At 71.8% G+C, this 57,671-nt stretch carries 41 protein-coding genes (1 of these 41 cut by a window edge); 13 read left to right on the plus strand and 28 right to left on the minus strand.

Annotation, left to right across the window (positions count from 1 at the left end):
- Positions 1–203 precede the first annotated feature (203 nt).
- From PV364_RS08005 to PV364_RS08065, 13 genes are all read right to left on the minus strand, one after another.
- Complete coding sequence (locus PV364_RS08005) at positions 204–1,841, minus strand: glycosyltransferase family 39 protein (RefSeq protein WP_319659026.1); 1,638 nt, start codon at positions 1,839–1,841, stop codon at positions 204–206.
- A 42-nt stretch (positions 1,842–1,883) separates the two neighbouring features.
- Positions 1,884–3,431: an amino acid permease gene (locus PV364_RS08010; RefSeq protein WP_401975242.1), complete on the minus strand. Its 1,548-nt coding sequence runs from the start codon at positions 3,429–3,431 to the stop codon at positions 1,884–1,886.
- A gap of 143 nt (positions 3,432–3,574) precedes the next feature.
- The gene (dxs, locus tag PV364_RS08015; RefSeq protein WP_319659027.1) at positions 3,575–5,524 is read right to left on the minus strand and encodes a 1-deoxy-D-xylulose-5-phosphate synthase; all 1,950 of its coding nucleotides are present in this window, start codon (positions 5,522–5,524) and stop codon (positions 3,575–3,577) included.
- A gap of 136 nt (positions 5,525–5,660) precedes the next feature.
- Complete coding sequence (locus PV364_RS08020; protein ID WP_319659028.1) at positions 5,661–6,965, minus strand: ABC transporter permease subunit; 1,305 nt, start codon at positions 6,963–6,965, stop codon at positions 5,661–5,663.
- Entirely contained in the window at positions 6,962–7,750 is a 789-nt protein-coding gene (locus tag PV364_RS08025) for an ATP-binding cassette domain-containing protein (RefSeq protein WP_319659029.1), read from the minus strand. The genes PV364_RS08020 and PV364_RS08025 overlap by 4 nt, the downstream gene beginning before the upstream one ends.
- A 184-nt stretch (positions 7,751–7,934) precedes the next feature.
- On the minus strand, positions 7,935–9,041 hold the full coding sequence (locus PV364_RS08030; RefSeq protein ID WP_319659030.1) for a sugar ABC transporter substrate-binding protein: 1,107 nt from the start codon (positions 9,039–9,041) through the stop codon (positions 7,935–7,937).
- 144 nt (positions 9,042–9,185) lie between these two features.
- A complete protein-coding gene (locus PV364_RS08035) occupies positions 9,186–10,382 on the minus strand; it encodes an ROK family transcriptional regulator (protein WP_319659031.1) in 1,197 nt (398 codons plus the stop codon).
- Between the two features lie 243 nt (positions 10,383–10,625).
- Complete coding sequence (locus PV364_RS08040; RefSeq protein ID WP_319659032.1) at positions 10,626–11,558, minus strand: carbohydrate ABC transporter permease; 933 nt, start codon at positions 11,556–11,558, stop codon at positions 10,626–10,628.
- Between the two features lie 14 nt (positions 11,559–11,572).
- On the minus strand, positions 11,573–12,505 hold the full coding sequence (locus PV364_RS08045; RefSeq protein ID WP_319659033.1) for a sugar ABC transporter permease: 933 nt from the start codon (positions 12,503–12,505) through the stop codon (positions 11,573–11,575).
- A 103-nt stretch (positions 12,506–12,608) separates the two neighbouring features.
- Positions 12,609–13,997 (minus strand): N-acetylglucosamine/diacetylchitobiose ABC transporter substrate-binding protein, encoded by a 1,389-nt coding sequence (gene ngcE / locus PV364_RS08050; protein WP_319659247.1) that lies wholly within the window; start codon positions 13,995–13,997, stop codon positions 12,609–12,611.
- Positions 13,998–14,262: 265 nt separating this feature from the next.
- Positions 14,263–16,977: an aconitate hydratase AcnA gene (gene acnA / locus PV364_RS08055; RefSeq protein ID WP_319659034.1), complete on the minus strand. Its 2,715-nt coding sequence runs from the start codon at positions 16,975–16,977 to the stop codon at positions 14,263–14,265.
- Between the two features lie 461 nt (positions 16,978–17,438).
- Positions 17,439–23,030, minus strand: coding sequence for a GH92 family glycosyl hydrolase (locus PV364_RS08060; RefSeq protein WP_319659035.1), 5,592 nt, complete (start codon positions 23,028–23,030; stop codon positions 17,439–17,441).
- 503 nt (positions 23,031–23,533) lie between these two features.
- Entirely contained in the window at positions 23,534–24,361 is an 828-nt protein-coding gene (locus PV364_RS08065; RefSeq protein WP_319659036.1) for an isocitrate lyase/phosphoenolpyruvate mutase family protein, read from the minus strand.
- Between the two features lie 132 nt (positions 24,362–24,493).
- Between PV364_RS08065 and PV364_RS08070 the strand changes: the two genes are divergently transcribed.
- From PV364_RS08070 to PV364_RS08105, 8 genes are all read left to right on the plus strand, one after another.
- Positions 24,494–25,981 carry a DNA-3-methyladenine glycosylase 2 family protein gene (locus PV364_RS08070; protein WP_319659037.1) on the plus strand — a complete coding sequence of 496 codons (1,488 nt, stop codon included), beginning with the start codon at positions 24,494–24,496 and terminating at the stop codon, positions 25,979–25,981.
- Positions 25,982–25,990: 9 nt separating this feature from the next.
- The gene (locus PV364_RS08075) at positions 25,991–26,491 is read left to right on the plus strand and encodes a methylated-DNA--[protein]-cysteine S-methyltransferase (RefSeq protein ID WP_319659038.1); all 501 of its coding nucleotides are present in this window, start codon (positions 25,991–25,993) and stop codon (positions 26,489–26,491) included.
- Positions 26,492–26,505: 14 nt separating this feature from the next.
- The gene (locus tag PV364_RS08080) at positions 26,506–28,035 is read left to right on the plus strand and encodes a UDP-N-acetylglucosamine 1-carboxyvinyltransferase (RefSeq protein WP_319659039.1); all 1,530 of its coding nucleotides are present in this window, start codon (positions 26,506–26,508) and stop codon (positions 28,033–28,035) included.
- 143 nt (positions 28,036–28,178) lie between these two features.
- A complete protein-coding gene (locus tag PV364_RS08085) occupies positions 28,179–29,219 on the plus strand; it encodes a hypothetical protein (RefSeq protein ID WP_319659040.1) in 1,041 nt (346 codons plus the stop codon).
- A gap of 80 nt (positions 29,220–29,299) precedes the next feature.
- The gene (locus PV364_RS08090) at positions 29,300–31,150 is read left to right on the plus strand and encodes an HSP90 family protein (RefSeq protein WP_319659041.1); all 1,851 of its coding nucleotides are present in this window, start codon (positions 29,300–29,302) and stop codon (positions 31,148–31,150) included.
- Positions 31,150–34,068, plus strand: a complete 2,919-nt coding sequence (locus tag PV364_RS08095) for a hypothetical protein (RefSeq protein WP_319659042.1) — start codon at positions 31,150–31,152, stop codon at positions 34,066–34,068. The genes PV364_RS08090 and PV364_RS08095 overlap by 1 nt, the downstream gene beginning before the upstream one ends.
- Positions 34,069–34,277: 209 nt before the next feature.
- Positions 34,278–34,640, plus strand: a complete 363-nt coding sequence (locus tag PV364_RS08100) for a YciI family protein (RefSeq protein ID WP_319659043.1) — start codon at positions 34,278–34,280, stop codon at positions 34,638–34,640.
- Between the two features lie 65 nt (positions 34,641–34,705).
- Positions 34,706–35,869, plus strand: coding sequence for an RNA polymerase sigma factor (locus tag PV364_RS08105; protein WP_319659044.1), 1,164 nt, complete (start codon positions 34,706–34,708; stop codon positions 35,867–35,869).
- Between the two features lie 173 nt (positions 35,870–36,042).
- On the opposite strand, the gene PV364_RS08110 is transcribed toward PV364_RS08105, so the two are convergent.
- Together PV364_RS08110 and PV364_RS08115 are read right to left on the minus strand one after the other, a co-directional pair.
- A complete protein-coding gene (locus tag PV364_RS08110) occupies positions 36,043–36,441 on the minus strand; it encodes a RidA family protein (protein ID WP_319659045.1) in 399 nt (132 codons plus the stop codon).
- Complete coding sequence (locus PV364_RS08115; RefSeq protein ID WP_319659046.1) at positions 36,438–37,547, minus strand: acyl-CoA dehydrogenase family protein; 1,110 nt, start codon at positions 37,545–37,547, stop codon at positions 36,438–36,440. The genes PV364_RS08110 and PV364_RS08115 overlap by 4 nt, the downstream gene beginning before the upstream one ends.
- A gap of 95 nt (positions 37,548–37,642) precedes the next feature.
- On the opposite strand from PV364_RS08115, the gene PV364_RS08120 reads away from it, so the two are divergent.
- From PV364_RS08120 to PV364_RS08135, 4 genes are all read left to right on the plus strand, one after another.
- Positions 37,643–39,253: an AMP-binding protein gene (locus PV364_RS08120; RefSeq protein ID WP_319659047.1), complete on the plus strand. Its 1,611-nt coding sequence runs from the start codon at positions 37,643–37,645 to the stop codon at positions 39,251–39,253.
- 4 nt (positions 39,254–39,257) lie between these two features.
- Positions 39,258–40,070: a PaaX family transcriptional regulator C-terminal domain-containing protein gene (locus tag PV364_RS08125; RefSeq protein ID WP_319659048.1), complete on the plus strand. Its 813-nt coding sequence runs from the start codon at positions 39,258–39,260 to the stop codon at positions 40,068–40,070.
- A 94-nt stretch (positions 40,071–40,164) separates the two neighbouring features.
- A complete protein-coding gene (locus PV364_RS08130; RefSeq protein WP_319659049.1) occupies positions 40,165–40,413 on the plus strand; it encodes a Uma2 family endonuclease in 249 nt (82 codons plus the stop codon).
- 35 nt (positions 40,414–40,448) lie between these two features.
- The gene (locus PV364_RS08135) at positions 40,449–40,745 is read left to right on the plus strand and encodes a Uma2 family endonuclease (RefSeq protein ID WP_319659248.1); all 297 of its coding nucleotides are present in this window, start codon (positions 40,449–40,451) and stop codon (positions 40,743–40,745) included.
- Positions 40,746–40,751: 6 nt separating this feature from the next.
- Here the strand turns inward: PV364_RS08135 and PV364_RS08140 are convergent, their stop codons facing one another.
- From PV364_RS08140 to PV364_RS08195, 12 genes are all read right to left on the minus strand, one after another.
- Positions 40,752–43,019: a bifunctional salicylyl-CoA 5-hydroxylase/oxidoreductase gene (locus PV364_RS08140; RefSeq protein WP_319659050.1), complete on the minus strand. Its 2,268-nt coding sequence runs from the start codon at positions 43,017–43,019 to the stop codon at positions 40,752–40,754.
- Positions 43,020–43,021: 2 nt separating this feature from the next.
- On the minus strand, positions 43,022–43,849 hold the full coding sequence (locus PV364_RS08145) for an enoyl-CoA hydratase family protein (protein WP_319659051.1): 828 nt from the start codon (positions 43,847–43,849) through the stop codon (positions 43,022–43,024).
- 76 nt (positions 43,850–43,925) lie between these two features.
- The gene (gene argF, locus PV364_RS08150) at positions 43,926–44,951 is read right to left on the minus strand and encodes an ornithine carbamoyltransferase (protein ID WP_319659052.1); all 1,026 of its coding nucleotides are present in this window, start codon (positions 44,949–44,951) and stop codon (positions 43,926–43,928) included.
- Positions 44,952–45,244: 293 nt separating this feature from the next.
- On the minus strand, positions 45,245–46,411 hold the full coding sequence (locus tag PV364_RS08155) for an alanine--tRNA ligase-related protein (protein WP_319659249.1): 1,167 nt from the start codon (positions 46,409–46,411) through the stop codon (positions 45,245–45,247).
- A gap of 356 nt (positions 46,412–46,767) precedes the next feature.
- Positions 46,768–47,991, minus strand: coding sequence for an arginine deiminase (locus PV364_RS08160; protein ID WP_319659053.1), 1,224 nt, complete (start codon positions 47,989–47,991; stop codon positions 46,768–46,770).
- A 75-nt stretch (positions 47,992–48,066) separates the two neighbouring features.
- Positions 48,067–50,613, minus strand: a complete 2,547-nt coding sequence (locus tag PV364_RS08165) for a polynucleotide kinase-phosphatase (RefSeq protein WP_319659054.1) — start codon at positions 50,611–50,613, stop codon at positions 48,067–48,069.
- A complete protein-coding gene (locus PV364_RS08170; protein ID WP_319659055.1) occupies positions 50,610–52,058 on the minus strand; it encodes a 3' terminal RNA ribose 2'-O-methyltransferase Hen1 in 1,449 nt (482 codons plus the stop codon). The genes PV364_RS08165 and PV364_RS08170 overlap by 4 nt, the downstream gene beginning before the upstream one ends.
- A gap of 51 nt (positions 52,059–52,109) precedes the next feature.
- A complete protein-coding gene (mmuM, locus tag PV364_RS08175; RefSeq protein ID WP_319659056.1) occupies positions 52,110–53,012 on the minus strand; it encodes a homocysteine S-methyltransferase in 903 nt (300 codons plus the stop codon).
- A 41-nt stretch (positions 53,013–53,053) separates the two neighbouring features.
- Positions 53,054–53,977, minus strand: a complete 924-nt coding sequence (locus PV364_RS08180) for an LLM class F420-dependent oxidoreductase (RefSeq protein WP_319659057.1) — start codon at positions 53,975–53,977, stop codon at positions 53,054–53,056.
- Between the two features lie 166 nt (positions 53,978–54,143).
- The gene (locus PV364_RS08185) at positions 54,144–54,599 is read right to left on the minus strand and encodes a DUF6099 family protein (protein WP_319659058.1); all 456 of its coding nucleotides are present in this window, start codon (positions 54,597–54,599) and stop codon (positions 54,144–54,146) included.
- A gap of 197 nt (positions 54,600–54,796) precedes the next feature.
- Positions 54,797–55,195, minus strand: coding sequence for a nucleotide pyrophosphohydrolase (locus tag PV364_RS08190; protein WP_319659059.1), 399 nt, complete (start codon positions 55,193–55,195; stop codon positions 54,797–54,799).
- Between the two features lie 10 nt (positions 55,196–55,205).
- Positions 55,206–56,432 (minus strand): AAA family ATPase, encoded by a 1,227-nt coding sequence (locus PV364_RS08195; RefSeq protein ID WP_319659060.1) that lies wholly within the window; start codon positions 56,430–56,432, stop codon positions 55,206–55,208.
- A gap of 102 nt (positions 56,433–56,534) precedes the next feature.
- On the opposite strand from PV364_RS08195, the gene PV364_RS08200 reads away from it, so the two are divergent.
- Positions 56,535–57,074 carry a DUF1697 domain-containing protein gene (locus PV364_RS08200; RefSeq protein ID WP_319659061.1) on the plus strand — a complete coding sequence of 180 codons (540 nt, stop codon included), beginning with the start codon at positions 56,535–56,537 and terminating at the stop codon, positions 57,072–57,074.
- A gap of 15 nt (positions 57,075–57,089) precedes the next feature.
- Here the strand turns inward: PV364_RS08200 and PV364_RS08205 are convergent, their stop codons facing one another.
- Positions 57,090–57,671, minus strand: partial view of a PHB depolymerase family esterase gene (locus tag PV364_RS08205; protein WP_319659062.1) — the 3' portion only. It continues 414 nt past the right edge of the window; only the last 582 of its 996 coding nucleotides appear in the window; its start codon lies beyond the right edge, outside the window; it ends in the stop codon at positions 57,090–57,092.

A 57,671-nucleotide genomic window follows, 5' to 3' on the forward strand; every position in this document is an offset into this window, starting at 1 on the left:
ACTCCGCCGGTAGGGCCGGCGCAGACGCTCCGGGCCGTCCTCCCGGTGGCACACCGGGCAGACGGCACACGTGCCGGGTCACCCGTCCTCGGCGTCGAGGACCGCAGCAGGGGCAGGGAGGACGGCGGGTGTCCACGGGTGCCGGTCCGTACGGTCGCACCGGCGCGATGCCACCGCGTTCCGGCCCGCGGTCCGTGGTGGCTCTAGCCGTGGCCGCCGGGCGCGTACAGCACCGCTCCGTCCACCGTCCCCACCCGGGTGTAGCCGCCCCGCGCGAGGAGGTCGCGGAACTCGGGGACGGCGGCGGCCCCGTACGGGGCGCCGCGTGAGTCGTCCACGACCAAGGCGGGGCGCGCCGAGGCGAACTCCTCGCGCAGGACGTGCCATGCGCCGGGGACGGCGTAGCGGGCGCCGACCCGGGCGCCGCCGCGGCCGCCGCTGAAGTTGGTGAGGAAGCCCGCGGTGAGGTACCGGCCGGCGGGGGCGCGGTCGGCGAGCCAGTACTGCTCGGGGTGCATGCCCCACAGCAGGACGGTGTCCTGCGGGTCGCTGCGGGCACGGACCGCCGCCGCGACCGCCTGGGCGTGGTCCGCTTCGGCGCGGGGCGCGAGAAGTCCCCAGGCGGTGAAGGCGGCCGCCGCCAGCAGCGTCCAGGCCGCGGCGACACGGCGGGCCGGGCCCCCGGAGGGCAGCCGGCGCACCGCGGCGATGCCGATGAGCACCAGCGGGGGCAGCAGTTGCAGGTAGTAGTGGCCGTAGAACTGGAAGCCCGCGACGACCGCGCAGACCGACGCCGCGAGCCACACCCACAGGTCCGCGTCGGCGAAGGGCCGCCGTCGTGCCGCCCACCACAGCGCGGGCACCAGCAGGCCGGCCCCGGCGGCCAGCAGGATCGCGGCGTTGCCGACCCCGCGCCCCGCGCCGAGGAGCCAGGCGCCCTGCGGTGACATGTAGGTGCTGGAGCCGGTGGCCGTCCAGAAGGCGAAGTTCCGCGGGCCGGTCGCCGCCGCGACCACCGCGACGGGCAGCACGCATCCCGCCAGCAGCCGTCCCCAGCCGCCTCCCGCACCGGCGGCGTACGTGCCGGAGGCGCCCCCCACGGCGGCACCGCGGCCCGGGCGCGGCAGGGGGCCGGAGCCGGCCGCCGCCCGCAGCACCGTGCCGTCGCCGCGCCCCGCGGCCCAGGACGGGGTGAGCGCGCGCAGCGTCAGCCCCGTGGAGGACGGCGCCTGCCGCCCGGCCCGCCAGAGCGACCAGGCGACGGGCAGCAGCACCACGGCCCCCGTCTGCTTGGTGAGGGCCGCCCCGGCCACCGCGAGCCCCGCCATGCCCCACCGTCGCCGGTCGGCCAGCAGCACGGCGGCAGCGGTCCACGGCAGCGTGAAGACCTCGAAGCTGGCCGCCTGGGTGTCCTCGGGCGCGAGGCCGACGGACAGCAGCACGGAGGCCGCGCCGGCCGCCGCCGCCCACCGGTCGCCCCAGCGGCGACGGGCGAGGGCGGCCAGCAGCGCTGCCGTGACGACGTGGGCGACGACGGCGGCGCAGCGCAGCGGCAAGAGCGAGTCGTCGCCGAAGAGCGCGAAGGCGCCCTGGTAGAGCCACGGCAGCAGCGGGGGCTTGCGGTCGACGACGGTGTCGTACAGGACCCCGCCGGCGGCCAGCATCCGGGCCTGCGTGGCGAGGAAGCCCTCGTCGGGGTTCCAGACCGGGCGCAGGAAGGACGGCAGGTGCACCAGGGCGGCCAGGACCGTCAGCAGCGGGATCAGCGGCAGCCAGAACCTGTCGCCCGGGAAGGCCCGTGCCCGCGCGGCGGGAGGGGCGTTCTCGGGACGGCTGGGCACGCGCCCCAAGCTACCCCACCTCCGCGGGACCCCTGGTCGCGGTCAGCTCGCCCCGCGGCGGTCCGGCTGCGGCCCGCGCAGCCGGCTGTGCCGGTGTCCGTAGGCGAAGTACACGACGAAGCCCAGCGCCATCCAGATCGCGAACCGGAGCCAGGTCTCGGCGGGCAGGTTGAGCATCAGCCAGAAGGTGGCCAGCACCGACACCAGCGGCACCCACGGCACCCACGGGGTCCGGAAGGACCGCGGCAGGTCGGGGCGGGTGCGGCGGAGCACGACCACGCCGATCGCGACGACGATGAACGCGAAGAGCGTGCCGATGTTCACCAGCTCGGCCAGTTCCGCGATGCTGGTGCACCCCGCGACGACCGCGACGACACTGCCGAGCAGCAGGATCGAGCGGTACGGCGTGCCCGCCTTGGGGTGGACGCGGGAGAAGAAGCGCGGCAGCAGGCCGTCGCGGCTCATCGCGAAGAACACCCGGCTCTGGCCGAGCAGCAGGATCATGCACACGGTCGTCAGGCCGACCGCGGCGCCGAAGCTGATCAGCCCGGCCCAGAAGGGGTGGCCGACCGACTTGAACGCGTCGGCGAGCGGGGCGTCGACGGACAGTTCGGTGTACTTCTGCATGCCGGTGACGACGACGGAGACCGCGACGTACAAGATGGTGCAGATGAGCAGCGACCCGAGGATGCCGCGCGGCACGTCCCGCTGGGGGTTGCGGGTCTCCTCGGCGGCCGTGGCGACGATGTCGAAGCCGATGTAGGCGAAGAAGACCACGGCGGCCGCGGTGAAGATGCCCATGACGCCGAACTGTGCGGGCTGGAAACCGGTCATCAGCTGGATGAGCGGCGCCCCGAGGCCGGCCCCCGTCCCGGTCACCTCCTTGGAGGGCGGGATGAACGGCTTGTAGTTGTCGGCCTTGACGAAGAACGCTCCGGCGACGATGACGACGAGCACCACGGCCACCTTGATGGCCACGATCACGGAGGTCACGCGGGCCGACAGCTTCATGCCGGCCACCAGGATGCCGGTCAGCACGAGGACCAGCAGGAAGGCCAGCAGGTCGAAGTGGAACGTGGTGTCCGTGCTGCCGGACAGGGCGGTCGGCAGCTGCCAGCCCCAGTTGTCCATCAGCGAGCGGATGTAGCCGGACCAGCCGACCGACACCACCGCGCATCCCAGCGCGAGTTCGAGCACGAGGTCCCACCCGATGATCCAGGCGGGCAGTTCGCCGAGAGTGGCGAAGGAGAAGGTGTACGCGGACCCGGCGACCGGCACAGTGGAGGCGAACTCCGCGTAGCACAGGGCCGCGAGGGCGCACACGATGCCGGAGACGACGAAGGCGAAGGCCACCGAGGGGCCCGCGTTGTCCCTGGCCACCTTGCCGGTGAGCACGAAGATGCCGGTGCCGATGACGACGCCGACACCGAAGACCGTGAGGTCGAGGGCGGAGAGCGACTTCTTGAGGGTGTGCTCCGGTTCTTCCGTGTCCCTGAGGGACTGTTCGACGGATTTGGTCCGGAAGATCCCGCTCTGTCGCCTCCCGGCAGGTTTTTCGCCGTGCCCGCCGAAACCGCCGTTATCACCCAGATCCACCGGCGCACCTCCACAGTTGTTCCTGCATCACAACACCTGGGGGTGCTTGTGACCGGAACAGGCGCGCCTACACCTGCGCAGATGGGCCGGGCGATCACCCGTAAGGGTGGCCGCCCGGCCCATCGGCCCGTACTGCGTCAGTCGCCGGCCACCTGCGGGGTGGGCTCGTCGGCGTAACGGCCCTGGAGGCGCGAGACCAGGCCGGTCACCTGGCGGGCGATGTCCGGGGCGGTCAGGCCGATCTCGGCCATGACCTCCTTGCGGCTTGCGTGGTCCAGGAACTGCTGCGGGATGCCGAAGTCCCGCAGCGGGACGTCCACGTTGGCGTCGCGCAGCGCCTGGGAGACCGCGGAGCCGACGCCGCCGGCGCGGCCGTTGTCCTCCACGGTGACGACGACGCGGTGGCGGGCGGCCAGGCCCGGCAGCGCCTCGTCGACCGGCTTGACCCAACGGGGGTCGACGACAGTGGTGGTGATGCCCTGGGCGTCGAGCAGGTCGGCGATCTCCAGGCACATCGGGGCGAGCGCGCCCACCGAGACCAGCAGGACGTCGTGCGCCGGCGCCTCCGCCTCCCCCGCCGCTTCGTCGGTCCTGGGCGTGGCCTCGCGCAGCACGTCCATGCCGCCGACGCGCCCCACGGCCTTGACCGCCGGGCCGACCGCGCCCTTGGAGTAGCGCACCACGGTCGGAGCGTCGTCGATCTCGACGGCCTCGCGCAGCTGGGCGCGGACCTGGTCCGCGTCGCGCGGGGCGGCGATCCGCAGGCCGGGCACGACCTGGAGGATCGACATGTCCCACATGCCGTTGTGCGAGGCGCCGTCGGTGCCGGTGATGCCCGCGCGGTCCAGGACGAAGGTGACCCCGCACTTGTGCAGCGCCACGTCCATCAGCACCTGGTCGAAGGCCCGGTTGAGGAACGTCGCGTAGACCGCGACGACCGGGTGCAGGCCACCGGTGGCCAGACCCGCGGCCGACACCGCGGCGTGCTGCTCGGCGATACCCACGTCGTACACGCGCTCGGGGAAGGCCTTGGCGAACTTGTCCAGGCCCACCGGCTGCAGCATCGCGGCCGTGATGGCGACGATGTCCTTGCGCTCCTTGCCGAGCTTGACCATCTCCTCACCGAACACGGAGGTCCAGTCGGCGCCCGAGGCGGCGATCGGGAGACCGGTGTCGGGGTGGATCTTGCCGACGGCGTGGAAACGGTCGGCCTCGTCCTCCAGCGCCGGAGTGTAACCGCGGCCCTTCTCGGTGAGGCAGTGCACGATGACCGGTCCGCCGAAGCGCTTGGCCCGCTGGAGGGCGGACTCCAGGGCGGCGATGTCGTGGCCGTCGATGGGGCCGACGTACTTCAGGCCCAGGTCCTCGAACATGCCCTGGGGCGCGATGAAGTCCTTGAAGCCCTTCTTGGCGCCGTGCAGCGTCTCGTAGAGGGGCTGGCCGATGACCGGCGTGCGCTCGAGCAGTTCCTTGGTACGGCTCAGGAAGCGCTCGTAGCCGTCGGTGGTGCGCAGCGTGGCCAGGTGGTTGGCCAGGCCGCCGATGGTCGGCGCGTAGGAGCGCTCGTTGTCGTTGACGACGATGACCAGCGGGCGGTCCTTCGCGGCGGCGATGTTGTTCAGCGCCTCCCAGGCCATGCCGCCGGTCAGCGCGCCGTCACCGATCACGGCGACGGTGTGGTCGCGCTTGCCGAGGAGCTCGTTCGCCTTGGCGAGGCCGTCGGCCCAGCCGAGCACCGTGGAGGCGTGGCTGTTCTCGATGACGTCGTGCTCGGACTCGGCGCGCGACGGGTAGCCGGACAGACCGCCCTTGCCCTTGAGCTTCGTGAAGTCCTGACGCCCCGTGAGCAGCTTGTGGACGTAGCTCTGGTGCCCGGTGTCCCACAGCACCTTGTCCTTGGGCGAGTCGAAGACCCGGTGCAGGGCCAGGGTCAGCTCGACCACACCCAGGTTCGGGCCCAGGTGCCCGCCGGTCTTGGAGACCTCGTCGACCAGGAAGGTACGGATCTCGCCGGCCAGCTCCACCAGCTGTTCTGGCGCGAGCCGGTCGAGGTCGCGCGGTCCCTTGATACGAGTCAGCAGCGCCACCCGTGCCTCCTTGCTGTCGCTTGCCGGGTTTCCCGAGTGTATGTGGTCGTGTTCCGGGCCCCGCACACACCTGTGCCCGGCGCTGGGATGATCTTCCCTGCGCCGGGCACGTCACGCCACTGGTGTGCGGTGCGGACTAGCCGCGGCCGGCCGCCTTCTGGCTCCGGCGGGACACCGAGTCGATGACCACGGCCGCGAGCAGAACCGCCGCGGTGATCATGTACTGCAGTGCGGTGTTCATGTTGAGCAGGTCCAGGCCGGTCTGGATGGACTGGATGACCAGCATGCCGAGCAGCGCGGACCACACGTTGCCGCGACCGCCGAAGAGGCTGGTACCGCCGATGACCGCGGCCGCGATGGCCAGCATCAGCACGTTGCCGCCACCGGCGCCCAGCGTCGCGGTGTAGGTCTGGGCGGCGAAGAACATACCGCCGAGCGCCGCGAAACCGCCGGCGATGGCGAACACCGAGATGCGGACCAGGGCGACGTTGATACCCGCACGGCGGGCCGCCTCGATGCCGCCGCCGACCGCGAAGACCTTGCGGCCGTAGGAGGTGCGGCGCAGCACGAAGTCGGTGATGACCAGGGCCGCCAGGAAGACCACCAGGGCGTTGGGCACACCGCTCGCCTGGTTCAGCACGTACGCGGCGACGAAGGCCACCACCGCGAGGGCACCGACGCGCAGCGCGATCTCACTGGTGGGCCGGTACGGGACCTCGGCCGAGCGACGGCGGCGCTGGTCGATCAGCGAACCCGCGAGCATGGCCACGGTGCCGAGGCCGGCCAGCAGGTAGGCACCGGCGACGTCCTGGTCCAGGAAGAAGGAGCGCTGGCCCAGGATGTGCAGCGGGCCGTCGTCCGGGATGGAGAGGCTTCCGCTGTCGCCGAGCAGCTGCAGCATCAGGCCGTTCCAGCCGAGGAAACCGGCGAGGGTGACGACGAAGGCGGGGACGCCGATCTTCGCGAAGAACCAGCCGTGCAGCGAACCGATGAGGACGCCGGTCACGATGGTGAGCAGCAGGGCGAGCCAGGGGTTCATCCCGTGCTTGGTCACGAAGATGGCGAAGAGCGCCGAGGCCAGACCGCTGACCGAGCCCACCGAAAGGTCGATCTCGCCGAGCAGCAGCACGAAGACCAGGCCGATGGCGAGCATGCCCGTGGCGGCCAGGAAGAAGCCGATGTTGGCCAGGTTGCCCGCGGTGAGGAACTGGCTGGACTGGGTCTGGAAGATGGTCCAGATGATGATCAGGCCGATGATGACCGGGAGCGAGCCCAGTTCACCGCCGCGCACCTTGCGCTTGAACTCCGTGAGGTAGCCCTTGAAGCCTTCCTCGCGGACCAGCAGTCGCGGGTCGACGACGGGCACGGCCGCCGAGGACGGGTCCTCGACCGACGCCACCGTCTCGTTCTCCGGCTTGACGGTCTTCGACGTGTCGCTCACTTCGCAACCTCCGTGCGCCGCGCCTGACGGCGGGTCACGGCGTTGTCCGTGGCACCCGTGATGGCGGAGATGATTTCTTCCTGGGACGTGCTCTTGACGTCGAAGACGCCGTTGTTGCGGCCGAGACGCAGCACGGCGACGCGGTCGGCGACAGCCTTGACGTCGACCATGTTGTGGCTGATGAGGATGACGGCGAGGCCGCGCTGGCGCAGCCGCTCGACCAGGTCGAGGACCTGGGCGGTCTGCTCCACACCGAGGGCGGCGGTGGGCTCGTCGAGGATCACCAGCTTGGGGTCACCGATCAGCGCGCGGGCGATGGCGACGACCTGCCGCTGACCACCCGACAGGGCCGCGATCGGGATGCGGACGCTGGGGATGCGGATCGACAGGGTGCTGAGCAGCTCCCGCGAACGCTTCTCCATCGTGACCTCGTCGATCACACCGGCGCGCCGCAGCTCCCGGCCGAGGTACAGGTTGGCGACGACGTCCAGGTTGTCGCAGAGCGCGAGGTCCTGGTAGACCGTCGCGATGCCCAGACCCTGGGCGTCGTGCGGCCGGTTGATGCTGACCGGCTTGCCTTCCCACTCGATGACGCCCTCATCGATGGGGTGCACACCGGCGATCGTCTTCACCAGGGTTGACTTACCTGCGCCGTTGTCGCCGACGAGCGCGACGACCTCTCCGGCGTGAACCTCCAGGTCGACATCGGTGAGTGCCTGGACCGCACCGAATCGCTTGGAGGCTCCGCGCAACGCCAGCACGGGCGTAGCGGACACGTGAACCATCTCCTTCGCCGCCTGACCGGCGGGGATGCCGCGCTTGGACTGGCGCGGAGTTTTGTGCGAGTTGCACTGCCTTACATGATGACAACAGAGTGTCTGTCCGGCGCCCGCCCGTCAGCGGGGTCTGTGGACGGGCGGGCACCGGACAGGTCTGTGCGGCGGCCTCCGGTGGGAGGACCTTGCCGTGTTACTGGATGCCGGCGGCCTTGCAGGCCTTGGCGAACTCGGCGGTGCAGATCTCGGAGGCGCTGTAGAGGCCGTCCTTGATGACCGTGTCCTTCACGTTCGCCTTGGTCACGGAGATCGAAGGCACCAGCTGCGACGGGACCTTGTCGCCGGAGCCGCTGGTCAGCGTGGTCGTGGCGAGCGAGTCGATGGCCTTGCCCTCGAGCAGGTTGACCGCGAGCTGGGCAGCCGCGTCGGCCTCCGGCTTGAACGGCTTGTAGACCGTGCTGGACTGCGTGCCCGCGATGATGCGCTGGATGCCCGCGAGTTCGGCGTCCTGACCGGTCAGCGGGATGCCGCTGATGCCGGCGCCCTTGAGGGCGGTGGCGATACCGCCGGCCATGCCGTCGTTCGCGGCGTAGACGCCGACGATCTTCTTGGCACCGAGCTGCGTGATGGCCGCCGTCATCTTCTGGTTGGCGACGGTGTCCTTCCACAGACCGCTCTGCTCGTAGGCAATCTTGACCTTGCCGTTGAGGATCTTGTGGGCGCCCTGCTTGAACAGCGCGGCGTTCGGGTCGGCGTCGTCACCGTTGATCATGACAACGTTGGCCGACGGCGTGGCCTTGGAGCCCAGCGCGTCGAGCAGCGCCTGGCCCTGCTGCTCGCCGACCTTCTCGTTGTCGAACGAGACGTAGGCGGAGACCGGACCCTGGGCGAGACGGTCGTAGGCCACGACCTTGATGCCCTTGTCCACGGCCGCCTGCACGGAGGACTTGATGGCCGCAGCGTCCTGCGAGCTGATCACGATGACCTTGACGCCCTTGGTGATCATGGTGCTCACCTGCTGCGCCTGCTTGGCAGCGTCGCCCGCGGCGTTGGCGTACTGCACGTCACAGTCCGCGCACAGCTCCTTGACCTTCGCCTCGAAGAGCGGGTGGTCGAACTTGTCGTACCGCGCGGTGACGCTGTCGGGGAGCAGCAGACCAATGGTCTTGGAGCCACCGGAGCTGCTGCTGCCGCTCGCGTCGTCCTTCTTGTCGTCGCCGGCCTTGCCGCAGGCGGCCACGGAAAGGGCCATGGAAACAGCCGCGGTGCCGATCACGACGCGCCGCATCATTGCGTTCATGTGGGGTTGCCTCCCTGACTGGGCCGCAACACTGCGGCCGAGGTGGTCGTGAGTCAACTCGGCAACAGACTTGACGTCAAGAAGTTAATACTTAACGAGATGGCAACGGTGCGTTTCGTTATGTAGATGAACGCAGCGTGATCCCTAGGACACGCCCGCTACGAGGGGTGCAGAAGCATCCAAAAGGGACGAATCTCCGACCTCGCTGAGCGCCAGGGCCAGCGCCCCGAGCACCTCCGCGCGGCCCCCAAGTGCCCCCGAGACGACGGACAGACGGCGGGCGGCACTGGGGATCGCGTACCTGGCCACAGACTCCCTTATGGGCCCCAGGACCAGCTCACCGGCCTCGGCCAGGTCGCCGCCCAACACGACGCGGCTGGGGTTCAGGAGGTTGGCCAGACTGGCCACCCCCATGCCCACGTGCCGGCCCACGTCACCGATGACGCGGCGGCAGCCCGGGTCGCCCTCACGGGCCAGTTGCACCATCCGCGCCAGGGTGAGGTCCGGTCCGTGACTGCCGCGCAGCAGTTCCAGGACGTACCGGGCGGCGGTGAAGGTCTCCAGGCAACCGCGGTTGCCGCAGCGGCAGACCGGGCCCGACTCGTCCAGCGTGATGTGACCTATCTCGCCCGCGGTGCCCCCCGGACCCCGGTAGATCCGGCCGTCCATCACCAGTCCGGCGCCGACACCACTGGCCACCTTGATGTAGGCGAGGTCCTTGACCCCCCGCCCGCTGCCCCAGACCAGTTCGCCCAGCGCGCCGAGGTTGGCGTCGTTGTCCACCTGGACCGGCATGCCCAGCCGCTCGGCGAGCTCCTGGCGGGGGTTGAGACCGCCCCAGCCCGGCAGGATCGCGGTGGAGCCCAGCGTCCCGGTCTCCACGTCGATCGGGCCCGGCACGCCGAGGCCGACCCCGATCACCTTGTCCGTCCCCACGTCGGTCGACTCGATCAGCCGGGTCACCAGCTGTTCCGCCCGGTCGAAACCCTCGGAGGCCGAGGTGTCCACGTCGAACGGCTCGGACTGCTCGGCCAGCACCTGGTGGGCGAGGTTGCCGACGGCCACGCGCAGGTGCGAGTGCCCGAAGTCGACGCCGACGACGATGCCCGCGTCCCCGGACAGGGTGACCGCGCGCGCCCGCCTGCCGCCCGAGGAGGTGGGCGTGACCTGAACCGTCCCGCTGTCCCTCAGTTCACGAACGATGTTGGAGACCGTTGCCGCGGACAGCCCCGTCGACCGGGCGATCTCCGCCTGCGTCAGCGAGCCCGCCAGGCGCACGGCCCGGACCACTCGCTCCAGGTTGGCCCGGTGCAGCGACGACTGCGATCCCGGAGTCTCCACGACCATCCCACTCCCGACGACCGGACGGGACCGCACCGATGAGACCCCGTCGTCTACAACATGTGAACTCTAACTTGAGCCTTTGGGCCTACTTCCCGTCAAGGGGGAGAACAACAGAGCTGCCGGAATGCCCGAAAACTGCGGAAGCGGCCCCGTCATGTGACGAGGCCGCCTCCGTTTCGGGCGGATCGGCTGCGCAGCGCGCCTGCCCGATTACTTCAGGTCACTTCGGTGTGCCCCGGGTCACTTCAGGGTGCCGGCGGTCAGACCGGCCTGGACCTGGCGCTGGAAGCTGAGGTAGACCACCAGCACGGGCAGCATGGCGACCGTCATGCCGGCGAAGAGCGCCGGGTAGTCGCCGGAGTAGCCCTGCTGCTGCGCCAGGTTCACCAGGCCCTGGGCGAGCATCGAGCGGTCCGGGTCGCTGCTGCTCTGCTGCTGCATGAGGGTCATCGGCAGGATGTACTGGTTCCACTGGCCGAGGACGTTGAAGATCCCGACGCTGATCAGGCCCGGCTTGGCCATCGGCAGCATGACCTGGAAGAACGCCCGGGAGTGCGAGCAGCCGTCGATCATCGCCGCCTCGTGCACCGCCGTCGGCAGCGTCCGGAAGAACGAGTGCATGAAGAAGACCGTGAACGGCAGCGAGTACGCGATGTAGACCAGGATCAGGCCCTGGTAGGTGTTGAGCATGCCCAGGTTGCTGACCATGAAGAACAGCGGCACCAGGGCGAGGTACACCGGGAACATCGCGCCCCCGACGAACAGGTAGTAAATGGCCCGGTTGCCCGGGAATTCGTAGCGCGCCAGCACGTACGCCGTCATCGCGCCGAGGAGCATCGTCAGCGGCACGGAGAAGACCAGCACGATCACGGTGTTGACGAAGAACTCGCCGATGCCCTTCTCCCAGGCCCGGGAGAAGGCGTCGAAGGACCAGTGCGAGGGCCAGGACCAGGCGCTCGCACCGATCTCCTTGTTGTTCTTGAACGAACCGAGGACGATCCAGCCCAGCGGCAGCAGGATCATCACGCCCCACAGCACGAGGAAGCCGTGCGAGAAGACGTTGAGCGTCGTACCGCCCTCGGCGGAGTGCGGGCGGTCCGGCTTCCTGCCGTCGATCACCGGCAAAGGGCTGGTGAGGGGGACGGGCGTGGGCTGCTTGATGGGAGTGGCCATGGGATGCCTCCCGCTCAGAATTCGATGCGCTCGCGGCGGGTGGCCCGCAGCGTGATAGCGGAAAGGATCAAGGTGAGGAAGAGGATGACGACGCCCATGGCGCAGGCGTAGCCGCTCTTTCCGAAGGTGAGGAAGTTACGCATCAGATAGGTCGACATGACCTCACCGTGGTAGTCCGGGCCGCCGCCGTAATTCGATCCCGGAGTGAGGTTGGAGGCCAGGGCGAAGAAGTCCATCGCGGCGATCGCGAGATAGACCCACGCGGTCTGCACGCTGTCCCACAGCAGCGGGAGCGTCACCTTGAAGAACGTCTGCACACGGCCCGCGCCGTCCAGCAGGGCCGCCTCGTAGATGTCCTTCGGAATGGACTGCATCGCCGCTGAGAAGAGCACCAGGTAGAAACCCACACCGGCCCAGATCTGGACGCCCAGCAGGCACCACATCACCAGGTTCGGGCTGTTCAGCCACTCGATCGGATTCTGGGCGTCCTCCAGGTGCAGCTTGAGCAGCACGCCGTTGAGCAGGCCCGATCCGTCACTGCGGTAGATCGCCTGGAAGAGCACGACGAGAATGGCGACCGAGAGCACCTGGGGAAAGAAGAACACCACCTTGTAGAAGGCGGAGCCGCGTACTCCCTGGACGCCGGTCGTGCCGCCGCGGCCGCCGACATTGAGCATGAAGGCGAAGAACAGCGCCAGCAGGATCGTGATCACCGGCAGGAACACCAGGAGCAGCACATTGTGCTGCAGTGCCTGCAGGAAGACGTGGTCACTGAAGAGCGTCGTGTAGTTCTTCAGACCGACGAAGTTCATCGTCTGGGACTGACCCGACCAGTCCGTCAGCGAATAGCCGAAGGTCTGCAGGTACGGCCAGATCACGAAGACGATGTACAGGACGAGCGGAAAGAAGAGAAACCCCACGATGAAGGGGTACTTGCGGTATCGCATGGCACTGCTCCTGCCATCGGATAGACCATCGCACCGGGGCCCCGACCGCCCCCTCGTCCATGAGGGGGGATCGGGCCCCCGGTGCGCAAGGGCCGGTGGACGGTTAGCCCTTCTTGGCCTTCTCGGCCGCCGCCTTGACCCGCTTGAGCCAGTCGGCGGGCTTGATGCGCTTGGCCATCAGCTCGGCGCTGGCGTTCTGCACGTCCGTGTCGAAGGCGCTCTGCGTGTTGGGGTAGTTGTAGTTGAAGACGTTGCTGCCGGCCGCGCTGAGCGCCGTCACGGTGGACTTGGTGCCCGGGCGGAGCTCGACGTCGGAGCCGACGCCGTCCTTGAGGACGGTCAGCGAGTTCGCGGTCTGGGCGAACTTGCTGGAGCCCTCCTTGGTGAGCATCAGGCGCAGGAACTCCAGGCCGCCGGCCTGGTTCTTGGCCTTCTTCGGGACGATGAAGGGCTCACCGGCGCCGGCGCGGATCGCCTCGAAGGGCAGCTTGTCGCCGTCGAGCGAGGGGATCGGCATGAAGGTCATCTCGAAGTCCGAGGGGGTGGCCTTCAGCTGCTCGTTCTCCAGCCACGAACCGCAGGGGATGAAGGCGGCCTTGCCCTCGTTCCAGGCGGTCTGCGACTCGATGTGGGTCATGCCGTTGGTGCCCGGCAGCAGGAAGCCCTTGTCCGGGATCTCGTAGACGGCCTCGACGGCCGCCTTCGCGGCCGGCTCGTCCCAGACGGTCGGGTCGAGGCTGTCGATCCGCTTCACCAGGTCGGGACCGCCCTGCTTGGCGATCAGGTCCATGACCACGATGTTGATGTAGTACGGGTACTTGCCCTGGTGGCAGAAGGGGGCGATCCCGGCCTTCTTGATCTCCGCGGACAGCGACATGAAGTCGGCCCAGGTCTTCGGCGCGGTCCAGCCCTTCTCCTTGAAGAGCTTGCCGGAGTACCACAGGCCCCACACCGTGTAGATGTAGGAGAGCTGGTACATCTTGCCGTCGTCAAAGGTGCCGGTCTCGATGGTGCCCGGCTGCAGGACGTCGCGGATCTTCTTGGTCGGGTCGTCGATGTAAGCGGCGTCGAGGAGGGGGGTGAGGTCGGTGAGCTGGCCGCTCTTGTAGAGGACGTCCAGCTTGATCTGCGCGGCGCCGGAGTCGTCCACGACGTCCGGCGGGTTGCCGGCGTTGAAGCGGGGCTGGAGCTTGCCGGTGATCTCCTGGGTGCCCAGGTGGCTGATCTTCGCCCCGGAGAACTTCTTCTGGTAGAGCTTCTCGAACTGCTTGGCGTAGTCGTCGCCGTAGCCGCCCTTGAAGATCACGACATCGAGTGCGGCGTCGTTGGCCACGCCGAACGGATTGTCCTTGGACTTCTCCCCCTTCTCGGGGGCGTTGCTGCCGCCACCGCTGGACGCGCACGCGCTCAGCAGTCCCGCGGACGGGGCGGCCAGCAGGCTCACGGCCGCTGCCCGCTTGATCAGATCGCGCCGGTTGACGTCGGATCCCATGCTCAAGTCCTCACCTTCTCCAGGACCCAGGCAGTGCGGAGTTGTTTCCGTGCACGGGCCACACACCCGCCGTTCCCCCCGCGCGAGCCCGTGTTGGCGGGCCCCCTGGACGCGCACAGGTATAGTCCACTTCCCGCGAAGTGGGCAAGGTCATACGCGCTTTTGGCAGACAGCTTTCCCTAGTTGAGACCTCGCGGTAACGCGAGCGGGCCCGCACCCCCTGCCGGGGTGCGGGCCCGCTGCGGCCTTGCGAGCGCCTTGATCCTTACTTGCGGATGAGCGAACGCAGGACGTACTGCATGATGCCGCCGTTGCGGTAGTAGTCCGCCTCGCCGGGGGTGTCGATCCGGACCACGGCGTCGAACTCGACGCCGGTGTCGGTGCTGACCTTGACAGTGCGCGGCGTGGTGCCCTCGTTGAGCTCGGTGACACCGGTGAAGGAGAAGGTCTCCTCACCGGTCAGGCCCAGCGAGGCCGCCGTGGCGCCCTCGGGGAACTGCAGCGGCAGGACCCCCATGCCGATCAGGTTCGAGCGGTGGATGCGCTCGTAGGACTCGGCGATGACGGCCTTGACGCCGAGCAGCGCGGTGCCCTTGGCGGCCCAGTCGCGGGAGGAGCCGGAGCCGTACTCCTTGCCCGCCAGGACGACCAGCGGGGTGCCGGCCGCCTGGTAGTTCTGCGACGCGTCGTAGATGAAGGCGACCGGGGCGCCCTCCTGCGTGAAGTCGCGGGTGTAGCCGCCCTCGGTGCCCGGCGCGATCTGGTTGCGCAGGCGGATGTTGGCGAAGGTGCCGCGGATCATGACCTCGTGGTTGCCGCGGCGGGAGCCGTAGGAGTTGAAGTCGCGGCGCTCCACACCGTGCTCGGTGAGGTACTTGCCGGCCGGGGTGTCGGCCTTGATCGCGCCGGCCGGGGAGATGTGGTCGGTGGTGACCGAGTCGCCCAGCTTGGCCAGCACACGGGCACCGGTGATGTCGGTGACCGGGTCCGGCTCGTGCTTCATGCCCTCGAAGTACGGGGGCTTGCGGACGTAGGTCGACTGCGGGTCCCACTCGAAGGTGTTGCCGGTCGGGATCGGCAGCGACTGCCACTGGGCGTCGCCGGCGAAGACGTCCTGGTAGGACGTGCTGAACATGTCCTGGCCGATCGCGGAGGCGACGACCTCGTTGACCTCCTGCTCGGACGGCCAGATGTCCTGCAGGTACACCGGCTTGCCCTCGGTGTCCGTGCCGATGGCGTCCTTGGTGATGTCCACCTTCATCGAGCCGGCGATGGCGTACGCGACGACCAGCGGCGGGGACGCCAGGTAGTTCATCTTGACGTCCGGGTTGATCCGGCCCTCGAAGTTGCGGTTGCCGGAGAGCACCGAAGTGACCGCCAGGTCGTGCTCGTTGACGGCCTTGGAGACCTCGTCCGGCAGCGGGCCGGAGTTGCCGATGCAGGTGGTGCAGCCGTACCCGACGAGGTTGAAGCCCATCTTGTCGAGGTACGGGGTGAGGCCGGCACGGTCGTAGTAGTCCATGACGACCTTGGAGCCCGGGGCCAGCGTGGTCTTGACCCACGGCTTGCGGCTGAGGCCCTTCTCGACCGCCTTCTTGGCCACCAGTGCGGCGGCGACCATGACGTACGGGTTCGAGGTGTTGGTGCAGGAGGTGATCGCGGCGACGGTGACGGCGCCGTGGTCGATCTCGTACGTGGACCCGTCGGGCGCCGTGACCAGGGTCGGGCGGGACGGCACGCCGTTGGCGGCGGCCGGGGAGTCGGAGGCCGGGAAGGACTCCTTGCCCGACTCGTCCGCGGTGTCCACGTAGTTGCGGACGTCGCTCTTGAACTGCTCGGCGGCGCTCGCCAGGACGATGCGGTCCTGCGGGCGCTTCGGGCCGGCGATGGAGGGGACGACCGTGGAGAGGTCGAGCTCCAGCTTCTCGGAGAAGTCCGGCTCGGCGGCCGGGTCCAGCCACAGACCCTGCTCCTTGGCGTACGCCTCGACAAGGGCGAGCTGCTGCTCCGAACGGCCCGTCAGCTTCAGGTAGTTAATGGTTTCTGCATCGATCGGGAAGATCGCCGCGGTGGAGCCGAACTCCGGCGACATGTTGCCGATCGTGGCGCGGTTGGCCAGCGAGGTGGCGGAGACGCCCTCGCCGTAGAACTCGACGAACTTGCCGACGACCCCGTGCTTGCGCAGCATCTCGGTGATGGTCAGCACCAGGTCGGTCGCGGTGGTGCCGGTGGGCAGCTCGCCGGTCAGCTTGAAGCCGACGACGCGCGGGATCAGCATGGAGACCGGCTGGCCGAGCATCGCGGCCTCGGCCTCGATGCCGCCGACGCCCCAGCCGAGGACGCCGAGGCCGTTGACCATGGTGGTGTGCGAGTCGGTGCCGACCAGCGTGTCGGGGTAGGCCTGGCCGCCCCGGACCATGATCGTGCGGGCCAGGTGCTCGATGTTGACCTGGTGGACGATGCCGGTGCCCGGCGGGACGACCTTGAACTCGTCGAACGCGGTCTGGCCCCAGCGCAGGAACTGGTAGCGCTCCTTGTTGCGGCCGTACTCCAGCTCCACGTTCTGCGAGAAGGACTCCGGAGTACCGAACTTGTCGGCGATCACGGAGTGGTCGATGACCAGCTCGGCGGGCGCCAGCGGGTTGATGCGGGACGGGTCGCCGCCCAGTTCCTTCACGGCCTCGCGCATGGTGGCGAGGTCGACCACGCACGGCACACCCGTGAAGTCCTGCATGATCACACGGGCCGGCGTGAACTGGATCTCCTGGCTCGGCTGCGCCTGGGAGTCCCAGCCGCCGAGCGCGCGGATGTGGTCGGCCGTGATGTTCGCGCCGTCCTCGGTGCGGAGCAGGTTCTCCAGCAGCACCTTCAGGCTGTAAGGGAGGCGCGCGGAGCCCTCGACCTTGTCCAGCCGGAAGATTTCGTACGACTCGTCGCCCACCTGCAGGGTGCTGCGGGCGTCGAAGCTGTTCGCCGACACGACAGTCTCCTTCGTAACTTTGCGCGTACCACCGCAATGCTGCCGCTACGGCCTCAGGCCGATCCGCTAAGGTAGGACTAAGTAAGGTGAGCCTTACCTGTGGCGGCAGCGGTGCGCCTCGGCAGATATCTCGATGTCGAGATAACTCTAATACATCACCGCTGCCGGGTCATGCGCTGGGCCGCCCGGAGCCGTTCACGGCCGTGGCCGCCCCGCCGGGCGGCCTGCCCTGCGCCGTGCGCGGGACTTGCCCGGACAGGGCCCGGAACGGGGCTCTGGGCCCCTTGCGGCCCCCGGAGGGCGCCCGGGGCCGCCGGCCGTGCCCGCGACGCCCCTGTGCCGCGCACGCGCCCGCGGGGCTGCACGGAAAAGCGCCGGTGGGCGGGGCCGTGATCACGGCCCCGCCCACCGGCGGCTCTGACTGGTTCAGCCCAGTCCGGCTCGGTCCAGCTCGGTTCGGGTCAGTTCTGGTCGGTGACCTCGAAGTGCAGCCGGACATGGGCCGCCGAATCGGCGCCGGCCAGCGTGACACCGGTCGGACCCGGCTTGGCCGTCCCCGGAACGCTGATGGTCGCGCCGTAGATCACACCGTCGGCGTTCGCGTGCACGGTGATGAAGGCGAGACCGTCACCGAAGCCGATCCTCACGGCCTCGTTCGGCGCGAACCCGCTGGCGTTGACGACGATCGCCGTGGCGCGCGGCCCCGACGTCGTCGACAGCAGCACGTCGGGTCGGTACGTCCGCGCCTGCGGTTCATCGGTCACCCGGACGGTGGCCGTCGCCGGGGTCCGCGAGGACGTACCGGCCGCGGTGATGGCGTACCGGCCGGGCTGCGCGTCGTCGGACGCCGCCACGGACGCGTGGACCGCACCCGTCGCGGAGGCCTCGACCGTCACGCTGCGCGCCGGGCTGGTGCCCAGCTTGACGGTCACACGCTCGCCGGCGGCGAACCCGCTGCCGTTGACGGTGATCGCGTCACCGGCCTCGACGGTGGCGGATGCCGAAGCCGAGATCGACGGCTGCAGCGCCGCCTCCCCCACGGTCACGGTGAACGTCTCCGTCCTGCTGGACAGCGTGTCCCACGTGGTGACGTGCACGGTGTACGTGCCCTGCTGCACGTACGTGTGCTCTGCGCTGATCGCACCGGAGGCGTCGACCGCGGCGTCGGACGGAACCGTGCCGTCACCCCACTGGACGCGGGCCTGGTAGCCCGTCGGGCCGGGAACGCCGCCGGTCACCGAACCGAGGTCCGCCGCGAGGGCCTTCCCCGGGGTGGCCGTCCGGTCCTTCGGAGTGGTGGTCACCAGCGCGGGCGCCGGCGTGCCGTCGTGGGCGACGGCGAACACGTGGATCCGGCCGGCCGAACCGGCGTCGCCGGTCTGCTTGGGCAGGGTCACCGACACCAGCGTCTTGCCCGCCGGGATCTGGAACGGCGTGGTGGCGAACAGGAACGGCTGGGCGCCGTCCCGGCTCGTGCCGAGCAGCCGGTAGGCGGACTTGGCGACGACGATGTTGCCGAAGGACGGCGTGCCGTTGGCGTTGCCGCCCAGCGTCCAGTCGCTCATCTGGATCGGGACGGCGGCGGTGCTGCCGTCGCTGAACGTCGCCGTGCCGGTGGTGTTCTGGTTGCCCTGCGTGCCGGCGCCGATGAACGAGATGCTCTTCGCGTCGGACGGCAGGTTGAGCACGAGCGTGCTGCCGTTGCCCGTCGCGTTGTCCGGCTGGCCCGCCGGGGTCTCCGGCAGCGTGAAGTGCAGCGCCGTGCCGGGCACGTCGTGCTGCTGCCCCTGGGTCACGCCGGCCGCCTTGAGAGCGGCACGCGAGTACGCCCAGGACTTGCTGTCGCAGTTCGCGGCGAGCGCGCCCTCGTCCCCGATGCAGACGGTGTCGAAGGCGGCGGTGAGGCTGGAGCTCGGCGCGTACGCCACGTCGGCCCCGACCGTGCCCGAGCCCTGGACGGTGCCGTCGGTCACCGTGACGTTCGCCTGGTAGTAACCGGGCTTGGCGTAGGTGTGCGTACCGCTGACGCTGTACACGCCCCGCGAGCTCAGAGCCGTGGTGCCCGTGGTGACCGGCGAGCCGTCACCCCAGTCGATCGTGGCCTGGTAGCCGCTCGCGGTGCCGCCGGTGACGGTGGCCAGGGGTGCCGAGACCGCGACGCCGGACGTCGCGTGCAGCCCGCTGCTCACGCCGGCGACCGTGAGGTCGCCGCCACCGAGCTGGACGTCGCCGCCCGCGAGCAGTTCGACCTCGGCGAGGCTGGTCTGCGCGGCGCCGGCGGTCTCCTTCACGACCAGGCGGAACCGCGCGAACGCGCCCGGATTGCCGATCTTGAACGGCCGGGTCTGGTTGCGGGACGGGAACACCTCGCGGTGACGCGAGTCGAGCGTGGTCCAGGTGATCCCGTCGTTGGAGGCCAGCAGCTTCCAGTCCGTCGGGTCGCCCGCGCCCGCACCGGAGGTGAGGGTGTAGTAGGACGGCGTCTGCTTGCCGCCGCGGTAGACCCAGTCGATCTGGGGCTCGCCGGTGGCGAAGGTCATCTGCGTGGTCGACGAGTCGTCGAACAGCTTCGACGCGTCCTGCCCGTCGCCGGTGGTCGCGGTGCCGAGGCCCGGACCCGTGGTGTCCTGCAAGGGCTTGGGCACGTCCGTGCCCTCGGTCAGCGACGGCGGCGCGTCGTTCTTCCCGGTACCCCACGACGACGGCTGCGAGCCCATCGCGAAGTCGATCGTGCCGCCGTGGACGAGCTCGGCCGAGTCGACGGACACCGCGCGCTGGGTCTTGCCGTTGACCTTCACACCCTGCACGTAGACGTTCTTGGTGCTGTTGTCCGGCGCGTTGACGACGATGTCGCCGCTCGTGCGGTGGACGGTCATCTTGGTGAACTGCGGCGAGCCGATGGCCCAGTGGGAGGAGCCGGCCTGCAGCGGGTAGATGCCCAGCGAGCTGAGGATGTACCACGACGACATCTCGCCGTTGTCCTCGTCACCCGGGTAGCCCTGGCCGATCTCGTCGCCGACGTAGACGCGCTGCAGGAGCTCCCGCACGATCGCCTGCGTCTTGGACGGCGCACCGGCGTAGTCGTACATGTACGGGATGTGGTGCGACGGCTGGTTGCTCATGCCGAGCTGGCCCATGCGGACCGCCTGCGCCTCGAGCATCTCGTGGATCGTGCCGTTGTACCCACCGGGGTGGTCGGCGTTCTCCGGGGTGGAGAAGAACTGGTCGAGCTTCTGCTCCAGCTGCTTCTGACCGCCGTAGAGGTTGGCCAGGCCCTGGCCGTCCTGCTGCGCGGTGAAGGCGAAGTTCCAGCCGTTCGTCTCGGTATAGGCGCCGCCCCAGTCGAGCGGGTTGCCGGTGAGGAACGTGCCGTTGGCCTGGCGTCCCTCGAAGAACTTGCTGTCCTTGTCGAAGAGGTTGACGTAGTTGCGGGCGCGCTGGAGGAAGTACGCCGACTCCTCCTTGATCCGCTTGCGGTCGTCCTTCGGCACCGACTTGTCGTCGGCCAGGGCCGCGCCCATGTTGCCGATGCCGTAGTCGTTGATGAAGCCTTCCAGCGCCCACGACACGGACTCGCCGGTGGAGGTGGGCGTGTAGCCGAGGAACAGCCCGTTCTCGATGCCCTTGCGGCCGACCTCACTGCGTCCGGACGCGACGGTGGCGTCCTTGACCGCCGCCTCGTACGCGGCGAGCGGGTCGGGCACGTCGACACCGTTGAGGTAGGCCTCGGCCAGTGCCACGTTGGCGCTGGTGCCGGTCATCAGGTCCGCGTAGCCGGGTGAGGACCAGCGGGCTATCCACCCGCCGTCGCGGTACTGCTGGACGAAGCCGTCGGCGATCTTGGCCGCGACGTCCGGGTACAGCAGCGAGTACGCGGGCCACACGGTGCGGTAGGTGTCCCAGAACCCGTTGTTGACGTAGATCTGGCCGTCCACGACCTTGGCGCCGGTCTGCGTGGCGGTCGACGTGCCGGTCGGTGCCGACACCGGGCTCGCGTACTGCCAGCGCGGCGCGGCAGCGGTGCCGGTGTTCTCCGACTGCGAGTTCGGGTACAGGTTCAGCCGGTAGAGGTTCGAGTAGAGCGTGACCTTCTGCGTCTCGTTCGCGCCCTGCACCTCGATCCGGCCGAGCCGGTCGTTCCACGCCGCGGTGGCCGCGTCGTGGATCTGGTCGAAGCTCTGCCCGGTGACCTCCAGGCCGAGGTTCTTGCCCGCCTGGCCGACCGAGATGAACGAGGTCGCGATCCGCAGCGTCACCTGCCGGCTTGCGGAGGTGTCGAAGGTGGCGGAGGTGGCGGAGGTCGCCGTCGGCGCCCGGTCGAAGGTGCCGGACACGAACATCCGGCTGCGACCGGCCGACAGACCGCTTCCGTTGTCCACCCAGCCGGTGAAGGTGCCGTCCGTGCCGATGGTGAACGTGCCGTTGTAGAAGACCAGGCTTCCGGTGGCCTGCCCGGACGGGAAGGTGAACTGCATGATCCCACCGTGGTCGGTGGGCGACATCTGCGCCTTCAGGCCGTTCTGCGTGGTGACCTGGTAGAAGTCCGGCCGCGCGATCTCGTCGTCGTGGCTGAAGGCGAGTGCCCGTCCGCTGGGCGCTCCGGTGAGCGAGCCCCCGGCCGGCACCGGCATGACCGACATCTGGTTGCGGTCACCCATCCACGGGCTGGGCTCGTGCGAGATCGCGAGTCCCTGCAGCGTCGGCAGGTTGGCCGCGTTGTTGCCCGCCTGGTAGTCGTACTCCCAGGAGTTGGACGCGGCGTTGGTGACCGGCGTGAAGAAGTTGAAGCCGTTCGGCACCGCCGAGATCGGCAGGTTGTTGCCGCGCGAGAACCCGCCGGACGCGTTGGTGCCGCGCCGGGTGTCGACGAAGTTGGTCAGGCTGGAGCCGTCCACCGGCGTCGGGGTGCCCGACACGGTGACGGCGTCGAGCCAGCCCTGGAAACGCGTCGAGGCGGTGGCCTTGGGGTCGTCGTAGGAGAGCAGGACACGGTCGATCGTCTTGCCGCCTGCGACCGCCCCGATCTCGGACTGCACCGCGTTCCACTGGTCGGCGTAGAGCACCTTCGACGCACCCTGCCCGGCCGCGGTGAGCGCGTAGCCGTGCTGGTCGACGGGCGAGAGGCCGCTCAGGTAGGTGCCGTCGGTGAAGTGCAGGTCGACGGCCGCGTACGTGGACGGGTACGTGGTGTCCTTGGCGGTGAACTCGGGGAAGATCTTGTACGACAGCCGGGTCTTGGGCCCGACCGGGATGTCGACGTCGAAGAGCTTGTTGGTCGCGTACGAGCGGCCGTCGGCCCGCGCGCCGCCCGAGTACCGCAGCGAGGCCACGCCGGAGAACCCGGCCCCCGACTTCATGTTGTAGCCGCTGACCGGTCCCGCGCCGGCGACACTGACCATCGGGGTGGCCGGCGGCAGGACGTTTGAGCCGTCGCTGATGTTCCAGTCCGCGAGCTGGAGGATCGAGTCACCGGAGTTCGCCGTGACGTTCAGCCGGTAGTAGGCGTAGGCCGTCGTGTTGGTGAAGCTGTAGGTGTTGGTGGCGAACCGCCCGCTGAAGCTCACACCCGTGCGCGTGTCCAGGTCGGTCCACGCGCTGCCGTCGTTCGACCCCTGCACGGTGAAGTCCTTGGGGTCGCGGCCCGCCGCGTCGTTCGCGGAGGTCAGCGAGTACTTCACCACCGCCGCGGGCTTGGCCAGCCGGTACGTCACCCAGCCGGTCTTGGCGAACGCCAGCCACTTGGTTGACGGATTGGCGTCCTTGACGTTGGAGGCGATCTCCCCGGGCGGGTTGTCGGCGCTGGCGGTCACCGCGCCGACCTGGTCGAGCAGGCTGCCGGGCAGTCCCGTGGAGCTCGATCCGCTCAGGTTCTCCTGGACCGGCTTGCCGCTGCCGTCGAGCTCGACGGTGCTCGCCGCGGGCTGCGGGTCGGCCGACTCGAAGGAGGAGCTGAAGTTCCCGGGCGGCGGCGCCGCGGCACCCGCCGAGGGTGCGACGACCAGCAGACCCACGGGCAGCGACAGGGCTATCGCGGCGCCTGCCCATCTTCGCAAGGACAGATGGCGGGCAGAGGGGGAAGGTGACACGGAGGGACCTTTCGTCATTGGAGGTCGGGTGCATCACGTCGGGGCGCGCCGCGGCTCGGTCCTGATCGGCGCCAGGAGGCCGTTCGGCCCGGAGAACAGGTCGGGACAGATCGAGACAGGTCAGTACGAGGAGGTGCCGCGACCGCCGACCCGGAACGGCGACAACCGCCCTGGCCCCGGACACGAGTTGGGGCGAAGGTCCTGGATCATGCGGAAGCTCCGTAAGGGGATGGGGGACTCGTAAAAGGGCACACCTGCCGTAGATCGCGGTTAGCCTGTTCCTTACCAGACAACGTTGTCAAGAGTGGAGCGCGTAACCCCCGTGAAATAGCCCGTTCTCCTTCCCGGTTCGCCCGGCCGGGACCGGGCGGGCGAACCGGGGGCCGCGATCGGCCCGCCCCCAACCGCCGTCTCCGATCAACCGCTTCGCGGGAGGCCGGGCGGTGACGGGCGGAGGAGGACCGGGCGGCTCACGCCTCCGGGCGCATCAGGGCGTTGAGTTCGCCCCAGGGGATGCCGCCCGCCAGCGCGGCGTAGCTTCCGCTTTCCAGCAACTCGCGGGTCGCGCGGTCGACAAGGGCGTAGACCGCCTCGGCGACGGCGCTGCCCAGGCTCACCCGCGCGGCGCCGGCGGCGGCGAGTTCGGCGACGGCGGGTGCCCCGGGACCGGCGAGGACACCGAGGGGGGCGTCGATCCCGTCGGCGAGCTCGGAGACGAGGGCCGGGTCGGTCACGCCGGGGACGAAGATGCCGTCGGCACCGGCGTCCAGGTAGACGGCGGCGCGCGCCAGGGTCTCCTCGATGTCGCCGGGACCGCGCAGGAAGGTGTCGGTACGGGCGTGGACGAAGAGCGGCACCCCGGCCTCGTCGGCGGCCCGGCGCGCGGCGGCGATCCGGGAGGCCTGGTCGGCCGGGGCACGCAGCGGCCGCGGACCGCCGGCGAAGGAGTCCTCGATGTTGACGCCCACGGCGCCCGCCGCCAGGACCGCCCGCACGGTGTCGGCGACGCCCTCGGGGCCGGTCGCGTAACCGCCCTCGATGTCCGCGCTCACGGGGACCGCGACGGCCGCCGCGACCCGGGCGGTGAGCGCCAGCGCGAGGGACGGATCGACGTGGCCGCCGTCCGCGGTGCCGAGGGTCCAGGACACACCTGAGCTGGTGGTGGCGACGGCGGCGGCCCCCGCGCGCTCGGCGACGCGGGCGCTCGCGGCGTCCCACGCGTTGGCCAGCAGCAGGGGGCGGCCAGGGACATGGAGGGAACGGAACAGTTCGGCCTCGGCCTTGAGTTCAGGATTCACACCGGCCAGTCCATCAGCGGGACGCGGTGGCCGTCCGGCGGATTTCCGACACGACCGTCCGCCCGCGTCCGCCTACGTCGATGTCGGATTCTCGCTAGCCTCCGGGGGTCCCGCCCACGGATGCTGGGTGATGTGCACGAGGACTTCGAACGCTGCGTACGCGCCGTACAGGCGAAGGACTCCCGTTTCGACGGGTGGTTCTTCACCGCGGTGCTGACCACCGGCATCTACTGCCGGCCCGGCTGCCCCGTGCACCCGCCGAAGCCGCAGAACATGACGTTCTACCCGAGCGCGGCCGCGGCCCAGCAGGCCGGTTTCCGTGCCTGCAAGCGGTGCCGCCCGGACGCCAGCCCCGGCTCGCCGCAGTGGAACGAGCGGGCCGACCTCGTCGCCCGCGCGATGCGGCTGATCGCCGACGGGGTCGTGGACCGCGACGGCGTCCCGGGCCTGGCGAGGCGGCTCGGTTACAGCACCCGGCAGGTGGAGCGGCAGCTGCTCGCCGAGCTCGGGGCGGGGCCGCTGGCGCTCGCCCGGGCGCAGCGGGCGCAGACCGCCCGGCTGCTGATCGAGACCTCGGCGCTGCCGATGGGCGACGTCGCCTTCGCCGCCGGCTTCTCCAGCATCCGCACCTTCAACGACACCGTGCGCGAGGTCTTCGCGCTGACGCCGAGCGAGCTGCGGGCCCGGGCGGGGCGGCAGCGGGCGACGGCCGCCCCCGGCGTCTCCGGAACGCTGTCGCTGCGGCTGCCCCACCGGACGCCGCTCTGCCCCGGCAACCTCTTCGGGCACCTGGCCGCGACCGCGGTGCCCGGCGTGGAGGAGTGGCGCGACGGCGCGTACCGCCGCACGCTGCGGCTGCCGTACGGGTACGGGATCGCGGCCCTGCGGCCCGAGGCCGGGCACATAGGGTGCCGGCTGTCGCTCACGGACTGGCGCGACCTGTCGCACGCCATCAGCCGCTGCCGGTGGCTGCTGGACCTGGACGCCGACCCGGTCGCCGTCGACGGGCTGCTCCGCGAGGACCCGCTGCTCGCCCCGCACGTCGACAAGAGCCCGGGGCGCCGGGTACCGCGCACGGTGGACGGCGCGGAGTTCGCGGTACGCGTGGTGCTGGGGCAGCAGGTCTCCACGGCGGCCGCGCGCACCCTGGCCGGGCGCCTGGTCACGGCGCACGGCGATCCGGTCGCCGACCCCGGAGGCGGCCTCACCCATCTCTTCCCGTCGCCCTGGGCGCTGACCTCGCTGGACCCCGAGCGGCTGGCCATGCCGCGCTCGCGACGGACCACGCTGACCGGCCTGGTGGAGGCGCTCACCAAGGGCGGACTCGACCTGGACGTCGGCAGTGACTGGGACAAGGCGCGCGAGCAACTGGCCGCCCTGCCGGGCTTTGGCCCATGGTCGGTCGAGGCGGTCGCGATGCGTGCGCTCGGCGACCCCGACGCGTTCCTCCCCACCGATTTGGGCGTACGCCTCGCGGCGGATTCGCTGGGCCTTCCGAGGACCCCCGCGGCCCTCGTCCGGCGCTCCGCCGCGTGGCGGCCCTGGCGGGCCTACGCCGTGCAGTACCTGTGGGCCACCGGCGACCACGCGATCAACTTCCTCCCCTCCGACAAGAACTGAGCTTCCGTCATGCCCCTTCGCACACACGCCTCGACGGACAGCCCGGTCGGACCGCTGACCCTGGTGGCCACCGACGGCGTCCTGTCCGGTCTCTACATGACCGAGCACCGGCACCGGCCCCCGGTCGAGACCTTCGGCGAGCGCCGCGACCCCGCCGACTCCCCCTTCGCCGAGGTCGCCGAGCAGCTCCGGGCCTATTTCGCGGGTGGTTTGACCGACTTCGACCTGCCGCTGGCGATGGCGGGCACCCCGTTCCAGCAGCGCGTCTGGGCGGCCCTGCGAGAGATCCCGTACGGCACCGTCATGACCTACGGTCAGCTCGCCGGCGAGCTGGGCAGCCCCGGCTCCTCGCGCGCCGTCGGGCTCGCCAACGGGCGGAACCCGATCAGCATCGTCGTGCCCTGCCACCGGGTGATCGGCGCCTCGGGGAGCCTGACCGGTTACGGGGGCGGCCTCGGCCGCAAGAGGTACCTGCTCGACCTGGAACGCGGGCTGCCATCTCATATGTGAGATACCCTCGCCCCATGGGAGACGACTACCTCGCACGTATCGGCAAACTCATCCGTGACGCCCGTCAGCACCGGGGCTGGACACAGTCACAGCTGGCGGAGGCGCTCGGCACCAGCCAGAGCGCGGTGAACCGTATTGAACGCGGAAACCAGAACATCAGCCTTGAGATGATCGCCCGAATCGGTGAAGCGCTCGACAGCGAGATCGTCTCCCTGGGGTACGCGGGCCCGATGCACCTGCGGGTCGTCGGCGGGCGCCGGCTGTCCGGCGCCATCGACGTCAAGACGAGCAAGAACGCGTGCGTGGCGCTGCTGTGCGCCACGCTGCTGAACTCCGGGCGGACCACCCTGCGCCGCGTCGCGCGGATCGAGGAGGTCTACCGCATCCTGGAGGTGCTGAACAGCATCGGGGTGCGCACCCGCTGGATCAACGACGGCAACGACCTGGAGATCGTGCCGCCGGCCGCGCTGGAGCTGGACTCCATGGACATGGAGGCCGCCCGGCGCACCCGCAGCGTCATCATGTTCCTCGGCCCCCTGATGCACCGCACCGACCGCTTCCGCATCCCGTACGCCGGCGGCTGCGACCTGGGCACCCGCACGGTCCAGCCGCACATGACGGCCCTGCGCCACTTCGGGCTGGAGGTCACCGCCACCAGCGGCATGTACCACGCCCGGGTCACCCCCGCCGTGACCCCCGGACGGCCCATCGTGCTGACCGAGCGCGGCGACACCGTGACCGAGAACGCGCTGCTGGCCGCCGCCCGGCACGACGGTGTCACCGTCATCCGCAACGCCAGCTCCAACTACATGGTCCAGGACCTGTGCTTCTACCTGGAGGAGCTGGGGGTCAGGGTCGACGGCATCGGCACCACCACACTGACCGTGCACGGCGTCGCCCACATCGACCGGGACGTGGACTACGCGCCGTCGGAGGACCCGGTGGAGGCGATGAGCCTGCTCGCCGCGGCCGTGGTCACCGAGTCCGAACTCACGATCCGCCGCGTGCCGGTGGAGTTCCTGGAGATCGAGCTCGCCGTCCTGGAGGAGATGGGCCTGGACCACGAGCGCTCCGCCGAGTACAAGGCCGACAACGGCCGGACCCGGCTGATCGACCTCACGGTGCGCCCCTCCAAGCTGCGCTCCCCCATCGACAAGATCCACCCGATGCCCTTCCCGGGCCTCAACATCGACAACGTGCCCTTCTTCGCGGCGATCGCCGCGACCGCGCAGGGCTCGACCCTCATCCACGACTGGGTCTACGACAACCGCGCCATCTACCTCACCGAGCTGACCCGCCTCGGCGCCAACGTCAAGCTCCTGGACCCGCACCGCGTCCTGGTCGAGGGCCCCACCCGCTGGCGCAGCGCCGAGATGATGTGCCCGCCCGCGCTGCGGCCCGCCGTGGTCACCCTGCTGGCCATGCTCGCCGCCGAGGGCACCTCGGTCCTGCGGAACGTGTACGTCATCAACCGCGGCTACGAGGAACTGGCGGAGCGGCTGAACTCGATCGGCGCGCAGATCGAGACGTTCCGCGACATCTGATCCCGCGGAAGCCGACCCCGCGGCTCCCGGACCCCTCCCGGCATCTGGCACCCCTTGGCCCGCACCGAACCCGCCGTGATAATCATGCTGCGGTCACCGGATCATGGCCCGGGGGGAAAAGGCCAGGCCAGGAGGGGGTTTTCATGACAGCGGTCCGACAGGTCCGACAGGTCGGTCAACGGAGCGGCGGCACGGCGACGGAGGGGATCCGGGAACGCGCGTCGGCGTTCTCCCTGAGACGGTGGGCGCCGCGCCCGGCGGCACGACTGGATCCGGCGGGCGGGAACCCGGACCGCGCACGGCTGCTCGCGTCCACCGCCTCGGGCGACTGGCCCGCGATGCGGGCCCAGTTGTCCGCGGTCACGGACGACTGGGAGCGCAGCTGGCTCATCGCGGCGGCGACCGACGTCGCCGGGTTCGAGCAGTGGATGCCCGGCGTCGTCGAGGCCGAGGGGGACTCGGGACTCGCCCTGCTGGTGGCGGGCGCCCGCGGGGTGAGCTGGGCGTGGGAGGCCCGCACGGGGGCGCGCGCCTCGCATGTCTCCCGCGAGCAGTTCCGGATCTTCCACGAGCGCCTGGAGACCGCGGAGGACCTGCTGTACCGGGCAGCCGAGCTCGAACCCGGGTGGGCCTCCCCCTGGTACTTCCTGCAGATGTGCGGGCGGGGCCTGCAGATCGGCCCGGACCTGGCGCGCCTGCGCTTCGAGGCCTCCGTGCGCCGCGTGCCCGGTCATCTGGGGGCGCACCAGCAGCACTTGCAGCAGGTGTGCGCCAAGTGGAGCGGCTCGCACGAGGAGATGCACGCCTTCGCCCGCGAGTCCATGGAGAGCGGGCCGGAGGGCGGGCCGCTGGGCGTGCTCGTGGCCGTCGCGCACCTCGAGCACTGGCTGCACCTGGACCAGGGCGCCGACAGCGCCTACATCCTGCAGGACCACGTGAGCCGCGAGCTCCACGAGGCCGCCGACCGGTCCATCCGCCACCCCGGCTTCGCCGGCCGGATCGAGGCCGTCGAGTGCTACAACGTCTTCGCCATGGCCTTCGCCCTCGCCGGGGAGAAGCGGGCGGCCGCCGCGGCCTTCGCCGCGACCCGCGGCCTCGTCACCCGCTCCCCGTGGCAGTACATCAACGGAGACGACCCGCGGGTGCCCTACCGCGCCCTGCGCTCCGGCGCCGGCCGCCACTAGCCCCCGCCGCCGCACTCCGCACACCGCGCCGTGCCGGGCGGCACACGCTCGCCGGCGCGCCGATCGAGAAGGCCATCCACGTGTCCCACTCCCCTTCCCCGACAGCCCACACGTTCCAGGTCGACCTGCGCGGCCTGGTCGATCTGCTGTCCCACCACCTCTACTCCAGCCCGCGTGTCTACCTCCGCGAACTGCTGCAGAACGCCGTCGACGCGATCACCGCGCGACAGGCGCTCCAGCCGGGCGCCCCGGCCCGGATCACCGTGGCGACCGGCGACTCGCTGACCGTCACCGACACCGGTGTCGGCCTGAGCGAGGCCGACGTCCACTCCTTCCTCGCCACCATCGGGCGCAGCTCCAAGCGCGCCGCCGCCGGGGAACTCGAAGCCGCCCGGGGCGACTTCATCGGCCAGTTCGGCATCGGCCTGCTCGCCTGCTTCGTCGTCGCCGACGAGATCACCGTCCTCAGCCGTCACGCCGCCGTCCCCGGCGCCCCCGCCGTCGAGTGGCGCGGCCGCTCCGACGGCAGCTACACCATCCGCACGCTGCCCGCCGGCGCGATGCCCGAGCCGGGCACGCGCGTGACGCTGACACCGCGCGCGGACGGCGGCGAGTGGACGCAGCCGGACCGGGTGACCTCGCTGGCCCGGCACTACGGCAGCCTGCTCCGGCACGAGGTCACCGTGGTCGACCCGCGCGGCGGGAGCACCGTGGTCAACGACACCCCGCCCTGGGAGCGCCGCCACGGCTCGCCGCTGGCCCGCCGTGAGGCGCTGGCCGAGCACTGCCGCACCACCTTCGGGTTCACGCCGCTGGACACCATCGACCTCGACCTGCCCGTCGCCGGGCTGCGCGGCGTTGCGTACGTCCTGCCCACCGCCGTCAACCCGTCGGAGCGCGCCGGGCACCGGGTGCATCTGAAGGGCATGCTCCTGTCGGACCGGGCGTCCGAACTCCTCCCGGAGTGGGCCTTCTTCGTCCGCTGTGTCGTGGACGTCAGCAGCCTGCGCCCGACGGCCTCGCGCGAGGCGCTGTACGAGGACGAGACGCTGGCCGCCGTCCGGGACGCCCTGGGCGCGCGCATCCGCGACTGGCTGACCGAGCTCGCGGCCAGCGACCCGGCGCTGCTGCAGCGCTTCATCGACAGCCACCACCTCGCGGTCAAAGCGCTCGCCCGCTACGACGACGACCTGCTGCGGATGCTCCTGCCCTGGCTGCCCTTCGAGACGACGGACGGCAACGTCACCCTCGAGGAGTTCGCGCGCACCCACCCGACGGTGCTGGTCACCCGCAGCGTCGACGAGTTCCGGCAGGTCGCGCCCATCGCGGCGGCGGCCGGCCTCGGCGTGGTCAACGGCGGTTACACCTACGACCGGGAGCTGGTGCACCGGCTGCCGGAGATCCGTCCCGGCTCCACCGTCACCGACCTGGACCCCGCGACGGTGACCGCCCATCTCGACCCCGTCGACTCCGGCGCCGAACTCGCCGCGGCCGCCTTCCTCTCGGTCGCCCGCGAGGTCGTCGGGACGTACGACTGCGACGTGGTGCTGCGGGCCTTCCAGCCCGTCACCGCGCCCGCGCTGCTGCTGGACAACCGCGAGGCCCGCCACGAGCGCACCCGGGCCGGTCTCGCCGCGGGCACCGACGGTCTGTGGGCGGACATCCTGGGCTCGCTCAAGGCCGAGGCGCCGCGGGCCCAGCTCGTGCTCAACCACCTGAACCCGCTGGTGCGCCGGGCCGCCACCGTCAGCGAGCGCGGGCTGGCCGTCACCACCGCCGAAGCGCTGTACGGACAGGCGCTGCTGCTCACCCGCCGGCCGCTGAAGGCCTCCGAGAGCGCCCTGCTCAACCGGGCCTTCATCGGCCTGCTCACCCACGCCATGCACGACCAGGACACCCCCGCGCCCGGGCCGGACGCCAAGGAGCAGTGATGCTGGAGACCCCCGAGGCCGTTTTCGAGGCCCTGCGCGAGAACAACGAGCGGCCCTACGGGCTGCCCCGCACCGTGACGGCCGAGGAACTGGTCGAGGCCGCCGAGCAGTTCGACGAGAAGGACGTCCTCGTCACGGCGCTGCTGGAGCTGATGTCGGCGTACGAGTACGCCGCCGAGCACCGCAAGTCGCCGGTCGTCTTCGCCCGCGTGCTCAAGCTGTGGGACGAGGTGCCCGGCTCCTTCAGCGAGTGGGAGGCCGGCCAGGTCCTGTGGCGCCACAAGTGGGTGGCGACCTCCCTGCTCCAGGTGCCCGAGGTGCCGCTGCCGGCTGTCCACGGCTGGATCGACCAGATGCGCGACCGGTACCGCGACGCGAAGCACGGCCTGCAGCCCATCGCCGCCATGCGCCACCGGGTCGCCGCCCACACCGGCGTCGACCGGGACCACCTCTTCGACCTGTGGGCCACCCGGCCGCGCGAGGCGCTGAGCGACTGCGAGGCGTGCGAGACCCGGCACCGGGCCGTCCACCACCTCGTCTCGGGCGACGACGACCGGGCCCTGGGGGCCTGGCAGCCGGTGCTCGAGGGCGGCCAGAGCTGCCAGGAGGAGCCCTGGGTCAGCCAGGCCCACGCCCTGCTCCCCCTGCTGCGGCTCGGACGCACCGACGAGGCCCGCTCGTACCACCTGTCGGGGTACCGGCGGGCCCGGGGCCGGCTCGGCATGGCGGAGGAGGTCGGACTGCACCTGGAGTTCTGCGCCCTGTCCGGCAACGAGGGCCGCGCCCTGGAGATCCTCGCGGAGAACCGTCCGCTCTTCGGGACCACCGGGGCGCCCCTGTCGCTGCTCGGATTCCTGACCGGGGTACAGGTCCTGCTGCGGCGGCTGACCGAGGACGGCCACGCCGACCTCCCGGTGTCCGGGCCGCTCGGCCGCAACTGGACGGCGCGGACGCTGCTCGCCCATGTCGAGCGCGAGGCGGACGAGCTGACCACGGCCTTCGACGAACGGAACGGCACGACGACGGTGGGCGACCGGCGGCGCGCCCGGCTCGCCGCCCGGCCGCTGCTCGCCGAGCCGCTGGAACTGGGCCTGCGCACGGCCGCGGTGCCCTCCGCGTCGGCCGGATCCGCCACCCGGCTCCGGCCGGCGGCCGCGCCCGTGGAGGAGATCCCGGAGGACTTCGCGGACCTGGTCGAGCGGGCCCGCGCGCACGCCGCGCAGGCGCGTCCCGGCGACGAGCGGCTCTGGCGGCGGATCGCCGAACGGGTCGAGGCCGCGGACCACGCGCACGATCCGCGGCTCGGGCCGGAGGAGGTGCTGCGGGCCGAACTGGCCGAGCAGCGCGCGTTCGCGGCCTCGGACCTGGCCGACGGGCCGGACCGGCCGGCGATCCGGGAGGCCCTGACCGAGGCGATCGAGCTGTTCGGCCGCGCAGGCGCCGAGTGGCGGGCCCTGGCGGCCCGGGCGCGCCGCGCATCGGTCGGGGTCGCGCCCGGCGAGGAGAGCGCCGAGGGCTGGGTGGAACTGGACGCCGTCCTGGCGCGGGCACGCGAACTGCCGCTGGACGGTTCGGAGGACGACCGGCGGTCCTACTGCATCGTGCTGCAGTGCCGAGCCTTCCTGGCCCACACCGAGGCCAGTTCGGCGCTGCCGGACGTCCCGGCGGAGGTCGAGTCGCGTTTCCGGGCCGCCGCACAGGAGGCCGTCGAGGAGGCGGAACGGCTCGGCGTGCCGCAGCGCGCCATCAACGTCCGCCTGTACGTGGGGGATCTCGCGGCGCGCTCCGGGGACTTCGAGGGCGCGGAGCGGGAGTTGCGCGCCGCACTGGAGGCCATCGACAGCGCCGGGGCGCCCTGGCGCGCACAGCGACCGCACGGGCTGCTCGGCCAGATCCTGATGCAGCAGCACCGCCCCGACGAGGCCGTGGAGCAGTTGCGCATGGCGCTCGCGGCGGCCGCCGCGCACGGAGACACCGCGTTCCCGGTGGCGCGCACCCACGCGATGCTCGGACACGCCCTCTCGCACGCCGGCGACCTGGCGGGCGCCGTGCGCCATCTGTCCGAGGGCGCCTCCCGGCTGGACCGGCAGGACGACGCCGCCGGTGCCGTCGAGGTGCGTCTGGAGCTGGCCGACGTCCTCGCCCGCGCCGACCGGCAGGCGGACGCGGTGGCCGTGCTGGAGTCCCTGGTCACCGACGACGTCCCGGCCGGCACAGACGAGCGGGTGCTCGCCCAGGCCCGGCTGAGCCTGGCCCGGGGACTGCGGGAACTGGAGGAACACCGGTCCGCCGCGGAGCAGTTCCTGCTCCTGGCCGACCTGGTCGCCCCGTGGGAGGAGCAGTTCACGCACACCCTCGCCGCCTCGGAGGCGGCGGTCGCGCTGCTGGAGGCGGGGCGTCCGGACGCGGCCCGGTCCGCGTACGACCGGGCCGTCGCCTCGCACGGCAAGGCACCCAACCTGCCCATGGTCGCGGAGATGATGCGGCAGTTCGCCGCGCACACCATGGCGTCCGAGGGCCCCGAGGGCATCGACACGGCGCTCGGCCATCTCCGCGGGGCCGAGGAACTGCTGGCGGCCGTGGACGAGGGCACCGAGGACATCGCCCTGTGGTACGAGAACGGCGCCACGCACTACCAGCGCGGCCGCGCCCTCGCCGCGGCGGAGCGCTTCCCTGAGGCCCTCGCCGAGATGGAGCGGGCCATCACCGCCCACGACGCGGGCGGACCGGCCGGTGAGTCGCCGCGCGCCGAGGCGGTCCGGGTCGCCGCCCTCATCGAGGCCAACGGCCTGGAGTCGCCGGACGCGGCCCGAGCCCGGCTCGGCGCCGCCATCGCCCGCTGCGAGGCCGCCGGTCTCGACCACGCGGCGCAGATCCTGTCCAGGCTCCGCGACGAGGTGGCCGCGCCGAGGCGCTGACACCGCATCCCTCGATGCCCCGCCGGTCCCCCGTTCGGCCGACCGGCGGGGCATCGGCGCGTCCGGGACCGGGGAGGAGGGGAGAGCGGGCCGCGCAACCGCCCGCGCGGAAACCGGGCGGCGGCGGGTGTCGATCCGGGCCGGGCCCGTTCGTACAGAAGGTGAGACGCCGGTACCGAGACCGGCGGCCGACGACAGGAAAGACCGCCATGAAGCAGTACCTGCTCAGTGTGTACCAGCCGGAGGGCACCCCTCCCCCGCCGGAGGTCCTGGAAGGGATCATGCGGGACGTCGACGCCGTGGACGCGCGGATGCGGGCCGCAGGCGCCTGGGTCTTCTCCGGAGGGCTGAACTCGCCCGGCACGGCGACCGTCGTGCGGCTGGAGGAGGGCGGGATGCTGACCACCGACGGGCCCTTCCTGGAGGGCAAGGAGTACCTCGGCGGGTTCACCGTCGTCAACGCCCCCGATCTGGACGCCGCCCTGGCCTGGGGCCGCGAACTCGCCCGCGCGACCACGCTGCCCATCGAGGTGCGGCCCTTCGCCGGCGGACCGGACGGGGCGGGGGACTGACGAGCGGCACGCCGGCCCCCGCCGCCGAGGTCGAGCGCGTCTTCCGCGCGGAGTACGGGCGTGCGGTGGCCGTCCTGGTCCGCCGCTTCGGCGACATCGACATCGCCGAGGAGGCGGTCCAGGACGCCTTCGCGACGGCCCTGCGGCGCTGGCCGTCCACGGGCGTGCCCCCGAGCCCGGCGGGGTGGATCATCACCACCGCGCGCAACCGGGCCATCGACCGGCTGCGCCGCGAGGCGACCCGCGAGGACCGGCACGCCGAGGCCGCGCTGCTGCACGACCGCGACGAACCGGCCGAGGAGGGCCCCGTGCGCGACGACCGGCTCCGCCTGATCTTCACCTGCTGCCACCCCGCCCTGGCCCCCGCCGCGCAGGTCGCCCTGACGCTGCGGCTGCTGGGCGGACTGACCACCGCCGAGATCGCCCGTGCCTTCCTCGTCCCCGAGCCCACCATGGCGCAGCGCCTGGTCCGTGCCAAGGGCAAGATCCGCGACGCGCGCATCCCGTACCGGGTCCCGGCCGATGCGGACCTCCCCGACCGGCTCCGGCCGGTGCTCGCGGTGGTCTACCTGATCTTCAACGAGGGCTACCGGGCGAGCTCCGGCGACGACCTGACGCGCGGGGACCTGTGCGCCGAGGCGGTACGGCTGGGACGGCTGCTGGCCGGGCTCATGCCCGACGAGCCGGAGGTCCTGGGACTGCTCGCGCTCATGCTGCTCACCGAGGCGCGCCGGCCCGCGCGCACCGCCGCGGACGGCGGTCTCGTCCCCCTCGACGAGCAGGACCGCGACCGCTGGGACCGTGAACTGGTCGCCGAGGGGCAGGTCCTCGTCCGCCGCTGCCTGCGCCGCGGCCGGCCGGGCCCGTACCAGATCCAGGCCGCGATCAACGCCGTGCACAGTGACGCGCCGACAGCCGCGGCGACCGACTGGGCGCAGGTTCTGGCCCTGTACGACCAGCTCATGGCCGTGGCCCCCGGCCCGGTGGTCGCGCTCAACCGCGCCGTCGCCGTCGCCGAGGTGGACGGCCCGGCGGCCGCGCTCGCAATCGTCGACGACCTGGCGCTCGACGGCTACTCCGTACTGCACGCCGTCCGCGCGGACCTGCTCCGGCGCCTGGGCCGCGGCGCCGAGGCCGCGCGGGCCTACGAGGCGGCGATCGCGCGCACCGGGAACGCCGCCGAGCAGGACTTCCTGCGGCGCAGGCTCGCGGAGCTCAACACGTCGTAAGGCCACGGACGGCCCTCCCGCGCGGGGCGACACCCGGGGACCGGCCACACGGCTCCCGGCGCTCTCGCACGGCGTCCCTCGCCATCGCGACCTCGCCGACGCCGGATGTCGCGGCGGCCGACGGACTCGGGGGCGTGGCTCGGCTGGCCGCAGTCCCCCTCGGCGGCCCGGCCCTAGGGCAGCATCGCGAGGCCGTCGAGCTCGACCATGGCCTCCTCGTCCCACAGCCGGGTGATGCCGATGACGGCCATGGCGGGATAGTCGCGGCCGGCCAGGGTCCGCCAGACGCGGCCCAGTTCGGGGGCGTGCGCGCGATAGGCGGCGACGTCGGTGGTGTGGACGGTGAGACGGGCGAGGTCGGCCGGCGTGCCGCCGGCCGCGCGGAGGGCGGTGAGCAGATTGGTCAGGGCCAGCTCGAACTGGTCCGGGAGGGTGTCCCCGACGATCTTCCCCGAGGCGTCGAGCGCGGTCTGGCCCGCGAGGAACACCAGGGTGCGGCCGGTGGCGGTCACGGCGTGGCTGAAGCCGGTGGGCGGGGAGAGTTCGGGCGGGTTGACGCGGTGCAGGGTCATGCGAAGAGCTCCTTGGCGATGATCGACCGCTGGACTTCGGTGGCACCTTCGTAGATACGCGGCGCGCGGACCTCGCGGTAGAGGTGTTCGAGCAGATGACCGCGTTCCAGCGCGCGGGCCCCGTGGATCTGGACGGCGGCGTCCACGGCGAACTGGGCGGTCTCGGTGGCGAAGAGCTTGGCCATGGCGGAACTGCGCGCCGTTCCGGGCGATCCCGCGTCGTACGCCTCCGCGGCCGCGTACACCAGCAGGCGGGCGGCCTCGGTGCGGGTGGCCATCTCGGCGAGGCTGTGGGAGACGGACTGGAGGTCCTTCAGGGGGGCGCCGAAAGCGGTGCGGGAGGCGGCGTGGGCGGTGGCCGCGTCCAGGGCGGCCTGGGCCATGCCGACGGCGAAGGCCCCGACGCTCGGCCGGAAGCGGTTGAGGGTGGTCATGGCGACGCGGAAGCCGCGGTCCACTTCGCCGATGACGTCCCCCTCGCCGACCGGGACGGCGTCGAAGGTCAGCCGGCCGATCGGGTGCGGGGAGAGCATGTCGAGCCGCTGCCCGCCCAGTCCTGGCCGGTCGGCGGGGACGGCGAAGGCGGTGACGCCGCGGGCGCCCGCCCCGGGGGTGGTCCGGGCGAAGACGGTGTAGAGGTCGGCGTCGGGGGCGTTGGAGATCCAGCACTTCTCGCCGCTGAGCCGCCAGCCGCCCTCCGACGGGTCGCGCTCGGCGGCCAGTTCCAGGGCGGCGGCGTCCGATCCGGCGCCGGGTTCGGTGAGGGCGAACGCGGCGACCGCCTCGCCGGACACGACCCGCGGGATCCAGCGGCCGGCCAGTTCCGGTGACCCCAGCAGGGCGTGCGCGCCCAGTCCCTGCAAGGCGAGGGCGGTCTCGGCCTCGGTGCACTCTCGGGCCAGGGACTCCCGCAGCAGGCACAGGTCGAGTGCGGTGCCCGAGAACAGGCGGTCGAGCAGACCGAGTTCGCCGAGCGCGGTGAGCAGCGGCCGGTTGACGCGGCCCGGTTCACCCGCCTCGGCGAGCGGCCGCAGCCGTTCCGCGGCCCAGTCGCGCACCTGCGCGCACCACTTGAGCTGTTCCGGGTCGAGCGCGAACGATGCCACGGGGCACCTCCCGTATCGCGTACCGTTGACTGCCGTCACAAACACGTTACGCTGAATCCGTCCGCAACCAGGTGCCAACGAGGGGCGAACCCGCCATGGACCTGCTGCCATCCGCACACGTGGACACTTTCCCGCGGGAGCACCTCCCGCCGCGTGACCAGTGGCCCGTCCTGTCCTGCGACCTCCCCTCCATGGCGTACCCGGACCGGCTCAACTGCGGCGCCGAACTGCTCGCCGGGGGCACGCCCGACGCGCCCTGCCTGCGCATGCCGGACGGCGAGGTGTGGTCGTACGACGACCTGCGCGCCGCCGCCGACCGCATCGCGCACGTGCTCGTCGACGACCTCGGCGTGGTGCCCGGCAACCGCGTGCTGCTGCGCGGGCCGACCACGCCGTGGCTGGTGGCCTGCTGGTTCGCCGTGATGAAGGCGGGGGCCGTCGCGGTCACGGTGCTGGCGGCGCACCGCGCCCAGGAGCTGGCGACGATCGGCCGCCTCGCCGCCGTGGGGCACGCGCTGTGTGACATCCGGTCGGTGGACGACCTGGCCAAGGCCGAGGTGCCGGGACTGCGGATCGCGACGTACGGCGGGGAGGCCTCCGACGACCTGCTGCGGCTGGCCGCGGCCAAGCCGGACCGCTTCGCGGCCGTGGCCACCTCCGCGGACGACGTGGCGCTCATCGCGTTCACCTCGGGCACGACGGGCCGCCCCAAGGGCTGCATGCACTTCCACCGCGACGTGCTCGCCATCGCCGACACCTTCTCCGCGCACGTCCTGCGACCCCGCGCCGACGACGTGTTCGCGGGCAGCCCGCCGCTCGGCTTCACCTTCGGGCTCGGCGGGCTCGTCGTCTTCCCGCTGCGGGCGGGGGCCTCCACTCTGCTCCTGGAGCAGGCCGGGCCGGAGCAACTGGCCCGGGCCGTCGGCACCCACCGGGTCAGCGTGCTCTTCACGGCGCCCACCGCCTACCGGTCGATGCTGCAGCTCCCGGGCGAATACGACCTGTCCTCGCTGCGGCGCTGCGTGTCCGCGGGCGAGAACCTGCCCGCCGCCACCTGGCGGGCCTGGCACGAGGCGACCGGGCTGCGCATCATCAACGGCATCGGCGCCACAGAGATGCTGCACATCTTCATCTCCGCCGCCGACGAGGCGATCCGGCCCGGCACCACCGGCGTCGCGGTACCGGGCTACGAGGCGCGCGTGGTCGACCCGCTGACGATCACTCCGCTGCCGGACGGCGAACCGGGACTGCTCGCCGTACGCGGTCCGACCGGCTGCCGCTACCTGGCGGACGAGCGGCAGCGCGACTACGTGCGCGAGGGCTGGAACCTGACCGGCGACACCTATGTGCGTGAGCCGGACGGCTACTACCGCTACGTGGCCCGCGCCGACGACATGATCATCTCGGCCGGCTACAACATCGCGGGCCCCGAGGTCGAGGAGGCCCTGCTGCGCCACCCCGACGTCCGCGAGGCGGCGGTGATCGGCGTGCCGGACGAGGGCCGCGGGCAGGTCGTGCGGGCCTTCGTCGTCCTGCGCGACGGGCTGCCGCACGACGGACGCGCGGGAACGGCCGAGGCACTGCGCGCCTTCGTCAAGGAGGAGATCGCGGGCTACAAGTGCCCGCGCGAGATCCGGTTCGTCCAGGCCCTTCCGCGCACGCCGACGGGGAAGCTGCAACGCTTCCGGCTGCGCGACCTACAGTGATCGCGTGACCGAGCACACTCCCAGTTCGCTGATCGTGACCTACTTCGGCGCCTACGGGCGGACCGGCGAGTGGGACGGCCGCATCCCGGTCGCCGAACTGATCCGGCTCATGGGCGCACTGGACGTCGACCCGCAGTCGGTCCGCTCCGCGGTCTCCCGGCTCAAGCGGCGCGGCCTGCTCGCCCCGGACCGCGTCGACGGGGCCGCCGGGTACGTCCTGTCCGACGACGCGCGGCAGCTGCTCGCCGACGGCGACCGGCGCATCTACGGCCGCCCGGACGACGAGGCGGCCGGCGAGCAGTGGGTGCTCGCGGTCTTCTCGGTCCCCGAGAGCGAGCGCCACAAGCGCCATCTGCTGCGCTCCCGGCTGGCCCGCCTGGGCTTCGGCACCGCCGCGCCCGGAGTGTGGATCGCCCCCGCCCGGCTGTACGACGAGGCCGGGCACACCCTGCGCCGCCTCGGCCTGGACACCTATGTGGACCTCTTCACGGGCACCCACCTGGGCTTCGAGCCGACGGCCTCCGCCGTGCGCCGCTGGTGGGACCTGGACGGCATCGCCGAGCTCCACCTCGCCTTCCTCGACGCCCACGAGCCCGTCCTGCGCCGCTGGGCCGCCCGCCGCACCACCCCGGCCCAGGACGCCTTCGCGGACTACCTCCGGGCCCTCGACTCCTGGCGCCGGCTGCCCTATGCCGACCCCGGCCTCTCCCCCGCCCTGCTGCCCCGCGACTGGCCCGGCGGCAGGAGCGCCGCGGTCTTCCACGACCTGCACGACCGGCTCCGGGACGCGGGCGCGGCGTTCCTGCCGGTCCGCTGATCGCATGACGTGTCCGGCGCCGCGGGTGATCGTTGACAGGACACATGCCCATGCCGACCGGCGGGGCATGACCTGACCGCATGGGAGCGGAACCATGACGATCGAGGAGGTACGCGACATGGCACTGCCCGCGACCGGACGCCCGGACTCCGGCGGCGACGCCGTGCTGGCCGCCTTCCTCGACCTCACGGGGCCCGAGGGATACCGCGCCGAGCTGATCGAGGGGGAGATCGTCGCGACCCCGCCGCCCGACGGAGACCACGAGGACGCCGTGGGGGAACTGCTCTGGCAGATCGCCAGGAAATCTCCGCCGAACTTTACGGCGCCGGCACGAAGGGTTTGATCACCCCGCTCGGCCGCTTCGTCCCGGACGCCACCGTGGCTCCGCGACCGTTCTTCCGAGGCCTCGACGCGTGGGCTGTTCTCGACGGAGTCGTCATGACCGTCGAGGTGACATCCACGCGCCCGGACAAGGACCGCGGCCCGAAGCGCCGCGGCTACGCGGCCGCCGGCATCCCCTTCTACCTGCTGGTGGACCGCACCGAGGGCACCGTCACCCGGTACGGCGAGCCCGCCGACGGGGACTACCGCCAGGACGTCCGCGTCCTGTTCGGGAAGGAACTCGACCTCCCCGAGCCGTTCTCGTTCTCCCTGGACACGTCCGTCTTCGCCTGACGTGTGTCACCCGTCCAGCCTCAGGCGCGGCCTCGGCGCGTCCGTGCGCCCGGTGGGCGGCTTGCGGCTGCCCGCCTGGTACGGGAGCGGCCACGGTGCGCCGGGCCCGGTGTAGCCCTGCTCCGCGGCGGCGTGGAGCGTCCAGTGGGGGTCGTACAGATGCGGGCGGGCCAGCGCGCACAGGTCGGCGCGGCCCGCGAGGAGCAGGGAGTTGACGTCGTCCCAGGAGGAGAGGGCGCCGACGGCGATGACGGGGATCCCGAGCTCGTTGCGGATCCGGTCGGCGTAGGGGGTCTGGTAGGAGCGGCCGAAGTCGGGCCGCTCGTCGGGGACGACCTGGCCGGTGGAGACGTCGATGGCGTCGGCGCCGTGGTCGGCGAAGGCACGGGCGATCTCGACGGCGTCCTCGGCGGTGGTGCCGCCCTCGGCCCAGTCGGTGGCGGAGATGCGCACCGTCATGGGCCGGTCGGCGGGCCAGACCTCGCGGACGGCGTCGAAGACCTCCAGCGGGAAGCGCAGCCGCCCGGCCAGGTCGCGGCCGTAGGCGTCGGTGCGTCGGTTGGTGAGCGGGGAGAGGAAGCCGGAGAGCAGATAACCGTGGGCGCAGTGCAGTTCCAGCAGGTCGAAGCCGGCCCGGGCGCCGCGCCGCGCGGACTCGGTGAACTGCTCTCGGATGCGGTCCAGCCCGTCGGTGTCCAGGGCGTGCGGGATCTGGCTGGTGCCGGGCCGGTAGGGCAGCGGGGAGGGCGCGGCGAGCGGCCAGTTGCCGTACGGGAGCGGCTGGTCGATGCCCTCCCACATCAGGCGGGTGGAGCCCTTGCGGCCGCTGTGGCCGAGCTGGAGGCCGATCGCGGCCCCGGGCTGGGTGTGCGCGAAGTCGGTGACGCGGCGCCAGGCCGCCTCCTGCTCGTCGTTCCACAGGCCCGCGCAGCCGGGGGTGATGCGGCCCTCGGGGCTGACGCAGACCATCTCGGTCATGACCAGACCCGCACCGCCCAGCGCCCGGGCGCCCAGGTGGACGAAATGGAAGTCGCCGGGGACCCCGTCGGTGGCCGAGTACATGTCCATCGGGGAGACGACGACGCGGTTGCGCAGGGTCAGCCCGCGCAGGGTGAACGGCGTGAACATCGGCGGGGTGTCCGGGGCGGTGCCGAAGTCCCGCTCGACGGCGGCGGCGAAGTCCGCGTCACGCAGCCGCAGGTTGTCGTGGGTGACGCGGCGGCTGCGGGTCAGCAGGTTGAACGCGAACTGCCGCGGCGGCTGCGCCGCGTACTGCTCCAGGTGCTCGAACCACTCCAGGCTCGCCCGCGCCGCCCGCTGGGTACTGGCGACGACGGGCCTCCGCTCGGCTTCGTACGCGGCCAGCGCCCCCGGGAGGTCCGGCTGTTCGCGCAGGGACGCGGCGAGGGCGAGGGCGTCCTCCATGGCCAGCTTGGTGCCGGAGCCGATGGAGAAGTGCGCGGTGTGCGCGGCGTCGCCCAGCAGCACGATGTTCTCGTGGCGCCAGCGCTCGTTGACGACCGTGGTGAAGGCGCCCCAGCGGGAGCGGTTGCCGCGCAGGGAGTGGCCGCCGAGCGCGTCCGCGAAGATCTTCTCGCAGCGGGCGATGGACTCCGTCTCGTCCGCGCGGTCCAGGCCGGCGCGGCGCCAGACGTCCTCGTGCATCTCGACGATGAAGGTGGCGGCGCCCGGCCGGTAGGGGTAACCGTGGGCCTGCATGATCCCGTGCTCGGTCTCCACGATCTCGAAGCGGAAGGCGTCCAGGGCGAGGTCGGTGGCGAGCCAGATGTAGCGGCAGCCGTGGCCGGTCAGGGTGGGGCGGAAGGACGTGGCGTGGGCGCCGCGGGTGGCGCTGTTGGCGCCGTCGGCGGCGACGACGAGGTCGTGGGTGCGGGCCAGTTCCGCGGCAGCGGGGGCGAGTTCGCGGCTGCGGACGGTCACCCCGAGGGCACGGCACCGGTCGTGCAGGATCGTGAGCAGCCGGCGCCGGTCCACGGCCGCGAAGCCGTGGCCGCCGGAGGTCACCACCCGTCCGCGGTGGTGGACGTCGATGTTGTCCCAGCGGGTGAACTCGCGCTCCAGGGCGCGGAAGACGACCGGGTCGGCGTGCTCGATGCCGCCGAGCGTCTCGTCGGACAGCACGACGCCGAAGCCGAACGTGTCCTGCGGCGCGCCGCGTTCCCAGACCGTGACGGACCGCTCGGGGTCGAGGCGCGCCAGCAGCGCCGCCGCGTACAGGCCGCCGGGGCCGCCGCCGATGATGGCCACTCGCACGGTCAGCGGCCCTTCCAGTTGGGGCTGCGCTTCTCGGTGAACGCCGCGTGGAACTCCGCGTAGTCGGCGCTGGTCATCAGCAGCGCCTGAGTGGCGGCGTCCATCTCCACGGCCGCGGCCAGCGGCATGTCGAGCTCGGCGGTGAGCAGCGCCTTGGTCTGCTGGTACGCCAGTGCGGGCCCGGCGGCCAGGCGTTTGGCCAGCGCCGCGGCGCTCGCGTCGGCCTGCCCGTCGTCGACGAGTTCGCTGACCAGGCCCATGCGGTCGGCCTCGGGTGCGCCGACCGTGTCGCCGAGCATCAGCAGCCGGGTGGCGTGGCCGAGGCCCACCATGCGGGGCAGCAGGTAGGCGGCGCCCATGTCCGCGCCGGCCAGGCCCACCTTGGTGAAGAGGAAGGCGAAGCGGGCGGAGCGTTCGACCACCCGGAAGTCCGAGGCGAGGGCGATGACGGAGCCGGCGCCCGCCGCCACGCCGTGCACCGCCGCGATCACCGGGAAGGGCGCCTCGCGGATGGCGCGGACGACCTGCCCGGTCATCCGGGTGAAGTCCAGCAACTGGCCCGCGCCCATGGCGAGGGTCGCGCCGATGATCTCGTCGACGTCACCGCCGGAGCAGAAGCCGCGGCCGGCTCCGGCGAGTACCAGGACGCGGGTGTCGCCGTCGTGCGGCAGCTCGGTGAGCAGGTCGCGCAGATCGGCGTAGGCGCCGAAGGTCAGCGCGTTGAGCCGGTCGGGACGGTCGAGGGTGACGGTGACGATGCCGTCGGCCCGGTCCACCCGCAGGTGCCGCCATTCCTCGGTGCGGCCTGCGGAGCCTCGGTAGGGGCTCATGGGCACGTCCTCCTTCGCGGGGGAGGCAGACTGCCTTCACCGCGAAGTTATCACTCCTTCGTGACCGCCGTCACGACTACGCAATAGGCGTGGCGCCTGCCAGGGTGGCGACGAGGACCGCCTTGATGGTGTGCATCCGGTTCTCCGCCTGGTCGAAGACGACCGAGTGCGGCGACTCGAAGACCTCGTCGGTGACCTCCAGCGAGGTCAGGCCGTGCCGTTCGTGGATCTCCCGGCCCAGCTGCGTGCCGAGGTCGTGGAAGGCGGGAAGGCAGTGCATGAACTTCACGTCGGCCCGGCCCGTCGCCCGCAGGACGTCCGCGGTCACGGCGTAGGGGGCGAGCAGCGCGATGCGCTCGTCCCAGACCTCCTTGGGCTCGCCCATCGAGACCCAGACGTCGGTGTGGACGAACTCCGCGCCCGCCACGCCCTCGGCGACGTCCTCGGTGAGCGTGACGCGCGCGCCGGTGGCGGCGGCCAGCCGGTGCGCCTCCGCGACGACCGACGTGTCGGGCCACAGCCGCTTCGGGGCCACGATGCGCACGTCCATGCCCAGCAGGGCGCCGGTGACCAGGAGGGAGTTGCCCATGTTGGAGCGGGCGTCGCCCAAGTAGGCGTAGGCGATGCCGGCGGCGTCACCGGCCGGGCGGCCGCTGTGCTCGGTCATGGTGAGGACGTCGGCGAGCATCTGCGTGGGGTGCCACTGGTCCGTCAGCCCGTTCCACACCGGGACACCGGCGTGCGCGGCGAGTTCCTCGACGATCTCCTGACCGGTGCCGCGGTACTCGATGCCGTCGAACATCCGGCCCAGCACCCGCGCCGTGTCCTTGACCGACTCCTTGTGGCCGAGCTGGGAACCGGAGGGGTCCAGATACGTCGTGGCGGCACCCTGGTCCGCGGCGGCGACCTCGAAGGCGCAACGGGTGCGGGTCGAGGTCTTCTCGAAGATCAGCGCGATGTTCCGGCCGGCCAGCCGCCGTACCTCGGCGCCCGCCTTCTTGGCCGCCTTCAGCTCGCCCGCCAGCTCCACCAGGCCGCGGAACTCCTCGGGGGCGAAGTCCAGCTCCTTGAGGAAGGGGCGACCGGCGAGGTCGATGGCCATGAGGGGCTCCTAGGTCGTCGTCGGCCGGGCGCCGAACACGCGTACACCAATGACGTGAAAGTATATACGCGAATTCGCATGTTTATACAGAGCCTTCCGGAAGAAGACTGGGTGACACCACTGTGACGCGGCGCGCCGATTCTCGTGTCGGCAGGGCATCGGTCGCCCGAAGCGGCGTGCCAGGTCACACCTTCCCGCCGCGTGGGGGATCCCGTTCTCCCGACCGGGAATCCACCACACGGGTGGGGGCACGCCGCGGCAACCGCCTGGATCCCTCGCCACGCCCCGACCCGTCACTGCGGCCGGAGGCTCAGGACGAGGTCGCGCGGCAGGCCGTGGGTGTCGTGGAGGTAGCGGAAGTCCTCCTCGCCCAGCGGGCCACGGAACCGGGGCCGGGCCAGCACCCGCCGGCCGCGCTCCAGAAGCCGGTCGAAGCGGTGCTCCTCCTCGAGCAGCACCCGGCGTACGGTGTCCGGGTCCGTCTCCTGCCGGAAGTGGTCGAGGGTGTGGGGGACCAGTTCGTCCGGCAGGTCCCCCAGGCCGCGCGACGGATCGTCCCGCCGCAGCACGGTGAGCACCCGCCGGATCAGCCGGCGCAGCACGTAGCCGCGGCCGGTAGGGGCCGGGAGCGTCCCGTCGCCGATCACCACGACGGCCGAGCGCAGGTGGTCGTAGACCAGACGCAGCGACGGTTCGTCCAACGGCCACAGGACCGGTACGAGGCGGCGCCAGGGGTCGAAGACGTCGCACTCGAACACCGACGTCCGCCCCTGCAGCAGCGAGGCCAGCCGTTCCAGGCCGAGCCCGGTGTCGACATTGCGCTGGGGAAGCGGCACCAGTGAACCGTCGGCGAGCCGCCGATGGCGCATCATCACGTGGTTCCACACCTCCACCCAGCGGTCGTCCCCGGTCGGCGTGGACCTCGGCGGAGTGTCCCCTGTCCACAGGAAGATCTCCGAGTCGGGGCCGCACGGGCCGGTCGGCCCGTTGGACCACCAGTTGTCCTCGACGGTGAGCTCCACCGGCACCCCGTGCCCCTGCCACAGCTCCAGGGAGGCGGTGTCCGGGCCGGTCCGGTCGTCGCCGCCGAAGACCGTGACGTGGAGCAGGGCCGGATCGACGCCGAACCCCTCGGTGAGCAGTCCGTAGCCCCACTCGAGACTCGACGGGCCCTCGTAGTCGCCGAGCGACCAGGTGCCGAGCATCTCGAAGACGGTCAGATGGGTACGGTCGCCGACCTCGTCGAGGTCCGTGGTGCGCAGACAGCGCTGCAGATTGACCAGCCGCCTGCCGAGCGGGTGCGGGCGCCCCTCGAGGTACGGGGTGAGCGGGTGCATGCCCGAGGTGGTGAACAGCACCGGATCACCGGGCGGCGGCAGCAGGGTCGAGCCGGTGATCCGGCGGTGGCCGCGCTCCTCGTAGTACTCGACGAACGTGCGGGCGATCTGATCGGTGCTCATGATCCGGTCGGTGTGCATGGGATGACTCCTTCGCGTGTGCAGCGGGGAGGCACCGGACAGCAGTCCGCACGATCATCGGAACCGGGGCGGGGAAGCCATGGGGCCATCGGCGGACCGTTTCCGGTCGCCGGTGGAAGCAGGAGGTACGTCAGGCGGCGGCAACCGGCGAGCTGGTCGCTCGCGCGGTCGCGGTGGTGCTTCGGCCCATGACGTTCACAGCGCCGAGCGTAGCCCCTGCGGTGTCCGCGGGGCACACGATTTACCGCGCGGACGCACCGGACGCACCGCCGCACCGGCTGAACCCGCCGAACCCGCCGACCGGAGCGCCCGGTCGCGGCCGCTTCGTCGCCGAGCCGTCACACGGCGTCGCGCACGACGGGGCAGCTCATACAGCGCGGACCGCCGCGGCCCCGGCCCAGCTCGCTCCCCGGGATCTCGATCACCTCGATGCCGCGCTTGCGCAGGAAGGTGTTGGTGGTGCTGTTGCGCTCGTACGCCAGGACCACACCCGGCTCCACCGCCAGCACGTTGCACCCGTCGTCCCACTGCTCGCGCTCCGCGGAGTGCACGTCCTGGGTGGCGGTCAGGACCCGGATGTCGTCGAGGCCGAGCGCGGCGGCGATGGCGCGGTGCATGTGCTCCGGCGGGTGGTCGGTGACCTTGAGATCCCGCTCCCCCGCGCCGGGCTCGATGGTGTACGAGCGCAGCATGCCCAGCCCCGCGTACTTGGTGAAGGTGTCGCCGTCCACCATGGTCATCACGGTGTCCAGGTGCATGAAGGCCCGCCGCTTGGGCATGTCCAGCGCCACGATGGTGGTCGCCGAGCCCGCGTTGAACAGGCGCTGCGCCAGCATCTCCACGGCCTGCGGAGTCGTGCGCTCGCTCATGCCGATCAGCGCGGCGCCGTTGCCGATCACCAGCACGTCGCCGCCCTCGATGGTGGAGGGGTAGGCGGCCTGGCCCTCGGACCACACGTGGAAGCCCGCGCCGGCGAACAGCGGGTGGTGCCGGTAGACCGCCTCGTAGTGGACGGTCTCGTGCCAGCGGGCGGGCCAGCGCATCGCGTTGATGCTCACGCCGTCGTAGACCCAGGCGGAGGTGTCCCGCGTGAAGATGTGGTTCGGCAGCGGATCGAGCAGGAAGTCGTCCAGCTCCATGACGTGGAAGCGCACCGAGGTCGGCTCGGCGAACCGGGCCAGGAACTCCCGCTTGGTCATGCCGCCTACCAGTGCCTCGGTCAGCTCGGCGGCGGTCAGCTCCTCGAAGGCGGCGCGCAGGTGGTCGGTGACGACCGGCCCGTACTCCTTCTCGTCGAAGACCCGGTCCAGGACGAGGCGCCGGGCCTCGGGCAGGGCCAGCGACTCGCGCAGCAGATCGCCGAAGAGGTGGACCGTCACCCCCCGGTCGCGCAGCACGTCGGCGAAGCCGTCGTGCTCGGCGCGCGCCCGGCGCACCCACAGGACGTCGTCGAAGAGCAGGGCGTCCTTGTTCGACGGCGTGAGCCTCTTCAGCTCCAGGCCGGGGCGGTGGAGGATGACGCTGCGCAGCCGCCCGGCCTCGGAGTCCACATGGAATGCCATGGGGCTAGACATTCCCACTTGGCGGGGGTTTACCGCCTGGAAGGGGCGGGCACCCACGTGCCCGCCCCTCACCCGTCACAGACGGGGGTCCACCGGCTCCGACTCCAGCGCCAGGACGGCGAAGACCGCCTCGTGCACCCGCCACAGGGGCTCGCCCGCGGCCATCCGGTCCAGCGCCTCCAGGCCGAGGGCGTACTCGCGCAGCGCGAGCGAGCGCTTGTGCCCGAGCGCGCGGGAGCGCAGGCGGGCCAGCTGCTCGGGCCGGGTGTACTCCGGACCGTAGATGATCCGCAGATACTCCCTGCCGCGGCACTTGATGCCTGGCTGCACCAGCCGGTTGCCGTCCTCGGTGCGCAGCAGCGCCCGCAGCGGCTTGACGACCATGCCCTCGCCGCCGGCCTCCGTCATCTCCAGCCACCAGCGGGTGCCGGCGGCCACCGACTCCTCGTCGCCGGTGTCGACCAGCAGCCGACGGGTCTCCTGCAGCAGCCCGGTCGGGTCGCCCGCGACCAGCCGGTCGATGAGCCCGAGCTGCTCGTCGTGCGGCAGTGCGGCCAGGCTGCGGCCCTGGACGGCCAGGATCTGGAACGGTGCGAGGCGCACCCCGTCCAGCCCCTCGGTCGTCCAGCAGTAGCGCCGGTACGCCTCGGTGAAGGCGGCGGCGTCCCCGGCGCGCTCGCGCTGGCGTCCCAGCAGCCCGGCGACGTCGGTGCCGCGCGCCGCCGCGGCCTCCAGGGCGGCCAGTGCCTCCGGGAAGACGGCGCCGGAGGCGGCACCCACGGCGGCGTACTGCTTGCGGAGCAGGCCGGAGGCCTTCAGCGACCAGGGCAGCAGTTCGGCGTCGAGCAGCAGCCAGTCCGTGCCGAGCTCGTCCCACAGGCCGGCGGCGGTGACGGCGGCCCGCAGCCGGTCGAGCACCGCCTCGGTGACGGCGGGGTCGTCGAAGAACGGCCGGCCGGTGCGGGTGTGCAGCGTGCCGGTGGTCCCGTCGGTCACGCCGAAGCGCACACGGGCGGCCTCGGTGTCGCGGCAGACCAGGGCGACCGCGCGGGAGCCCATGTGCTTCTCCTCGCACAGCACCTCGCGCACACCGTCCTCCCGGTAGGCGGCGAACGCCTCGTGCGGGTGCTCCAGGTACCCCTCGACGTGCGAGGTCGCGCACGGCGACATCGTCGGCGGCAGGTAGGCGAGCAGCCGCGGGTCGACCGCGAAGCGGCTCATGACCTCCAGTGCGGCGGCCGCGTTCTCCTCGCGGACGGCGACCCGGCCGTGGTGCGCGGTCTCCACGATCCGCCGGCCGGTGACGTCGGCGAGGGCCAGCGGCCGCCCCTCGTGGCCGCCGGGGGCCTCGGCGGCGAGCGGCTTGGCCGGCTCATACCAGACCCGCTCGGCGGGCACGTCGACGATCTCGCGCTCGGGCCAGCGCAGCGCGGTCATCCGGCCGCCGAAGACGGCGCCGGTGTCCAGGCAGATCGTGTTGTTGATCCACGAGGTGTTCGGCACGGGCGTGTGGCCGTAGACGACGGTGGCGCGGCCGCGGTAGTCCTCGGCCCAGGGGTAGCGCACGGGCAGGCCGAACTCGTCGGTCTCACCGGTGGTGTCGCCGTACAGGGCGTGCGAGCGGACCCGGCCGGAGGTGCGGCCGTGGTACTTCTCGGGCAGGCCGGCGTGGCAGACCACCAGCTTGCCGCCGTCCAGCACGTAGTGGCTGACCAGTCCGTCGATGAACTCCCGGACCTGCTCACGGAAGGCGGGGTCCTTCGCGTCCTCCTTCTCCAACTGCTCGATGGTCTCGGCGAGTCCGTGGGTGTGCTGGACCTTCTTGCCCTTGAGGTACCGGCCGAGCTTGTTCTCGTGGTTGCCGGGCACGCACAGGGCGTTGCCGGACTCGACCATGCTCATGACGCGGCGCAGCACGCCGGGGCTGTCGGGTCCGCGGTCGACGAGGTCGCCGACGAATACGGCGGTGCGGCCCTCGGGGTGGGCGCCGTCGGCGTAGCCGAGCTTGCCGAGCAGGGTCTCCAGCTCGGAGCTGCAGCCGTGGACGTCGCCGATGATGTCGAACGGCCCGGTGAGCTCGCGCTTGTCGTTGAAGCGGCGCTCCAGGACGACCTCGGCCGCCTCGACCTCCTCCGCGCCCCGCAGCACGTGCACCTTGCGGAAGCCCTCGCGCTCCAGCTGCCGCAGGGACCGGCGCAGTTCGCGGTGCTGGCGCTGCACGACGTGCCGGGGCAGGTGGGCGCGGTCGGGACGGGCGGCGTTGCGCTCGACGCATACCTGTTCGGGGACGTCCAGGACGATCGCGATGGGCAGCACGTCGTACTCGCGGGCGAGCCGGACCAGCTGGCGACGGCTCTCCTGCTGGACGCTGGTGGCGTCGACGACGGTGAGGCGGCCGGCGGCCAGGCGCTTGCCCGCGATGTAGTGCAGGACGTCGAAGGCGTCGCCGCTGGCACTCTGGTCGTTCTCGTCGTCGCTGACCAGCCCGCGGCAGAAGTCGGAGGAGATCACCTCGGTGGGCTTGAAGTGGCGCCGGGCGAACGTGGACTTGCCCGAGCCGGTGGTGCCGATCAGGACCACGAGGGACAGGTCGGTCACGGGCAGGGTGCGCTTGCCGGTCATGCCACCGCCTCCTTCGCGGTCGTGGTGAAGACTGCCATCTGGGTGGGCGGGCCGACCTCGGGGTCGTCCGGCCCGACGGGGAGGTGGCGGACGTCGTATCCGTGCCGCTGCGCCACCTGCCCGGCCCAGGAGCGGAACTCCTCGCGGGTCCACTCGAAGCGGTGGTCGGCGTGCCGGACGTGTCCGGCCGGCAGCGTCTCCCAGCGCACGTTGTACTCGACGTTCGGCGTGGTCACGACCACGGTCGCGGGCCGGGCCGTGCCGAACACGGCGTACTCCAGCGCCGGCAGCCGCGGCGGGTCCAGGTGCTCGACGACCTCACTGAGCACCGCGGCGTCGTACCCCTTGAGCCGGGTGTCGGTGTACGCGAGCGAGCCCTGCATCAGCCGCACGCGTGCCGCCCGGTGGTCGCCCATGCGGTCCAGGCGCAGCCTCCGGGTGGCCTCGCCGAGCGCCCGCATCGACACGTCGACACCGACGATCTCGGTGAAACGGGCGTCCTTCAGCAGTTCGCCGACCAGCTGGCCCTGCCCGCAGCCGAGGTCGAGAACACGGGCGGCGCCGGCGGAGCGCAGTGCCGTCAGGATCGCCTCCCGCCGCTGCACAGCCAGCGGTACCGGCTTCTCCTCGGTGTCCACCTCCTCGTCCACCGCGTTGTCCAGTGCCTCGGGCTCGCTGTCGTCGGCCTCGGCCAGCCGGGCCAGCTCCAGCCGCTCCATGGCCTGCCGGGTCAGCGACCAGCGCCGGGCGAGGTAGCGGCTGGTGATCAGTCGCTGCTCGGGGTGGCCCGCGAGCCACCCCTCCCCCATCCGCAGCAGCTTGTCGACCTCGTCGGGCGACACCCAGTAGTGCTTGGCGTCGTCCATCACCGGCAGCAGCACGTACAGATGGCGCAGCGCCTCGGCGAGGCGCAGCTCGCCCTCCAGCACCAGCCGTACGTACCGCGAGTCGCCCCAGGCGGGGAACTGCGCGTCCAGCGGGACCGGTTCGGCCTCCACCGTCCAGCCCAGCGGCTCGAACAACCGGCGCACGAGGGCCGCACCGCCGCGCGCGGGAACGGCGGGGATCGCGATCCGCAGCGGCAGCGGACTCGCCGCGCGCTCCGGACGCGCGGTGCACACGCCCTTGAGCGCGCTGGCGAAGACCGTGCGCAGGGCGACCGCGAGCAGCGACGACGCCGCGTACGGCCGGTCGTTGACGTACTGCGCGAGCGCGGAGTCGGGTGCGCCGCCGCGGCCCTTGCCGCGCCGCACCAGCGCCACCGGATCGACCTCCAGGAGCAACGCGGCCGTGCACCGATGCTCGGACGCCTCGGGGTAGAACACATGGGCGTCGCCGTAGGACGTCGAGAAGATCTGCGTCTTCTCCGGGTGCTTGTGCAGCAGGAAGCCGAGGTCCGTGGCGGGCGCGCCGCCGCTGCCAGTGGTCGATATCGTCAGGAACACCGCCTGAGTATCACCCTGCTCCGCCCCGCGCGACCAGCGGTTTTCCGGGCGTCAGCGGGTGAGGGCACCGGCCAGGCCGGATATCTCGCCGGGACCGACCCGGCAGCAGCCGCCGATGAGACGGGCTCCGGCCTCCTCCCATGCGCGGACCCGCTCCGGGTCGAACGAGGAACCGCCGTGCCAGGCGCGGGTCGTGGCGTCCCACGTCTCGCCGCTGTTGGGGTAGACCACGACGGGGAGTTGCGTTGCGGCCGCCGTCTCCACCGCCCGGTCCGCGTCCGCCGGGGAACAGCAGTTGACCCCGACGCCGATCACGGCGTCGCTGCCGGCCGCGATCCGGAACGCCTCCTCCAGCGGTTGGCCGGCGCGGGTCGCGTCGCCTTCGACGGTGTAGGTGAGCCACACGGGCACACCGACCCCGTCGACCGCGCGCAGCAGCGCCTCGGCCTCGTCGGTGTCCGGCACGGTCTCCAGTGCAAGGACGTCCGGCCCCGCCTCGGCCAGGGTCTCGATCCGGGGGCGGTGGAAACGCTCCAGTTCCGCGATGCTCAGTCCGTAGCGCCCGCGGTACTCGCTGCCGTCCGCGAGCATCGCGCCGAACGGGCCGACCGACGCCGCCACCCACACCTCCTCCGCCACCCGGTCCGCCGCGGCCCTGGCGAGTTCGACGCTGCGCCGCAGCAGCGCGCTCGCGGCGTCGCTGCCGATTCCGCGCCGGGCGAAGCCCTCGTGGGTCGCCTGGTAGCTGGCGGTGATGAGCACCCGCGCGCCCGCCCGGACGTAGGCCGCGTGGGCCGCCTCGACCTGCTCCGGGTCGTCGGCGAGCAGCCGGGCGGACCACAGCTCGTCGGACAGGTCGCAGCCCTGGTCGGCGAGCTGGTTGGACAGGCCGCCGTCGAGGGCCACAGTGCCCTCGGCGAGGGCCTGCGCCAAAGCCCTGGTCGGCACGGACATCGCGGGTGCTCCTTGCTGTGCGGTGGGCGGAACGGTGCCCGTCAGCCCAGCTGCGGCTGGACGCCCGAGGCGATCAGTTCCAGGTGGTCGAGGTCGGACAGGTCGAGGATCTGCAGGTAGAAGCGGCTCGCGCCGAGTTCCGCGTAGCGGTGGATCTTCTCGACGACCTCGGAGGGCGAACCGGCCAGGCCGTTGGCCTTGAGCTCGTCGACATCGCGGCCGATGGCGGCGGCACGGCGGGCGACCTCGGCGTCGTCCTTGCCGACGCACGCCACCAGGGCGTTGGAGTAGACGATGTCGTCCTTGCCGCGGCCGTGCTCCTCGGCCGCCTTCCGCACCCGGGTGAACTGCCGGGCCGTGTCCTCCAGCGAGCCGAAGGGCAGATTGAACTCGTCGGCGTAGCGGGCGGCGAGCTGCGGCGTGCGCTCGGCGCCGTGGCCGCCGATGAGGACGGGCACCTTGGCCTGGGCCGGCTTGGGCAGGGCGGGCGAGTCCTTGAGCGTGTAGTGCTTGCCGTCGAAGTCGAAGGTCTCCCCGACGGGCGTGGACCACAGTCCGGTGATGACGGCGAGCTGCTCCTCCAGGCGCGCGAACTTCGCCTTCGGGAACGGGATGCCGTACGCGGCGTGCTCCTCCGCGTACCACCCGGCCCCGATGCCCAGCTCGACGCGTCCTCCGGACATCTGGTCCACCTGCGCGACCTCGATGGCCAGGACGCCCGGCAGCCGGAAGGTGGCCGCCGTCATCAGCGTGCCGAGCCGGATGCGGGAGGTCTCACGGGCGAGGCCGGCCAGGGTGATCCACGCGTCGGTGGGCCCGGGCAGACCGTCCGCGCCGCCCATCTTCAGATAGTGGTCGGAGCGGAAGAACGCGTCGAAGCCGAGGTCCTCCGTGGCCTTGGCGACGGTGAGAAGGGTGTCATAGGTGGCCCCCTGCTGGGGCTCCGTGAAAATTCGAAGATCCATGCTTCCATCCTGCACCTCGTACCGCGAAAGTGATCGCCGACCCGTGGCTCCGCGATCGCGACACGGTCCACGGTGAGGCAAATGTCGGCCAACTCAGCTCAGAAAAAGTCGCGTTGCCGGTGCCATGGGCCGCGCGACCGCGAATCCCGTCCCGCGCCGTCGCGGATCACACGCTGTGCCGCTGCGACGACTCGACCGCGCGCAGCAGGGCGCCGACCCGGTCCTTGGACTCGTCGGCGGCGTCGACCGCCTCGATGCACTGCCAGTACTCGGTCTCGGACTCGGCCGTGCACGCGACCGACACCAGGGCCATGCAGAGTTCCGCCAGCAACTCGCGCAGTTCGCGCAGCGCACCCGCCGGCTCGCGGACCTCGGTGAGTATCGCGGCACGCAGCGGCCCGGCACTCGCCCCGGGCGGCCCCGTCGAACCGCACGCCCGGCCGCTGGCCTCGCAGACCCAGAAGCCCAGTGTCCGCAGTTCCGGGGCCCCGTGCAGGGCGAGATGGCTGCCGATCGCCTGCGTCAGCGCCTGGGCCTGCCAGGCCTCGGCCATCAGGTCACGCTCCGCGCCGCCGCCCTGCAACGCGCGCCGGGTCGCCCGGATCAGTCGTACCGCGTCCATGTCGCACCTCCGCCTCAGCTCACGAGAACTCCCGTGGTCACCCAGCGTGATGGACGGCGACCCTCCGCGAAAGGGCCCGGGGCGGAACTGTGGACAACATCGCGCCTGTGGAAAACTCGCTCACTCGACCGAGTGAAGGCCGACAGCAGGCCGCCGGACCTCCCGCTCGCCGTGGACGGCGGGATGTCCCGCCGGCCTCAGCCGCCGAGCCCCTCCGCGTCCGGCGCGTTCCCGGGCTGCTCGGCCGCCGCGGGCCGCTCCGGCTCCAGCGACGCGCCCGGCAGCGGGAAGCGCAGTTCGTTCCGGTCGATCTTCGCCGAGAGCGCGGCCGGCAGATCGACGCCCAGCACCTCGCAGAACTGCAGGAGGTACGCGAGGACGTCCGCGGCCTCGTCCCGGACCCGGTGTGCGCTCTGCGGGTCCTCCATCACCCGCGCCGCCTCCTCGGGCGTGAGCCACTGGAAGATCTCCAGCAGCTCGGACGCCTCGACGCTCAGCGCCACGGCCAGGTTCTTCGGCGTGTGGTAGCCCTCCCAGTGCCGGGCCGCCGCGAAAGCGGTCAGCCGGCGCTGCAGGGCCTGCAGATCCTCGGTCACACGGGAAGGTCTACCGCATCGCCGCGCCGGTGCGCTCCGGCTCCGGCCCTGTTCCCTGGAGGGGGACGCGCTCCCGGTCCTCCGCCGGGACCCCGAGGCGCAGCAGCGTCACGCCCTCGGCGCCCTCCGCCACCGTCTCGTCGTGGACCGTCCCCACCAGCCGGATGTGACCGCGCTCGGCCACCTGCCACGCGAGGTCGAGCAGTTTCCGCGACTGCGCCCGGTCCAGTCCCCCGTCCAGGCCGTCGGCGAGGACGGTCAGCACCTGGACCGCGTCGGGCACCTCGCCGCTCGTGTCGACCTCCAGCACACCCGGTCCGGTGAGCAGGACGAGGGCCAGGGCCAGGAATCGCAGTTCCCCGTCACCGAGCCGGTCCACCGGCACCAGCCCGAAGGACCCCCGGTCGATCGCCGCGAGCACGCTGTCAGGACCCGGCTGCGGCCGCTCACCGGGGACCACGGTCAGTCCCTCCACGGGCGGCCTGCATACCTCCCGCAGGGCGCCCACCAGCGCCGCGTGCCGGGTGCGGCACTCGCCCTGCGTGCGGCGCAGCACCGCCGAGAGGTTGTCGCAGCCACCGCGCAGCATCCCGTCCGACACCGCGGCGGGCGACCTCATGCCCTGCGGACGCGGGTCGACGGGGAAGACCCCGCGCAGCGCGAGCACGACCTGCTCGGCCGCCGCCAGCACCAGGCGCTGCCCGTCCGTGGTCCCCGCGACGCGCAGCGGCAGCAGCGAGGTGGCCAGCCGGTCGTCCGGCAGAGGTGCCCGGGTGACCGGGACCAGTCCCGCCGTGTGCCAGGCCGCCTGGACCTGGCGCCGGCCGGGATCACGCAGTGCCGTGGAGAGCAGCGTCTCGCCGGCGCCGACCAACCGCTCGCCCACGATGCGCAGTTCGGGCTCGGTCTGCACGGCGACATCGAGCTGCACCGGTCCGACGGAACCGGTCACCGTACAGCCGATACGGAATCCGCGCCGGCCCTCGGCGTCGGGCTGGGCGCCGTCCGGCACACACGCCGCGACTCCCCCGCGCACCCCGTCGAAGACCGCGTCCAGCTCCTCCCCGGCGGCAAGCTGCCCGAGCACGCCCAGCGCCTCCAGCACGCTCGACTTGCCCGATCCGCTCGGCCCGGCGAGCAGCGTGAGCGGGCCGAGCGGGAAGCTCGCGCCGCGGTGCGACTTGAAGGCGGAGAGCCGCAGCTCGGTCACGGAAGGCCGGTGACTGTTCGTGCTCATGCACGCGAACGTAGCGGTGCCGCGGGGTGCCGAACCGTTCCGCCGGGCCACCGGTCCTCCGAAAGTGGGTACCTCCCGCGAGCCCGCGGTTAATGTGGCCTCGTGACCGGATACGTGGCACTCCTGCGCGGGATCAATGTCGGGCCGACGACCAGGCTCCCCATGCAGGATCTGCGGGTGCTGCTCGAGGGCATCGGCGCCACCGCGGTGCGCACCCACCTCCAGAGCGGCAACGCGCTGTTCGACCACCACCTCGCCGATCCGGCGGCACTCGCCGCGGAGCTGGAGAGGGCCATCCGTGCCGAGTTCGGCCGCGACGTTCCCTGTGTGGTGCGCGAGGCCGCCGAGTTGCGCACGGTGATCGAACGCAATCCGTTCGACATGACCGGCGTCAACCCGGCGCGCTTCCTCGTCACCTTTCTGTCCGGCCCGGTCGAAGCGGACCGGATCTCCGGCCTCGACCCCGCCGGTTTCGCCCCGGACGAGTTCCGCCCGGGCGAGCGGGAGATCTACGTGCACTGCCCGGAAGGCGTGCAGAAGACCCGCCTCTCGCACTCCTTCTGGGAGAAGCGACTGGGCCTGACGGCCACGGCCCGCAACTGGAACACCGTCAGCAAGCTGGCGGCGATGGCAGGTGGGTGACCCGGGCCGCGATGATCAGCCCAGCCCCCAACTCTGGCCGAGCCTCCCGGCGGCACAGAGGTTGACGTCGAGGATGTAGGCCGCCGCCGTCCCGCACTGGGTCGCACCGGTTCCGGGGTCGACGGGCTGTCCGTGCCCCATGCCGGTGATGCTGTACGTCTCCGCGACCGGCGCACCGGAGGGGTCGTTGTACGTACGGTGCGGGAAGCCGGCGACGGTGTCGCTCGCGTCGGCACTCTGGTCCGCGCCGTGGACATCCGTCCACTGCCTCACCAGGTCGTCCATGTTGGCGGGCTTGACGGTGTAGTCGGCCGTTCCCTGGAAGACGGTCAGCTTCGGCCACGGCCCCGTGTACCCGGGGTAGGCGGCGCGCACGCGGTCGCCCCACTGGTGGGGTGTCTGCGTCGCGCCGACGTACATGCACACGTACGGCGAACCCGCGGCCTGCGCGCACCCGTAGGGCAGTCCGGCGACGACCCCTCCGCCCGCGTACACGTCCGGGTACGCGGCCATCATGACCGCGGTCATGCCGCCGCCCGCGGAGAGCCCGGTCACGTAGACGCGCGCGGGGTCGGCGGCCGTGTCGGTGATCTGGCG

This window comes from Streptomyces sp. MI02-7b (assembly GCF_033793585.1).
Classification (GTDB): Bacteria; Actinomycetota; Actinomycetes; order Streptomycetales; family Streptomycetaceae; genus Actinacidiphila.

Excerpts from the sequence above, each read along its gene's own strand:
- PV364_RS08100 (WP_319659043.1), top strand. The coding sequence starts at position 34,278 with ATGAAGCAGTACCTGCTCAGTGTGTACCAGCCGGAGGGCACCCCTCCC.
- ngcE (WP_319659247.1), bottom strand. The coding sequence starts at position 13,997 with ATGGGATCCGACGTCAACCGGCGCGATCTGATCAAGCGGGCAGCGGCC.
- PV364_RS08110 (WP_319659045.1), bottom strand. The coding sequence starts at position 36,441 with ATGACCCTGCACCGCGTCAACCCGCCCGAACTCTCCCCGCCCACCGGC.
- PV364_RS08030 (WP_319659030.1), bottom strand. The coding sequence starts at position 9,041 with ATGAACGCAATGATGCGGCGCGTCGTGATCGGCACCGCGGCTGTTTCC.
- PV364_RS08160 (WP_319659053.1), bottom strand. The coding sequence starts at position 47,991 with ATGGCATTCCATGTGGACTCCGAGGCCGGGCGGCTGCGCAGCGTCATC.
- mmuM (WP_319659056.1), bottom strand. The coding sequence starts at position 53,012 with ATGTCCGTGCCGACCAGGGCTTTGGCGCAGGCCCTCGCCGAGGGCACT.
- PV364_RS08095 (WP_319659042.1), top strand. The coding sequence starts at position 31,150 with ATGCTGGAGACCCCCGAGGCCGTTTTCGAGGCCCTGCGCGAGAACAAC.
- PV364_RS08040 (WP_319659032.1), bottom strand. The coding sequence starts at position 11,558 with ATGGCCACTCCCATCAAGCAGCCCACGCCCGTCCCCCTCACCAGCCCT.
- PV364_RS08085 (WP_319659040.1), top strand. The coding sequence starts at position 28,179 with ATGACAGCGGTCCGACAGGTCCGACAGGTCGGTCAACGGAGCGGCGGC.
- PV364_RS08130 (WP_319659049.1), top strand. The coding sequence starts at position 40,165 with ATGACGATCGAGGAGGTACGCGACATGGCACTGCCCGCGACCGGACGC.
- argF (WP_319659052.1), bottom strand. The coding sequence starts at position 44,951 with ATGGCCATCGACCTCGCCGGTCGCCCCTTCCTCAAGGAGCTGGACTTC.
- PV364_RS08045 (WP_319659033.1), bottom strand. The coding sequence starts at position 12,505 with ATGCGATACCGCAAGTACCCCTTCATCGTGGGGTTTCTCTTCTTTCCG.
- PV364_RS08185 (WP_319659058.1), bottom strand. The coding sequence starts at position 54,599 with ATGGACGCGGTACGACTGATCCGGGCGACCCGGCGCGCGTTGCAGGGC.
- PV364_RS08180 (WP_319659057.1), bottom strand. The coding sequence starts at position 53,977 with ATGGATCTTCGAATTTTCACGGAGCCCCAGCAGGGGGCCACCTATGAC.
- PV364_RS08165 (WP_319659054.1), bottom strand. The coding sequence starts at position 50,613 with ATGACCGGCAAGCGCACCCTGCCCGTGACCGACCTGTCCCTCGTGGTC.
- PV364_RS08075 (WP_319659038.1), top strand. The coding sequence starts at position 25,991 with ATGCCCCTTCGCACACACGCCTCGACGGACAGCCCGGTCGGACCGCTG.
- PV364_RS08145 (WP_319659051.1), bottom strand. The coding sequence starts at position 43,849 with ATGAGCCCCTACCGAGGCTCCGCAGGCCGCACCGAGGAATGGCGGCAC.
- PV364_RS08080 (WP_319659039.1), top strand. The coding sequence starts at position 26,506 with ATGGGAGACGACTACCTCGCACGTATCGGCAAACTCATCCGTGACGCC.
- PV364_RS08025 (WP_319659029.1), bottom strand. The coding sequence starts at position 7,750 with ATGGTTCACGTGTCCGCTACGCCCGTGCTGGCGTTGCGCGGAGCCTCC.
- PV364_RS08155 (WP_319659249.1), bottom strand. The coding sequence starts at position 46,411 with ATGAGCACCGATCAGATCGCCCGCACGTTCGTCGAGTACTACGAGGAG.
- PV364_RS08195 (WP_319659060.1), bottom strand. The coding sequence starts at position 56,432 with ATGAGCACGAACAGTCACCGGCCTTCCGTGACCGAGCTGCGGCTCTCC.
- PV364_RS08120 (WP_319659047.1), top strand. The coding sequence starts at position 37,643 with ATGGACCTGCTGCCATCCGCACACGTGGACACTTTCCCGCGGGAGCAC.